Genomic DNA, 57671 nt, shown 5'->3' with positions numbered 1-57671 from the left:
GGATATGTTAGAAACAACCGAAAGTCGGGCCGAGGCATATGCTAATGTACGGATGGTAGGACGAATCTGGCAGAATTACATGTGGTCTTACCTAACGGATGGTTGGCGAGATGTTCCGTATACAGAGGCGTTGAAAGGATCTGTAGATGAAGGAAGCATATTAAAAGCGAAGTACGATAAGCAAGAGGATATTTATCCTGCGATCCTTGCTAACCTTAAATCATTAGCTGATGAAATGGCATCTGGGTTTGGAAACGATGATGTTGGAGAGGGGGATTTTATTTACGCGGGCGACATGGTGAAGTGGCAGAAATTCTGTAATTCGCTACGATTACGACTTGCTATCCGTATTTCGGGCGTTGCTTCTGATTTAGCGAAGTCGACGATTGAGGAAATTACTGGAAATCCTGCCAAATATCCTGTTCTGGAGTCTAATGCAGAAAATTGTTACTTAACCTACCCCGGAGCAGCACCATATTTCGAACCTTGGTACAATAATGGGTATGTAGGAAAACGGGTGGACAATTTCGGTATGTCCGATATTTTTATCGATCACCTAAAGAGCATGGAAGATCCGCGCCTTGCCAAGGTTGCCAATAAAGCGAATGATGGCGAGTATCGTGGTTACCAAAATGGAGCGGCTTCGGCACCATCGAATCTAGCAAGTATTTCGTTTATCGGCGATAAGTATATGAAAGATCCTGTTGGTTTCACACCTTTTTACAAATCTTGCGAGACGTTCTACATCCTGGCAGAAGCGGCTATGCTCGGTTATAATGTTGGGATGAGTGCTGAAGACGCATATGAGAAAGCGGTTCGCTTATCAATGGAGGATAATCAAATCGGAACTGCGGCAGTAGATGCTTACTTAGCCGGCAAAGGCGAGTGGGATAACACAAAAGAACGTATTTGGTGGGATATGTGGGTGGCCTTATTTAAAGAAAATTTTGAAGCGTGGAATTTATACCGCAGAACAGGTATTCCATCGACAAATTATCCGTCACTCAATTCCATTTATGGAGATGCCCACAACGATCAACCGTTCCGGTTGCCGTATCCAAATAATGAATATCTGTATAATGTAGATAATGTGAATCAGGCATTAACAGGTGTAGAAGATTATGTGTGGGGAACCCAAATGTGGTGGGATCAGCGTACTGGAGTTTATTAGAGTAAAAATCTAAACCATTATCCGTCTTTCCTAGTGTGCTAAGGGGCAACTAAGAAAAATTGATGGAGTTTTAGATTATCGTATGATATCATAAAAATATCGAAGTACAGGGCTTATGACTATAAAAACTCATAAGCCCTATTTATGATCGGTGATATAAAATGTGTTGCAGAATGGTAGGAAACAATAATACTAATAGCGATTTCCGGAATAAATAACTGAAGAAAAGTTAGATTAGATGTGCAAATGAGTTACTATGTTAAATACGATTCTATCAGATCGAACAAGAATGTATTACAGAAGTGGGATCGCTGTTGGGAAGTAAGATGGCTTAACGCCAGGTATGATAAAAGCTCTTGATCCCCACAAACATGATCACTAAACCTGCATGTTGATCGAAACCGGCACAGTAGAAATATTGTTTGATTTTACGCATTTAAGAATGTTCGCAGAAATACCGTTTGTCTCCTCTCCAGGACAGGTTCATCAAGGCCTTAATACTTTAATATGCAATTGGTTATTGTCTTTCTTTTGAGAGCCGCCATATAACTGAAGCCGCTCAGGTAAGTTTAAAAATCCTTCGAAGAAACTATCTTAACTGCGCTCCACATTGCTGAACGCAAATGGTTTAGATCAATCTTAGATTCAATGGTAAGACTTCAAGAACTGAAGGCTATCCAATGTGCTTACCAGTATATGTAAATAGTGAAGCTTTGACCATCCAAAATCTATGTAATTCCCGGGTCAAATAATATTAACCTACGCTTATTTTTACAAAAAGGAAATCAAAACCAGACGGGACAGTTTTCCAAAAAGAAGAGCGCACATCGGGGAGACGGCACTCTTCAATAATTAACTAAACAATATCGTATCTTATATTTTCGCAGGAACGAGCGTAACCTTTTTTACGTCCTCGGGTATCACGTACCTACCTTGTGCATCTTGCCGGGTGCCTCTTAATTTATAACCTGTTGTGGTCTGTATGTTCAATAAGACATTGGGGACGAAGGATGCTTTGGTGAATTGGATTACAATCTCTTTGGATGCCGTATCATAGGTTATGGATTCCATTTCGCCTGCATCCGTCGTGAGCCATAGTTTCTCTGCTGCAAGGAATAGCCGAGATCTGCCGGCTGTAGTCAGATCCACATGGATTTTCGTTTGATCTTCACGTAAACGACCGCTAAAAGCGAGCCAGCCGAACTCAGGATGTTGGATAATGTACGAGCCGGAATTCACCGCGTAACCGTAGAATCCACTACCATAGTCTCCGGATATACCGTCGTTCGCAAGAGTTGATGGATAAGAGTGAAAAGCACCTGGCGCAAATCCGTCTTGAGTAACATTAGCGAGGGCTCCCATCATACCGGCATGGCCGACACGCAAAAGGTAAAAATCGTCAGGATTATCTCGATATTCACTCAGGAGTGGAATTGCATTAAGTGCAGAACCATAGTGGTGTAGCTGTCGTTCAATACGGGCTAGTTTGCCTCCATACACGAAATCCCAATAACGCCTCGCACTGCCATTATAGCCCCAGTGCGGAACCGTTGGTGCGTAAGCTAAAATGGCGTTTAATGTTACTTGCGCTTTTTCGTCGAATCCAAAATAGCGAGACCAAACATACACTTCTTCCTGACCTGTAGAATCCCACGGCATTTCGCTTCCAAAAGGGTAGTTTAATGTTTTCCAGTGCAGTGCACGTGCTTTCATCGCTTGCTCCAATTTGGAAGCAGCCTCCGTTAGCCCTTCCCGCTGGAGATCTTTTAATATGAGAAGGAAAACACTTCCCTCCATCTGTCCAAACTGTGCGTAATGTGGTGCTTTGTCAACCATTGCTATGGCCGTTTGGTAAGCTCGGTCTAAGTATGTTTGCCAAGATTCTTCCGAAACCAGCTGGTTATAATTCCTTGATAGACGATACAACACCCAGTGTGCGGCAGCAACATGGGGGTAATTGTACGAACGGCCAATATTATCGGCTTCTTTCTTTGGCCAAGCTGCCCAAGTTTTATAATTGATTGAATCGCTATATGTACCTTTGGGCATGGAATCTGGCTCATAGTAAAAGAGGCTCTTAACAACACCAAATTTATCCTTACCATCTTTATGCTGTATTCTGCCAAAAAGTGTTTCATTTGCGAACCGTTTGAGTTTCTCAATTTCTTCCGGATCTGGCACAAGCAATTGTTTCATAATTGCAGCAAGCCAACTTGCAGCTCCCGCTTCGTCACTTAAGCCCGCGAACCACGCGTTTTGATGCTGGGTGACAGGTGTCTTCGTCTCGTAATCGTATGTGATAACGGACGGTGAACGACCGAAGGGATCGTTTGGATTTTCGTACCACTGCGCTGTTGTCAGAAAGTGTCCTAGGTCCTTTACAACTTGTTGTTCAGGTTTAATTATTTTGTATTGAATAGTCTGTATCAGTCCATCTTCATACGTGATTTCTAGTCTGGAACGCCCCCATTTAAGACCTGTAACCGAGTAGCTCATCCATTTTTTCTGTGTTTTTTTCAGTGGCTCGACGGTTAATGAGCCTGTCGGAAAAACTTGTATGCTCTTTATATTTTTAGGATATTTTAAGAACAACTTCGCTGGATTATCCAAGGGCACCAAGTAACCGGGCGCCCCAATTGCTACAGGTCGTTGCTGACGAATCAGTTCGTCTTCAACTTGTTTGATGCTCGGGGAGAGGACAAAGCGGATCGCGAAGCTTTTTGATTCACCGCCTTTTAAAAGGGTTGAGGTTGGCGAGTTCCATTGTTCTACACCTTTCCATTTAGTGTCTGCATACGCTTTGCTGTGAATGACCCACTCGTGAAATCCTTCAAAGGTGATGCTGCGTGGTGTCGGGTCATTATTCAACGGATTGTAAGCTTCAAATGCAGCATTTTCCTGCGGTAATACAAGGAGGCTAGGACCTTTACCATGCAAACGGTTAACCTGTAAATAACCGGCATCTTTTCCGATATATGGATCGAAAAATACATTGTCAGCGTGAGCGCTGTCTAGACTTTTCCAATCCATATTATTATTGAAAATCATGGGAATTCCTAAAGCGCCGATTTCGTAGGTTTCTTTAGTCGGATTTTTAATAGTAAAACGTAAGGTGAGTGATCCCTCTACATCTTCCCAGTACCGAAAGACCTGAAGGGGAATATTATCCAGTGTTGGACTGATATCAGCAGCGGCAAGCGTTTTTCCTTTTGTTTTTATTGGTGTAACTGGTCGGCGTGCCGCGGCCGACGAATATTCGTTCCACTTGGAGGAGCCAACCGTCCGGATCGAGAGGTTAATGTCGCCAAGATGGTAAAATTTATCTTTGTCACGCTTGTTTAACAGTTCGTCAGGCGTGTAGTCAAAGAGCAAATCGTCCGTTAGTTTAAGCGAAGCGGCTGTTTGGGAAGATTTTAATACGGTCAGTCGTAACTTAGATACGTGAAAGCTATCACTTCCTCGGTCAACATGTAAAGTAGACGGCCGGTTCTTTATTTTTTCCCAAAAGGGGTTTTGTGCATTCAGCGTCGGGACAACTGTTACGTTTGCCAGCAATGAGGTAATGAAAAGTTTTAAAGCAAAGGATACATTCATTTTTGTCGTTGTCTTAAAAGTTATTCCGATATATTTACCTGTTAAAAAAGCTTTTTAGGTTTAATTGTTACAAATCTAGCCAGTCCTTTTCTTTTTTTTTGTTCGAATATTGGCCTGACCTATGCAAAATTTAACCTTATAAAGCACAATGGTACATTTTACAGAACGATATTAGCGGACTAGGTAGTCTGCAAAAAATCTTATTGAATATTAACCAAGTACAATCTTATTTTCACCATAATGCTGATAGACCCTTGTTAATATTGAGTTAATATCGTAATTTTCATGCATACTAATCAGGAGTGCAAACGCGACTTGTTAACAATTTAATATTGTTCTATTATGAAAATGATTCAATTTAATGTCCCAGCTCCCAAAGATAAGTCGGTCTATGTACAAGAAGATAGATTGACGGATTTTTACCCCTATTTTCATAAACACGAAGAGTATCAATTTATGTGGATTGTAAAAGGAGAAGGCACACTGTTTCTTGCCGACAGCTTCCACCCGTTCCAGACAGGAGATATTTTTCTGTTAGGTCCGAACCAACCACACGTATTTAAGAAAAACGCGAATACTGTCGATCAGATGGAGGTAGAATGTGTCTCTATCTTTTTTAATTTAAAAGGCTCGTTGTCCAGTTTATTCCACATGCCTGAATTGGCTGGTATTTTAGAGTTTATCGTCCACAATAGCAACGGGTTTCGGGTTCCGCATGCGTATACCAGCCGTATCAGGAGGAGAATAGCATTATTGAAAAAAGCAAATATGATGGACCAGCTGATGAGTTTCATTTTTTTGCTAAAAGAGCTTAGTCTTGTATCGACCGAACTCAAACCGTTGTCTGTAACTACAGTTTTTAACAAAGACGATGGCTTCCTGCGTATAAATGAGGTTTGCCGATATATCAAGGATAATTTTCGCAGAAACGTGACGCTCGAAGAAGCAGCTGACCATGCGAACTTAACTCCCCAAGCGTTTTGTCGATATTTTAAAAAACATACCGGATTGACGTTTGTAAGTTATCTGAATGAACTGCGGATACAGGAGGCCTGCAAGTTGATTACTTCGCAACGTTACGAAAGCATGGGACTGGTAGCTTATAATTCTGGGTTCAATAGTATCACGAATTTTAACCGCGTATTCCGTTCGGTTACTGGTTTTTCTCCCAAAGAATACTTCAGCAGATATAAAAATAACGTGTAGTTTGTATATCTGTTAAAATGCGGTGAGTTTTGATTAAATCTCGACTAGCAATTCCCTTTCAGAGGCCATAGTTTTGAAGAAAACAATTGATATTTATGGCTAAATTAAACTGGAACGGAATTTTTCCTGCGATGTTGACGCCGTTTCACGAGAACGGTACATTGAATTTCGAAATGTTGTCTGTCAACATTGAAGCCCAGCTTGAAGCGGGGATACATGGACTGATCTTGGCTGGATCGTTAGGCGAGGCTAGTGTACTGACGACAGAAGAGAAATTTGAGCTTTTAACATACACGTTGAAAGTTGTAAACGGCCGTGTGCCGGTGCTTTTGAATCTGACTGAAAATACCACGGATGCGGCTGTCGAATTCGCTAAAAAAGCAGAGGAGCTCGGCGCGGACGGGTTAATGGTACTACCACCGATGCGTTACAAAGGGGATGACCGGGAGGTCGTAAGTTATTTCCGCACAATCGCACAGAGTACAGCACTACCTATTTTGGTTTACAATAATCCGGTCGACTATGCAACGTATATTTCGTTGGATATGTTTGAAGAATTATTGCAAGAGCCAACGATCCAAGCGGTCAAAGAATCTACGCGTGACTTAACAAATATTACGAGACTTCGTAACCGTTTTGGTGATAGACTGAAAATATTGGGCGGAGTGGATACGATTTTCCTTGAATCTATTTTACTTGGGGCGGACGGCGTTGTTGGCGGTCTAGTGGACGGTTTTCCCAAAGAGACCTATGCGATTTATGACCTGGCAAAGAAAGGAAAGATTGACGAGGCGCTCAAAATTTACCGCTGGTTCATGCCGCTTCTGGAACTTGATATACACCCTAAGCTTGTTCAGTATATTAAGTTGGCAGCGAGTAAAGTCGGCTTAAGTACACCGTTCACCAGAGCACCTCGTCTAGAATTGGTGGGTGAGGAAAAAGAACGGATAAATAAAATAATTGATGATGCATTGGCATCTAGACCTACACTTTAATTTTTAAACGAATGGAAATGTCGAATGAACAAATCCATGACATCGCATCGGCCGCTTGGAACGGCTATCAATACTTACAAAAGCTAACAGTAAGGGAACGGGCCGATTTGATGTATGCTATAGCTGAAGAGATAGAAGCTTTGGATGAGGAATTGATAAACGCAGCTCATCGGGAGACGGCTTTACCGTTAGCTCGGCTGCAAGGAGAGAAGGGGCGTACTGTTCACCAATGGCGGAGTTACGCAGACGCTTTAAGAACCGGCGTCTATGCGGATGTGCGTATTGATACAGGTGATGGAGCAGCGAAATCCGATATTCGGAAGTATAACAAGGGACTAGGACCAGTAGCGGTTTTTGGAGCGAGCAACTTCCCTTTTGCTTTCTCTACAGCTGGCGGAGATACCGCAAGTGCAATCGCTGCGGGTTGCTCCGTAGTTTATAAAGAACATCCTGCGCATCCTGAAACTTCCCGAATAATGGAACATGCCATAAAACGGGGTGTGGCAAAATTTGGAGCCCCAGATACGGTTTTTGATTGCGTCAAAGGATCTTCTAACAGTGTGGGAGAAACATTGGTTTTAAACCCTCTTATAAAAGCGGTGGCTTTTACAGGCTCCTTCCGCGGAGGAAAAGCCCTGTTCGATCTTGGAGCTTCGCGATCAGAACCTGTTCCGGTGTTTGCCGAAATGGGAAGTGTAAATCCGATACTGGCACTTCCTGATTACCTCAATCAGCATGGCGAAACATTAGCCGCACAATATGTCGCTTCCCTTACCCTTGGCGTTGGTCAGTTTTGTACTAACCCGGGGTTGTTCATCGCTGTAAAAGGATCAGCGTTGACCCTGCTTAAAGAGGGCTTAAAGAAAGCGATCAGCGAGATCGGAGAATCAAGCATGCTACACGCGGGGATTTGCAAAGCCTTTCAGGAGAACAAAACAATACTTTCAAAACAGCCCGACGTAGAATTGTTGGGAAAAGGGGTAAATACCCAAGAAGATAAGGCGGGAGCGGCGATATACCTCACTTCAGGAGCTGCGTTTTTGGCGAACCAACATCTACGTGAGGAAGTTTTCGGACCCGTAGGGTTAGTGGTGGAATGTTCGGATACAGATGAAGTATACGCCGTTCTGGCTTCTGTACCGGGACAACTTACCATTACATTTGCAGCCACGGTGGTGGATATACAGCAGAACTCTTCTCTGCTCACCTTGGCACAGGAAAAGTGTGGACGTTTGTTGTTCGGAGGCATGCCTACTGGTGTTGAAGTGGTGTACGCTATGCAGCATGGAGGGCCTTTCCCGGCGACGACTGATAGCCGGTTTACGTCTGTGGGACCGGATGCGGTGAAACGGTTTTTGCGACCTGTCAGTTTTCAAAACTGGCCGAATCAGCTTCTTCCCCAGGAATTACAGGATGACAATCCGTTAAAGATTGCTCGTATAGTGAACACTGTTTATACACCCGAATAGTAGGTTAAATAAATGAAGAAAACATTTTTTTGTATTGATTCGCACACCTGCGGCTGCCCTGTTCGGCTAGTCGCGGGTGGAACGCCAACCCTTGCCGGGCAATCGATGATGGAGCGCAGATTGCATTTTATGGCTGAATACGATTGGATACGAAAGGGACTGATGTTTGAACCACGCGGACACGACATGATGAGTGGAAGCATGCTTTATCCGCCCGTCGATCCTCAAAATGATATGGGTGTACTCTACATCGAGACCAGCGGCTGTTTGCCCATGTGTGGTCATGGAACCATAGGCACGGTTACCATCGCCATAGAAGAAGGCCTGATTATCCCTAAAGTTCCTGGGAAACTAAGATTAGAAACACCCGCAGGTTTGGTTTTAATTGATTACAAGCAGGTTGGTCAAAAAGTGGAGACCGTCAAATTGACAAATGTCCGGTCTTTTTTGTATAAAGAAGACCTATTGGTCGATTGTCCGGATCTGGGGGAATTACGGGTAGATGTAGCGTATGGTGGGAATTTTTATGGTATTATCGACCCACAGGCTAATTTTAAAGATATTGATCATTTCTCTGCTAGCCAGTTGATCCACTATGGAAAAATTGTTCGTCGGCTGTTGAACGAAAAGTATGAGTTTGTGCATCCCGAGGATAGTAACATCCATGGGCTGTCCCACATCCAATGGACAGGCAAACCGACGAAATCGAACTCTTCCGGCCGAAATGCAGTATTGGTGGGCGAAAATGCATTAGACCGGTCCCCTTGTGGTACAGGGACATCTGCGCGGATGGCACAATGGTTTGCTAAGGGGAAATTGCAGCCCGGGGATTCGTTTGTACACGAAAGTTACATCGGGTCACAATTCATTGGAAGAATCGAAGAGACCACGACTGTCGCCGGGTTAGCGGCTATCATTCCTTCGGTAGAAGGATGGGCCCGTATAACAGGATATAATACCATCATTATTGATGATGATGATCCCTATAAAGAAGGATTTCAAGTAATGTAAAGACATATAATCAACAACGTAAAAAGACGTGAAAATAAATAAGGGTACTGTAATAGTTATTGGCGCCGGAATAGCGGGACTATCTTCCGCTTATTACTTGGTTCAGCAGGGGTGGAAAGTCGTTGTGTTGGAAAAAAATACACTGGCAGATAATTGTTCGTATGGAAATGCGGGGATGATTGTGCCGAGCCATTTTACTCCATTGGCGGCTCCGGGCATCGTTGCCCAAGGAGTACGATGGATGTTTGATCGCAAGAGCCCCTTTTATGTACGTCCCAATCTCAGCTGGAATCTGGTTGACTGGGGGCTTAAATTTCTGAAGCATGCCAACAAACAGCATGTAGAACGCAGTGCCGCGGCCATACGAGACCTGAACGTGCACAGCAGTAGTCTATACGATGAACTTGCTGCGCAAGAAGGTTTCGATTTTGAGCTTGAACAAACGGGGATTCTGATGTACTACAAGACCAAGGAAGTAGAACATGAAGAGAGGGAACTTGCTAAAAGAGCACAGGACCTACAATTGGAGGTGGATATTTTAGACGCACAGCAAGCGCAAGCGCTTGAGCCAGCACTGCGGCTAGATGTGCTTGGCGCGGCCTTTTATAAATGCGATGGCAAGTTATATCCTCAAAAGCTCATGCAACAGCTGATTGCATATCTTACGGCGAACGGAGTGGAATTTCACGAAGGGACTGAAGTTAAGCGTTTTGTGCGTTCAGGTAACCGTATCAAGGAATTGGTTACCTCCAAAGGACACTTTGTCGGGGATGAGATTGTCGTAACGGGAGGGGCATATCTACCGCAATTAACGTCTAAAATAGGCGTAAAAACACCGCTGATGCCTGGTAAAGGCTATTCATTTATGTACTCGTCTAATGCGGAACATACAATGAGACATGCCGCCCTTTTACTGGAAGCACGTGTGGCAGTAACCCCCATGAATGGACAAATTCGCTTTAGCGGTACTATGGAGCTTGGATCGGCTAATGACACCATATATACAAGTCGTGTACAAGGGATTGTCGAATCTATTCCGAAGTATTTTCCAGATCTTCAGGTGCCCTATCCCGAGGATAAGATATGGTTTGGCTATCGACCTTGTCCGCCTGATGGATTACCGTATCTCGGCCGACTTACCGAGTTTTCCAATGTAACAGTCGCAGCTGGGGGCGGAATGATGGGATTGAGTCTCGGGCCTGCATTCGGAAAGGCCGTCGCCGACCTACTGAACGGTGAAAAACCAGCTACCGATATAAGCTTGTTTAATCCGGAACGATTTAACTAACCCTAACCACCTAAAGACATGATGAAAAGACTCCGCTTACTGACCAGAAAAACAGTGATCTGCTTTTCGTTGCTCTGCTCGTATCATATGACTATAGCACAAGACTCGGGTATGTTCGATCATACCACACCAATTGAACCGTTGATTGTCCAATATGGACACGATGTGCAGGCCATAAATTATTTTTACGGCCCCATGCCTAAAGGTTGGGGAACGCAATCCGCTGCAGCCTCCCCGGAACAGATGCAAAGACTGTTGCAACTAGATGAGGAGTATCTGAAGAAACTTGCTGATTTTCCTTTTAAAGCCTTGAATACGAATGGACAGGTTGATTATATCCTATTAAAGCGGAAGGTGCAACGCGATATCCGCGACTGGAAAATGAAACAGGAAATATACAAGCGCCTAGAATCCAACGTGCCGTTCGCAAATGAAATATTCACGCTCGAGCAATGGCGGCGGAGAGGGAAGAATTTAGATGGGCAGCAAGTCGCTCGTTTGTTGGACGAAGCAGCGGACAAATTGGATAAAGCTCAGGGGCTGTTGCAAAATAATAAAACGATCCCGTATCAAGATGTAGACTTTTTAAAGGGGCTGATTGCTTCATTAAAGCTTCGTTTGACCAGCACCTATGACTTTTACAATGAGTATGAGCCTACTTTTACTTGGTGGGTGCCTTCGGCTTACAAACGCTTGATGGAAAAGATGGATAACTATTCAGCGGCGTTGGAATCGAAAAGTGATTGGAAAGTTTTTGAAGATGGAAGCCAGATTGGGGGGACACCGATCGGTAGGCAAGAATTGGATAGCCAGCTGAAGGATGAAATGATTGCGTACACGGCGGACGATTTACTACGATTGGCAGATCAGGAGTTTGCGTGGTGCGAAGCGGAGCTTCTTAAAGCTTCACAGGAAATGGGATTCGGCCAAGACTGGAAAGCCGCACAGGAGAAAGTCAAGAATTCTTATGTTCCTGTAGGCGAACAACCAGAATTGATCCTTAGGCTTTATAACGACGCACAGGACTTCATTAAACAGCAGCAATTGATGGACATTCCAGCGTTAGCTGACGAAACGTGGGGCATGATTATGATGACCGAGGAAAGACAGTTGGTGAACCCATTCTTTACGGGGGGACGGGAAATAAGCATATCGTATCCCACCCAAGGAATGACCAACGAGCAAAAACGTATGAGTATGCGTGGGAACAATCCTTATTTCTCCAGAGGGACGGTTCAGCACGAACTTAACCCGGGACATCATCTCCAATATTTTATGAACCGTCGGCACAAACCTTATCGAGAGCGTGCGTTCAATACCCCATTTTGGACCGAAGGCTGGACACTCTATTGGGAACTGCTTTTATACAGCAAGGGATTTGCTAAGACACCAGAAGAACGGATCGGTATGTTGTTCTGGCGCATGCATCGTTGCGCGCGGATAACATTTAGCATAAAGTTTCACTTGGGGGAATGGACACCCCAACAATGTATCGACTACTTGGTTGACCGGGTAGGGTTTGAACGTGCAAATGCGCATGGCGAAGTGAAGCGCTCGTTCGAAGGCGGATACAGCCCACTGTATCAGCTTGCTTATTTGGTCGGCGGGCTACAATTAATGCGTATCAAGCATGAGTTGGTGGACTCCGGAAAGATGAGCTACCCAGCGTTTCACGAGAAGGTCATTAAAGAAAACTATATGCCCATGGAAATGTTACGGGCCGTCATGACGGAACAGCAATTAACCCCGGATTACCAGACCGCGTGGGAGTTTTATACGTTTAAATAACGAAGATGAGCAACGAAAATCAGTCTTTTCATAAATCCATGAGTCTGCTTGATGCGACGATGCTGGTCGCTGGCAGCATGATTGGCTCGGGAATATTTATCGTTTCGGCCGACATTGCCCGAAATACGGGATCTGCGGGGTGGATGATGTTGGTGTGGCTTATCTGTGGATTTATGACATTGACCGCCGCGTTGAGTTATGGGGAACTGAGTGCAATGTTCCCAAAGGCGGGCGGACAATATGTTTATCTGCGGGAGGCATACAATCCTTTAGTCAGTTTCGTCTTCGGATGGACATTTTTTGCGGTAATACAAACTGCGACAATAGCTGCGGTGGGCGTAGCATTTGCCAAGTTCACGGCATATCTATTTCCTTGGTTGGATGAGGATGTCTATCTATTGGTTTTGGGGGATTATCGTATCTCTTCTGCTCAGTTGCTGGCCATCGGCGTAATTGTCGTACTGACGGCTATAAATTCACGTGGCATCAACAGCGGCAAACGGGTGCAGACGACGCTAACATTGATTAAGATATTGAGTTTGCTGCTGCTGATCCTATTCGGTTTTCTGGCATTTAAGTACGAGATTTGGAATGCTAATTGGATGACTGCAGATCTGTGGCACCTACGTCGTCTTCATCTAGATGGTTCGTTTGAAGAGTATTCTACCTTTGGTGCATTCGGTGCAGTGTCTGCTGCATTGGTTGGCGCATTGTTTAGTAGTGATTCCTGGCATTCTTCTTCTTCTGTCGCTGGCGAAATTAAGAATCCGCAACGCAATATAGGTTTAAGTTTGGCATTAGGGACACTGATTGTGACAGCTATTTATCTGTTGACGAATCTGATGTATACAACGGTGCTGGATCTCCACCAGATGGTTAATGCACCTAAGGATCGCGTTGCGATGAGCGCGGCTCAGGAAATATTCGGGCCGTTCGGTATCACCATCATAGCCGTGATGATCATGATCAGTACCTTTGGTTGTAATAACGGCATCATCTTGGCCGGTGCGCGGGTATATTATTCCATGGCACAAGACGGCCTATTCTTCAAAAAGGCGGGAACACTGAATCGAAATTCGGTCCCCGCATATGCGCTATGGATACAATGTGTCGTATCCTGTTTATGGTGCCTGAGTGGCAAATATGGCGATTTACTGGATATGATCACGTGTGTGGTGGTGGTGTTCTATGTACTGGCGGTTGCGGGGGTCATTCGCTTGCGCTACACCAGACCAGCACTGCCTCGACCTTATAAAGCTTTTGGATATCCTTTCTTGCCTGTTATCTATATTTTAATGGGCTTGGCGTTTATCGTATTGATGTTGATCTACAAACCAGATTATACCGTCCCGGGAGTATTGATTGCTTTGGCTGGGATCCCAATTTTTTATGTAATTAACAAGAAAAACAAACAACATGTCTAGAGTATATTTTTCTATTATTTTTTTTCTTCTCGTTCTTGTAGGACAGGGGGCAGCGCAAGGCACAAAAGCAGATTATCAGCAGGCTGCTGGTTTGAGAGGGAAGATAGCGAATAAACTTTACGATGTTCCTTCGCAAATAAAATGGGATAAGGATGGTCGGCACTTTTGGTATGAAAAAAATACAGCGGAAGGTCGAGAATTTGTCCTGGTCGATGCGGAGGCCCGCGTCAAAACCACTTTTTTTGATCTCAAAGCGTTGACGTCTGCTTTGAGTAGCGCGTTAGGCCGGACGATAGATGAGCGGGCGATCAGCACCGACAGGGTGTCCCTGCTCGGTAAAGACAGTATTGCCTTAGAATATGATGGTTACAGGTGGACGTGGAACCGCACTAGTAATACACTGGGAAAAAAAGAATCCATTAATAGAGAAAGACGGGGTGGCTATTGGGGGCAGCGGTTCGACGACAGCAAAGGAGAGCCAATTGAGTCACCAGACAAGACGCAGATTGCTTACGTGAAGAATAGCAACATATATATCGCAAAAAAGGGTGATCCAAGTTCTGAGCAACAAGTAACGTTCGACGGCAGCCCCGGAGAATATTATGCAGCACATTTACACTGGTCTGCAGACGGTAAAAAAATTGCAGGAAGTAGGGTGCGCAAGGCGGAGGTCCGGCAGCTTACGCTCCTAGAGTCTTCGCCTTCAGACCAGTTGCAGCCCAAACTGCAGACCCGGGACTATCCAAAACCCGGAGATGCCCTTTCCCAATATTATCCGGTAATTTATAATCTTGACACGCGTAAACTCTTGACGTGTGATGCAAGCCTCATTGAGAATCAATTCTCGGTAGGCCGTATAGATTGGCGGGAGGATAGTAGGGCCATCACTTTTGAGTACAATAAGCGTGGACATCAACAATATGCAGTGGTGGAACTGGATGCAAATGTAGGTGGTACCCGTTACCTGATTAACGAAGTAAATAAAACATTCATAGATTATAGCGGTAAACGCTTTCGAAAAGATGTCGGGGATGGAAAGGAAATCATCTGGGCGTCCGAACGGGATGGATGGAACCACCTTTATCTCTATGACGGAAAAAGCGGAGCGGTGAAAAACCAGATTACCAAAGGGCCATGGGTGGTTCGGAAGGTTGTTCATGTGGATGAGACAAACCGAAGAATTATCTTCGAAGGAAGTGGCAAGATTAAAGGTCAGGATCCGTATTTTATACAGTATTATAGCGTAGATTTTGATGGCAAGAACCTCATCGAATTAACGCGTGAAAATGCCAACCATACCGCCTATTTTAATGAAGGGTTGGACTATTTTGTGGATGTGTTTTCGCGTGTTGATCAGGTTCCAGTGACAGTTTTACGTGATCGATCTGGAAAGGTTGTGACGGAGCTGGAGAAAGGAAATGCGGAGGAGTTATTGCAGGCGGGATGGAAGGCTCCTGAGGTGTTCACAGCAAAGGCTCGTGACGGGCAAACGGACATATGGGGAATTATTATCCGTCCGACAAATTTTGATCCGCAGAAAAGGTATCCGGTGATTGAGTACATCTATGCGGGGCCTCATAGCTCTTTTGTGCCTAAAACGTTTATACCGAATCCTTCTGGTATGCAGGAACTGGCTGAACTTGGGTTTATCGTTGTACAGATCGACGGTATGGGGACCTCTAACCGCTCGAAGGCATTCCATGATGTCTGTTGGAAAAACTTGAAGGATGCAGGGTTCCCCGATCGTATCTTGTGGATGAAAAGCGCAGCACAGAAATATCCGTATATGGATTTAGAACATGTAGGCATCTATGGTACATCCGCCGGTGGTCAAAGCTCAACGGCCGCGGTCTTATTCCATCCTGAATTCTATAAAGTAGCCGTATCTTCGTGCGGGTGCCACGACAATAGAATGGACAAGATCTGGTGGAACGAGCAGTGGATGGGATGGCCAGTGGGGCCGGAGTATGCAGCGTGCTCTAATATTGAAAATGCCGAAAAATTGCAAGGGAAGCTCCTGCTGATTGTTGGCGAACTGGATGACAACGTGGATCCTTCTTCTACCTATCAACTTACCAATGCCTTGATCAAAGCCGGTAAAGATCATGAGCTGATTCTCGTGCCCGGCATGGGACATTCCTCGGGAGGGGAATATGGAGAAAAGAAACGACGGGATTTTTTTGTTAGGCATTTATTGGGCGTTGATCCACCTGCTTGGGACGTGAGGTAACACATATAGGGTATAGCTGCTATGGCACGTTTTCTCCGCTTTTTTCTTCTATACAGTCTTTCGGCTTGCTGTGGAATGGTCGTGGCACAAGACTCGCCGCACAGGTGGCCGAGTCAAGGAAATCCGGTGGTTCCTGGCTATTTTGCTGATCCTACCATAAAAAAAATAGGAGACACGTATTATCTGTACGCCACCACGGATGGCAATGGTGGTGGGCTGGGACCTTCACAGGTGTGGAAATCGACAGATTTTGTACATTGGACCATTCAACCTATGAACTGGCCCACGACACATTGGTATTGGGCGCCCGATATGACGAAAGGTTATGACGGACGCTATTACCTCTATTATAGCCAACCCGTGGAGCTTTTTGGTGCGGTATCCAATTCTCCGGTTGGTCCCTGGACTTCGCTTGTGGCGGACAACAAACCTTTTGTTCCAAACTATATGATTCCCGGAGTGATCACGCTCGATGGGCAGACATTTACCGATGATGATGGTAAGATTTATATGTTTTGGGGAACTTGGGGCATCTATCCCGGCCATGGGTGTGCTGTGGGTCTTCTGAATAACGATATGAAGTCCTTCGAGCGAACTGAGCTCATTCCCAATACCACGGCAAAGGATTTTTTTGAAGCACCCCTTATGTTCAAGCGTAATGGAATCTATTATTTGTTGTATTCTTCGGGCCATTGCGAGGATGACACCTACCGTGTCCAGTATGTAAAAAGTAGAACAGGACCTTTCGGCCCGTATGAATATCCGGCTGGTAATCCAATTTTGGCGACCACTTCGGATGGTAGTATCCACGGACCTGGACACAACGGGATTTTAGAAGAGGGCGGCAAAGTATATATCGTATATCACCGGCATAACAACCCGCATTCGGGAGGAGGTTTCCACCGGCAGGTAGCCGCCGATGAACTTCATTTTGACGAACAGGGAAATATAAAAAAATTGATGCCAACACATAAGGGAATCGGAATGCTGGCTAAAAGCAGCATCCCTTATACTGATTTGGCCTTCGGTAAAAAGGTAACGGCTTCTTCGTTCTATAGCGCTGAATTTCGGGCATCATTTGCTGTTGATAATAACAATGGAACATTATGGCGCGCCGCCAACAATAGGGGGAGTGCGTGGTTGACCATAGATCTGGGCACTGTGAAGTCTATTGGGACTGTACTGCTTGAAATGGAATACCCCACCTATGCCTACCAATATGCAATTGAGGTTTCCAAAGACGGTCAGAACTGGGCCATGTTCTCGGACAACAGGACGAACGACCGGTGGGCCAGCCCCATTGTTGCAACTGGAGATTTGAACGCACGTTATGTCCGTCTAACCATACATGGTACCCAACTTCAGGGGCTGCCGCGCGGTGTGTGGAATGTGAAAGTATACAGCGAAAAACTGCAGCAGCAAACGGTCTGGTCCGCACCACAACCTATGCCTCGCCGGACCAGTCAGGACACCTCAACGATCTTCTCTTTACAGGCTTCGTCCTATAACGCTGGAGAAATGCGCTCGGTGATACAAAATAGCACGGGAACAATAGGTAGCTGGAAAGCTTCGGCTGCGGTTCCTGTAAAAAATTATCAGGGAAGACGAGCCTTTTACTTGGACGGGAAAACGCAGCTCCATTCTGATTTTGCTGTTCCCAACGATCAGCAGGGGAATGCTTCTTATACCCTTTGTATGTGGGTCAATAATCCAGACATCGAACGAATTGAACCGATCGTCTCCTGGTCGCGCCCGGGACATGATCTGACGCTTGCCACATTTGGGATGGGAATCGATCCGGCTAGAGGGGTTGTGCAACATGGCGGTTGGGCGGATATGTCTTTCTCGAAACTTCCCCAAGAGGATACCTGGCATCAAGTTGTGATAACCTTTGATGGTTACATGGAACGTCTTTATGTGGATGGCAAACTGGAAAAGGAACAAAATAAAATGCTGTTCGTGCAAAGCGGGAAACATTTTACAGTCGGTGCAGCAGGCGACGATTTTTTTTCGGGATATATCGCAAGCTTAACTCTAGAACGCCACGCTTGGACAGCACAGCAGATAGAAAACAATTTTCAGCAGAAAAAGGCGGATTACCTATTTGCTTTAGAAACCGCTGATCGTCCAATTGGACCGATTGATGCGATGCCGGTATTTGATGGAATTAGAACCTCGACCGTCGCCTGCGAAGACGGACGGATCTCGGTGATAGCGGGCAGGACGGGACTTCTGGCGGATCACATGGAAGCGACAGAGCTGCTGAAAATGATAGGACATCCGGATTTTACCATGGAAATGGATGTTTTTCTCCAAGGGGCTTGGAAACATATCGTTTTAAGCAGCGCGCAAGGAAAAGTTCGTTTATGGGAAAACGGTATACCAACAGTTTCAGGGTTGCTTACTGGCCTTTTACAAAAAAGAGATGGATTCGTCTCTTGGGAGGATTGTGCCGTTCACGCCATTCGGGTATATAGAGATTCGTTATCGGAAGCTGCAATTCAGGCACTGTATGCGCATTGGCGGAATTCTTTAGATGGAAAATTGGTGAACACGGCTTTGCAAGCTGATGGCGTTCCGTATTACATTAATCCGGATAACCTGTTTGTTTCCATCAAACCTGGTAGTCCACTTCTGAGGTATTTGTTCTCTTTCGGAGAACAACAATCGGATTGGAAGAAAATGCCTTTTCATCTTTTTCAATCCGCCCGTAAGCCGGCGCGTGCGGAGGTACGCGTGCGGGATGTCTATGGAAATGTCGGGAAGCCTATCCGTATTAAGATAGCAGAAAACCGTCCCATTGACTTATTCAGAAATACGCATGACCAACCTTGGACGATGGATAGCAAGTTATCATTTTGGGATGGTATGCGTATTCCAAACGATCGTGATAGCACCGCTTTGAAGATCAAGCATCATTCGCTCGAGTGGACACTGGCCTCGAAAGATACCAAGCTGGATATCCCTGGATGGCAGGGGCCTTTCCTTTACAAAGAAATGATTGAGGATTTCACGTTTGAATTGCAGGTGGTGGACGTTGCAGGACTGCGATCTGCAACGAGGACATCCAGTGAGGCAGGGATTTTAATACAGGATCCTGCAAATCCTCGAAGCTACCTTAACAACACCGTACTGACGGGTTGGAATTTGGGGAACTTGGTTCGATTTGTTACCCCCGGGCAGCATGTGGAAAAAAATGTAGGAAACGGGCTTGTTTTCGAGCCATTTTTACAGGTGCAGCGGCGAGGTAGCCGGATCTATTTGCGGAGTTCAACAGACGGGAGTTTGTGGACAGATTTGCCAGGAAGTCCATTTTCTGTGGACGGATGGGCCGGTAAAAACATTCGCGTTGGCATATATCAGACGGCAAACAATAACCAACTGGGATATGGTATTTTCAAAAGTTTGAAGTTATGGCGTTAATCGGTGCATAATACACAATTAAAAGTGTCTAATTGACGGTTAAAATATTGCGCATATTGGCGAAAATGCGAATCAAATAGCCTGTGATGGTATCGTAAATTTGATGTTACACACATGTAAATCTATTTCTATGATACCAATCAGACTACTAATCTATGCTATTTGCGTTTTTATGCCTTTGGGCGTATGGGCGCAAAGCGGACAGGTTCTTCGAGGGAAGATACAGGATCAGCAAGGTCATCCACTAGCCAATGCATCCGTAAATGTTGCGCCTAGAGGCACCGGCACCAGTAGTGACGCCCAAGGGAATTTTAACATTTCTTACAGACCTGGCGACACGCTTACGGTGACTTCTATCGGATTTGTTTCGCAAACTATCACCTTGCAAAGGCAGGAAGAATTAACCATAACGTTGGTTACGGTGTCCAGCACACTGGATGAAGTCATCGTTGTCGGTTACGGAACGCAAAAAAAGGGAGAGATTACCAGTTCTATAGCAAGCGTAAAAGCAGAGGATTTTACCAAAGGGGCGATAAAGGACGCTGGACAGCTTATCCAAGGCAAGGTTGCCGGCCTGCGTATCACTACATCCAACGGCGATCCCAACGGTACCTCTCAGATCAACCTCCGCGGTCTCAACTCAATTAATGGATCGCAGAATCCCCTTGTTATCATCGATGGTATACCAGGGAACCTGAATACGGTCGCCCCGGAAGATATCGAATCTGTCGACGTATTGAAAGATGGAGCTGCTGCAGCAATCTACGGTACTAGAGCAACAAGTGGGGTTATTCTTATTACCACTAGGCGGAACAGCTCACAGGAAAACAGGACTTCCATCGAATACAATAATTATGCAAGCTTGCAGACACTGTTCAGAAAGCCCGAAATGTTTACGGCAACCGATTACCGCAGATTGATTGCAGAAGGGAAAGGATATGCCGATCTAGGGAGTTCGACAGACTGGATCGAGGAGGTAACCCAGCAACCATTCAGCCATAATCATAACCTCACGCTGTTTGGCGGCAACAGCAGGACGAACTTTACCGGATCGGTGAACTACAGAAATTGGGAAGGCGTTTTGCTTAAAAGTGGACAGGAGCGATTTAACGTGCGGGCTGAGCTCAACCATGATATGTTCGATGGTAAACTTCGGTCTAACCTCCAAGTAATCAATCAAAGTATAAAGGCTCTGCAGGGAGGATCTTCAGAATATATGTGGAGACAAGCTATTATCCGAAATCCTACCGATGCAATTTACAGGGAAGACGGTAAATGGAAGGAGAGTAATGCATATATGTATGATAATCCACTGGGCATGATCCATGAGTCCACAAACGACCGGATCTTTCGTGAAACGCGTTTAAATGGTTCGCTCGACTATCGCCCTATGGAAGGTTTAAGTCTAAAGATGCTTTTATCCCGGGTACAGCAAAATGATCTGTACGGAAATTCAACGACGTTTGATCACGTAAATACGACCAAAAACGGGTTGAACGGAACCGCTTCCCGGTCCACAGATGCTTCGGTTGAAAACTTGATGGAACTTACAGCCAATTACAACAAAACATTCGGCGAACATAAGGTCGGTCTATTAGCCGGCTACAGTTGGCAGGATAAGACCTCGGAGAACTTTTACGCCTATAACTTCGATTTTCCTACGGACAATTACAGTTACAATAAGCTGGAATCGGGCATGGCATTGCAACGGGGAATGGCCGAGATGACCAGTTATAAGGAAAAATGGAAGCTAGCGGGTTTTTTTGCTAGGGTGACCTATAGTTATAAAGAGCGGTATATGGCTATGGCCAGCATCCGACGGGAAGGCTCATCGACCTTTGGGGAAAACTATAAGTGGGGAAGCTTCCCGGCTATATCCCTGGGTTGGGATATTGCAAAGGAGCCGTGGATGGAAAATCAGCAGATTGCTAGTCAACTCAAGTTGCGTGCTGGTTTCGGTGTTACCGGAACTATCGCATCTTCTTCGTATATGTCCCAGACCAGTTATAATTTCTTGCGTGAGCAGGGAGCGTATATTAATGGCAAATGGGTTCCCGGGTTTGTTCCATCCCGAAACTTTAATCCGGATCTTCGATGGGAAAAAAAGCAGGAATACAATGTCGGTCTTGACTTCAGTATTCTAAATAATCGGGTGTATGGATCTTTCGACTACTACACCCGGCGGGTGAAAGACCTCCTTTACCAGTTCAATGTACCCTCACCACCCTATCTTTATAGCAGTATGATGTTGAATGCAGGAGAAATGAGCAACCGCGGATTTGAGGCACTTGTTAATGTGGACGTTATAAAAAAGGAGAATTGGAACTGGAAAACGGGAATCACGTTTTCCACCAATAAGAACGAATTGGTGAACCTTTCCAATGAGCAGTTTAATGTCACGGTTCCTTTTTTCGAGGCGGGATATACAGGAGAGCCAATACAGATGGCTACCCATCGCGTCGAGGTGGGACGTGCTGTAGGCGATTTTTATGTTTGGAAAACGGTAGGGGTGGATGATGAGGGAAAATGGCTCGTGGAAAACAAAGCGGGAGAAACCATACCCATCATTGATGCTTCACCCGATGATAGACAGTACTATGGCAATGGTATACCGGATTTTAATCTGGGGTGGAACAACAGCTTTTCCTGGAAGAATATGGACCTAAGCTTCAGCTTCCGAGGTGCATTTGGGCATCAGGTCCTAAATATGACCCGACTTTACTATGAAAACCCAGTCAACACGGAGTATAATGCCCTTAAGACCGCTTACGATCCGGTATATGGAAAAACATTGACAAATGACTTGGTATATGTCTCACACTATATTGAGGATGCCGATTTTTTGAAACTCGACAATGTTACTTTTGGATATACCTTCAAGCCTCAGCTAATAAAAGGGGTGAACAGATTGCGGGTGTACGTTTCCGGGCTTAACTTATTTACTATTACCGGCTATAAAGGACTGGATCCGGAGGCAACCAGTTATACCGGCGATTTCACCTTTGCTCCCGGTATAGAACACCGTGACCGATATCCGACGACGCGTACTTTTACCGCAGGACTAAATGTTTCATTTTAATTTGTTAGATCATGTTTGGAGTATATACAGTAAAATATAAGAAAATAATAGGAATTCTGTTATGTGGCAGCCTCATTTGTCAAGGTTGCACGGATCTTAAAGAGGAAGTGTTTTCCGAGGTTTTGGAAAATGACTATAAACCCACTGAGCGCGATCTGCCCTATATCCTGGCTCCGGTATACGCCTCATTTCGCACGTTGATGTTCGGCTGGCAAGGGTACTTCGATCTGCAGGAGGAGTCTGCAGATCATATCATCACGCCGGTACGCCCTAACGGCTGGGACGATGCAGGTACCTACCGTCGGATGCATCAGCACACCTGGAATGCAGTCCAGTGGCAACCCTACAACACGTGGCAGCAAGCATATGCGAGCATAACTAAGGCAAACCGTGTCATCATGCAGGTGGAGGACGGCACATTACCCTTGCCGGAGGAGACTGGCAAAGCTGCTGTAGCTGAACTACGGGCTGCAAGGGCGCTCGCTTATTACCTCTTATTGGACAACCATGGCAATGTCCCTATCGTGACGGATTACCGTGATGTAACTTTGCCCGATCAGAAGACTAGGAAAGAGCTGTATGATTTTGTAGTAAAGGAGTTAACGGAGATAATTCCTGCGCTGTCGGAAGATGTGGAATCCATGTATGGACGAATGAATGTCTGGGCGGCCCATGCATTGCTTGCGAAGATATATCTAAATGCACAGGTTTATACCGGCACACCGGCATGGGACAAGGTAATCCAGCAGACAGATCAAGTGATTGAGGCAAATAAATATCGACTTGATGCGGATTACAAAAGTGTTTTTTCCGCTACCAACCAAAATTCTCCGGAAATTATTTTTGCAGTTCCCTATGATGAAATATACGGGCACGGTAGCCAGATCCATATGAAAACGCTAGATCCGCTCAGTCGTCTTGTGTACAATATGGCTGCAGGTCCATGGGGCGGAAACTGTGCCGTACCACAATTTATAGACACCTACGATACGGACGACCAGCGATTGTATGATAGCTGGATCCAGGGACCACAGTATCATGCGGCGACCGGGGAACTGGTCATCACTTATGTAAATGAAGTCCCTGGAATCGGCGGAGACGGCACTGTCGCGCCTTCTAACGCAGGTTATCGTATCGGTAAGTACGAAATCAAGAAAGGAGCGACCAGTAATTTAGATAACGATTACCCGATGTTCCGTTACGCCGATATATTGATGATGAAAGCTGAGGCATTGCTACGCACAGGAAAAGCGGAACAAGCCGCTGCTCTTGTCACAACTGTACGTGAACGGGCATTCAAATCCCGTCCGGAGAAGGCTGTAGTGAAAGGCAGCGATCTGCTCTCAGGCAGTATGTATAACTATGGGGTGCAGGCCAAAGATGGTACGGTCGCGGGCAACAATGGTGGCGCGGATATTGTTTATGGACGTTTTCTGGATGAACTGGGTTGGGAGTTTACCGCGGAAGCTCACCGAAGGCAGGACATTATACGTTTTGGCGTGTTTCAGACAAAATCGTGGTTTAATCACAAGCCGCACGCTAATGCTACCAGTAGAACGCTTTTTCCTATTCCTAATGATGAGCTTAATAAAAATCCGAAATTAGAACAAAACCAGGGATACTGATATGTAAATTTTCTTGCAGTTAAACCTAGCAAAAATGGGCGGTTCTTCTTATCTTTAAGATATGAGAATCGCCTTTTTTTCAACCCAACCCTACGACCGCTTATTTTTTGAACAAGAAAATACCTCCGGTGAATTTGACTATCAGTTCTTCGAAACACACCTTGGACCGCACATCGTTGAGATCGTTCAAGACGTTGATGCAGTTTGTGTCTTTGTTAATGACAAAGTTAACAGGGAGGTGATCCAAACTCTTGCGGGTAAGGGGGTGAGAATAATAGCATTGCGATGCGCGGGATTCAATAATGTAGATTTGAATGCGGCTAAAGAGTTCGGTCTCTCAGTATGTCGCGTGCCGGCCTATTCGCCAGAAGCTGTGGCAGAGCATACGATGGCCATGCTGCTCACGCTAAATAGAAAAACTCATAAGGCGTACAACCGTGTTCGTGAGCAGAACTTTTCGCTGAATGGACTTCTGGGTTTCAATCTATACGGTAAGACCATCGGCGTTGTGGGCACCGGGAAAATTGGAAAGGCATTTTGCAAGATCGCGCAGGGTTTCGGATGCGCGGTGCTTGCCTTTGATCCTTACCAGGACGATGAGCTAAAAGACCGCGGAGTGACCTACGTTGGTCTGGACGAGCTTTACGGTGAATCTGATATTGTTTCGCTGCATTGTCCGTTGACTCCAGAGAATAAGCACCTGATCAGTTCGGACTCCCTTGGAAAAATGAAAGACGGGGTTACTTTAGTTAATACCAGCCGCGGAGGACTTATCGATACACTAGCGGTCATTGATGCGCTTAAGAGCAGAAAGATTGCGGGCCTTGCCATTGATGTCTATGAACAGGAAGAAAAATTATTCTTCAAAGATCTTAGTGGCACCATTATCGAAGATGACACGATCCAGCGGTTAATGAGCTTTCCAAATGTACTGATCACGGCCCATCAGGCTTTCTTCACAGATGAGGCGTTAACACAGATTGCCCGGATCACGCTTCGGAATTTGCAGGACATAGAAGCAGGTTTGGCGCCCGTGATTCCTCAGGCCCAGCTCTGTTAACGGAATTACGCCGTTATATCGGTTGATTTTCGCAAGGTAGTAGTTGATTCCAAGAGAAAACTCTGGTACTCCATTTCCGTTCTATCTTTTGTGTTTTCCATCATTTCTATCAAGAGCTGCAGAGCTAACCCCGCCATTTTGCCGGTAGGCTGCCTAATCGTTGAAAGAGAGGGAGATAGGTAGTCGGCGACATTGGTGTTGGTAAACCCGATTACGGCAATATCCCGTGGAACGTTCAATTCCATACCGGCCAGCACGCCGAGTATTTTTATCGAAAGGGTGTCCGTGCCACCAACGATGGCATTCGGTAGGTTCCCATTGTCCCATAAATTTCGTAAAGTCTGCGTAAGCTCGCTATCGATATCTTGGGAGGGGTCTTGATAATTGGCGTAAATGACATATTCGGGCAGATAGGGAATTCCGTAATTGTGCAGGGCGTTCTTATAACCGCGGATGCGATCTTTGGTGTTCCCGATATCTTTACCGCATAGCAGGGAAATCCTCCTACGACCTTTTTTAATCAACTCTTCTGTTGCATTATACGTTTCCATACTGTTATGGATGCCTATTTTATAGGTCTTCAGTCCATGGTGTAAGCGGTCAAACAGTATGATGGGGCAAATGTTCTGATGGATATGCGTCATCAAATCGGTATTGGATTTCTCATGAGCTGGTGAGATAATAATGCCGGCAACATTTTGCTGGATCAGAAACTCCAATGCATCTTGTTCCTGTTTTGCTGAGTTCTGTGACTGAAACGGGAGCAGTGTATAGCCCAGCGGAAGGATTTGTTTGTAGAGTTCGTCGATAAAATCTAAGAAGAAAGGGCTTGATAGAAAAGGAATAACGACGCCGATAAGGTTGGTTTTTCCTGTTTTTAGATTTTTTGCAAAAGTATTCGGCCTGTAATTATGTTCCTTGGCATAGGCAAGTACCCGGTCTTTGGTCTCCTTCTTTATTTCATGGCTGTCATTCAGTGCCCGGGAAACTGTCGCTGGTGATATGTTAAGTGCCTTGGCAATGGTCTTTATGTTAACTACGCTCATGAGATACTATTTTTTGTTTCTACCAGTTAAAAATATTGAATTAATTCTATTTAACCTATTTTACGTCACTATATGACTGGACATAATAATTTATTAAGTGTTTTGTTGACATTTAAATAATTTCTTTTATCTTTAGAAAACGCTAACCAATGTGTTACCTTAAAAAGACAATATTTATGTTCAGAAAAATGATCCTCCTAGGTGTTGCCATTTCATGTTTTGCAGGCTCTTTATCCCTGCGCGCGCAACAACTGTCCGATACCGTTATCCATGTGTCGGGTAATCCGTTATTTACCCATAAGTATACTGCTGATCCTGCCGCTCTGGTAGTAGGCGATACATTTTATCTTTACGCGGGAGAGGACACGGGAGATGGAAAGGGATACAACATTCCTAACTGGTTGGTATTTTCGAGTAAGGATATGAAGACGTGGACGGAGCATCCCATACCTCTGCGGACCAGTAGTTTTTCGTGGGCTACAGGCAATAGTTCGTGGGCATCTCAAGTCGTTGAGCGGGACGGCAAATTTTACTGGTATGTTTCCACCGAACATAAAAACGAAGATGGAAAACGGGGAAAGGCAATCGGCGTCGCGGTTTCCGACAGTCCGACAGGACCGTTCAAAGATGCCCGGGGCACTGCATTGATCACCAATAATATGACGACACAGTGGACCAAGATAAGTTGGGATGATATTGATCCTACTGTTTGGATTGACGAGGATGGACAGGCATATCTCTTTTGGGGAAACACCCAATGTTATTATGCAAAGCTGAAGAAAAATATGGTGGACATCGAGGGTGAAATTATGCCTGTTGAGTTACCGGCTTTTACGGAAGCGCCATGGATACATAAGCACAAGGATTGGTATTACTTGTCCTACGCGACCGGATTTCCAGAGAAGATTAGCTATGCCATGAGTAAGAGCATCCATGGTCCGTGGGAACCCAAAGGTATATTGAATGAAATCGCCGGAAATAGTAACACGAATCATCAGGCCATCGTTGAATTCAAGGGAGTATGGTATTTTGTTTACCATAATGGCGGCCGGCAGACCGAAGGAGGTAGCTATCGCCGGTCGGTCTGTATCGACCGGTTATATTACAATGAAGATGGCACGATACAGCGTATACAGATGACCACTGAAGGAATAAATCCCTGATGGTAGATCACATTTGGCGTAGATTTTGCGTACAGTAACAGAAGAGAATAATTTGTATGAAAAAGATTATAGGATATGTAATGGTAGGGATGGTGCTTTTAAGCCTTTCTTCCTGTTATACGCACAGGCACCCTCACGGTATGCCGCCCGGGCAGGCAAAAAAAATATACGGCGGAAAGTCGGCTAAGCGTTATGCACCCGGACAACAAAAGAAAAAACACAAAAAGGGAAAAGGACATTACAAGCACGATGTACACATCCATACAGGATGGTAGAAAAAGATCAAAGACCGGCCGATAGCCGGTCTTTTGTTTAAATAGCTCTTTTTATTTTTTTTTGTAGATTAGAGTTTTAAAAACCTTAACCCTTTTAGATATGTTAAAAAAATATGTCGGATATGGTACACTTCTATGCATGTTAGCAGGGAGCGCGATGTCCTGTACACAAACACCTTCAGACAAAAAAGAAGTGGACAAAAAGCAAGAAGAGGAAGTACACAATCCTGCAACACAGACGATTCCGGATGAAGCAAAAGATCTGATTGGCCGGTGGGACTTAACCGTCGATAAGGATGGTAAAGAAGCGCCCTCATGGCTGGAAATCAAACTATCCGGTTTTAACACATTAGTTGGATATTATGTTGGTGACAGTGGCAGCAGCCGTCCTGTATCTCACGTCAAGTTAGCCAACGGAAAGTTTTCTTTTGCTATACCTCCGCAATGGGAAGGAGGCGAAGGTGATTTTACCATTGAGGGCGAACTTGTCGGCGGAGAACTAAAAGGAACAGTTACAACAAATAAAGGAAATACCTTTACCTTTAAAGGGGTAAAGGCGCCCTATCTGACAAGGACCGGCGAGGTACAATGGGGCGAACCTGTAGAATTATTTAATGGAAAAGACCTCACAGGATGGAAAACATCGTCGGATGATAGTCAGTGGGTCGTGAAGGATGGAATCCTGATAAACCAGAAAGCAGGCGCCAACCTGATCACCGAACAGAAGTTTGAGGATTTTAAGTTGCTGGCTGAATTCCGGTATGCTGAAGGCGGTAACTCGGGAATCTACCTACGCGGTCGTTACGAAGTACAGATTGAAGATTCTCCGAAAGATAGGCATCCGGGATCACTGTATTTTGGCGGTGTTTATGGCTTTTTGGCACCCAACGAGATGGTAGCGGCAGGGCCGGGTCAATGGAACAACTACGAAATCACCCTAAGGGGACGTTTGGTAACTATCGTAGCAAATGGAAAGACAATTATAAGCAATCAGGAGATTCCGGGAATAACCGGCGGTGCATTGGATAGCAAGGAAGGCGAGCCTGGGCCGATCTACCTGCAGGGCGACCATACCGGTGTCGAATTTAGAAAGATCACGATTATTCCAGCAAAGTAGTGTGCATCTCGTATACCGCATAGAAGGCATTCCGGAAGGGATGCCTTTTCTTTATATTTTTTTGATCTCTGGTAGCTTCATTCCTCAACTAGCTCTATTTTTTTTCTTGCCGCTGCACAACACGAAAAAGTAAATCGGCCGCCAGCCGGGCCGTGCGTGAATCAATATCGTATTGCGGATTGAGTTCAGCAATATCAAACGCCAGAAATTTTGGAGACTTTATTAACCGATCGAAAATATCGTAAAAAAAAGTATCCGGTAATATGCCCCGATAGGCTGGCGCACTGACTCCTGGAGCGAACGGGCTTGCGAAGACATCTAAATCCACCGTTAGGTAAAGGTGGTCAATCTCCCGCAGGAAGTTATCTATTTGCCCGGCAATGGTCATTTGATTTCCTGCATGGAAATCTTGGCTTTCTATACATTGAACATGGAGTGTTTTCGCGGTATGAAATAAAGCACGTGTATTGCTGATGAGGTTTATTCCTAATGCAAGATACGAAAGAGGAGTACCACGTTTCGCCTCATCACCAGCTATTTGATAGAAACCCGTCCCTGAGTTGGCGCCGCTTTCTGTGGGCATTCGTAAGTCGAAATGCGCGTCGAAATTGATTACCCCGATGCGGCCTTCTGTTGTTTGGCGTATGCCCTTGTAATGCCCATAAACAACTTCGTGTCCACCGCCTAATACTAAAGGAATGCCACCCTGCTTACGGATGCTGGATACTAGCGCGGCAAGCGCCTGCTGGGCTTCTTCCAAATTACGGTTAGGACAACAGATCGTACCGGCATCACATAGCTTTGACGGGTCAAGATGATGTAGTGGAAGGTTAGCCAAGATGCCGCGAAGATGATCAGGTGCAGCTGCTGCGCCCGTTCGCCCGCCATTTCGGAAAACGCCTTCATCGACAGAGAAGCCCACCAGAACATAGCGGTCTTGCAATGGGTGGGCATGCTGCATATCTAATGTCGAAATCACCTGGTGCCAACGTAGATGTTCCAGGGTTGTCCCATCTACCCTTCCGGACCACATCGTCTGGTCTCCCGGAATATAGTAATCCTTAAATTCTTCCTTCATGATTGTCCCAGTAAATGGTCAAGAATTGCATGGTCAACGTCCTGTGCTGTGGTAATTTGTAGATCAGTTGATCGCTGCAACTCAATCTCGATGGCCTGCCTTGCTTCCTTGTTTCTGGCCCATGCGCGTCTGGCGATACCATTGTTCACATCGTAGAATAGCATATTGCTTAATTTACGATCTGCAGCCTCCGTTCCGTCCAGTACCAGTCCAAAACCGCCGTTAATAACTTCTCCCCAACCGACACCTCCACCGTTGTGGATTGAAACCCAGGTAGCACCTCTAAAACTATCTCCGATAACATTATGGATAGCCATGTCTGCGGTGAATTTACTGCCATCATAAATGTTGCTCGTTTCGCGGTAAGGGGAGTCGGTACCGCTGACATCGTGATGGTCGCGGCCCAACACGATGGGCGCCTGGATACGACCTTCTCCGATCGCTTGGTTAAAAGCCCTGGCGATCTGTATGCGCCCGAGCGCATCAGCGTACAATATACGCGCCTGTGAGCCCACAACGAGTTTATTTTGATCTGCCTGTTGTATCCAGCGTATGTTGTCTGCAAGCTGCTGACGGATTTCCGGATAAGCTTGCTGGTGAAGCGCCTGGAGTACATTTAAAGCGATTTGGTCTGTGGTCTGTAGATCCTGCGGTGAACCTGAGGTACATACCCAACGGAAAGGACCAAAACCATAATCGAAACAGCGAGGTCCCAAAATATCCTGCACGTACGACGGATACCTAAATTGCTGGCCATCTTCATGCATAACTGCGGCACCGGCACGACTGCTTTCCAATAAAAAAGCATTGCCATAGTCAAAAAAGTAGGTTCCGCGGGAAACATGTCTATTGATGGCCTCCACGTGACGAACGAGCGAGTGTTGTACGGCCTGCCGGAAGGCGTCAGGATCTGCTACCATGAGTCGGTTCGACTCCTGGAAGGTGAGTCCAACCGGATAGTAGCCCCCAGCCCACGGATTATGCAGTGAGGTCTGATCCGAACCAAGACATACCGGGACACCGGCCTGGAAAAATTTTTCCCAAACCTCAACCACATTTCCCAGGTAAGCGATGGACACACATTCTTGTTCACGGATAGCCTTATGCACGCGTGTTGCGAGGGTGTCCAGATCGTCGATTAGCAGATCGACCCACCCTTGTTGAAGTCGTTTTTTTGCAGCAGCTGGGTTAATTTCTGCGCAGACGGTGATACAACCTGCAATGTTGCCGGCTTTGGGCTGTGCACCACTCATCCCACCGAGACCCGAGGTTAAGAATACTTTTCCTGCGATCTGATGCCCTTCGTCCAGTATTTTGCGAAAAGCATTCATTACCGTTATCGTTGTGCCGTGTACAATACCCTGAGGGCCTATATACATGTACGATCCAGCGGTCATTTGTCCATATTGGGTCACGCCCAGGGCGTTGTACTTTTCCCAATCGTCAGGCTGGGAATAATTCGGGATCATCATGCCGTTGGTGACGACTACTCTTGGTGCCTCCTTACTGGAAGGAAAAAGTCCCATGGGATGCCCGCTGTACATATGTAGGGTTTGCTCGTCAGTCATTAGCGCTAAGTATTTCATCGTGAGCAAGTATTGCGCCCAGTTCTGAAATACGGCACCATTTCCGCCGTACGTGATGAGCTCGTGCGGATGTTGGGCTACTGCCGGATCCAGATTGTTCTGGATCATTAGCATGATCGCCGCTGCCTGTACACATTTAGCTGGATAGTCCTCAATGGGACGAGCATACATGGCATAGGTAGGACGAAACCGGTACATATAAATCCGTCCGTAAGTTTGCAATTCTTCGAGGAATTCACTCGCTAGTTCTTCATGCCACGCTGTTGGAAAATACCGTAACGCATTTTGGATTGCGAGTTTTTTCTCGCCAGCCTTTAGGATGTCTTTTCGCTTCGGAGCGTGACTGACGGAAGTATCATAGACCGCTTTTGGCGGTAATGTTAATGGTATTCCCTGCACGATAGATTCTTGGAAAGTCATAATCGTTCTCCTTTCTGATAAATACATTTTCCATTTTTCCACACCTGTTGTGGCTGTAGCGTACCCTGTAAATAGGTAATGTTTTGATAATTTTCCGTGGAATACGTACAAAAATCAGCTAACATTCCGATGTCGAGTATTCCCCGGTCACTCAACGATACGGCTTTTGCTGCCCGGTAGGTGATTGCCGCAAATAATTCTGCATTGCTAAGCTTTTGGGCAGCTGCAAAGACCGATGCCTGAACCATCAATTGTCCCATAGGTGCAGAACCGGGATTCCAATCTGTCGCTATAGCTAGGCAAGCATCCTGGTCCAGCAGGTCTCGGGCGTCGGTGTAAGGAGAGCCGAGTCCCATGGATGCACCGGGCAAGGCCACAGCCACGGTTTTGGATTGAGCAAACAACGCAGCTTCGCGCGCTGTGGATGCTTCCAAGTGATCCGCGCTGACAGCGCCGACCTGTATAGCAAGCCGGGAGCCCCCTGCCGTGAATTGATCCGCATGGACGGTGATATCGAACCCTTGTCGCTTGGCTTCCAATAAATACGGTTCCGCTTCGGCTACGGAAAATGCACTTTTTTCAATAAAGATGTCGATACGCCGGGCGAGATGCTCATCACGCAGGATAGGAAAGAGTTTTGTTGCGATCTCAGAGAGATAAGCCGAGGCACTCCCCGTAAAGTCGTGTGGCTTCATATGTGCCGCCAGACAGGTCGGTACAAGATCTACTGCAACGTGCTGGTTCGCTATCCTAATGGCGCGCAGGATTTTGATTTCCTGTTCCACGGAAAGACCATATCCACTTTTAACTTCAATAGTGGTTACGCCTTGCTGCATCAGGCTTTGTGCGCGCAAACAAATGTTGGCTACAAGCTCCTCCAGGGAAGCCGATCGGGTATGCAGTACTGTGCTCCAGATGCCACCACCGGCTTCGGCAATTTCCAAATAGCTGGCTCCTGAATTCCGTAACGCAAAATCATTGGCGCGGTTTCCGGCGAAGGCAATGTGCGTATGACAGTCGACGTATGCCGGAGTACAAACTGATGGTTCGGACATAAGTATATGTTCTGCGGCATACCTGTTCAGGAGCTCAGCATGCTTACCCATGTCCGTAATGCGACCATCTTCGATCACCAATGCGCCATCGGTAATGACTTCGAGCTGCTGATCCGACAAAGCCCCATACATCGGAAGACTGCGGAGGGTAAGAAGCTGTGAAAAGGGGCCAATAAGTTTCTTTTTCATCGTTTAAAAATCAGTAAAGGTGGGTGCATGCTGTCCATATAATGCAATGTCGAGTTGAGCCGCTTTGGTTGTGGCGGCTTCTATGAGATCCCCCGAAGCAATGAGCGCTAATGCTGACTTTAAGAGCTCTTCCATCGGCTGATCTTCTTCAATGTGCGGGATCTGCCGGCGGACGGTGGCGTGGATGGCTTCGAGCACAGGAGTCGATGTCAGCGGTCTATGGAAGTCAAATGCCTGTGCGGCGCATATCAGTTCGATGCTTAAAATACGCTCTACATGTCTGATGACCTGTTGTAGCTTGCGTCCGCTTATGGAACCCATGCTCACGTGATCTTCCTGACCGAGGGAGGTTGGGATGCTATCGGCGCTGGCCGGAAAGCACAGACTTTTGTTTTCACTGGCCAGGGCGGCGGTGGTGTACTGCAGGATCATAAATCCGGAGTTTAGCCCCGTCGATTTCAATAACAATTTTGGCACACCGGGGGTATCGCCTTCCAAGGACAGATAAACGCGTCTATCAGATACATTTCCGATCTCCGAGACGGCCAGTGTCGCGTAATCTAGCGGCAGTGCAATGGGCTGTCCATGAAAGCTGCCGCCGCTGATCGTATTGTCGTGATCGATGATCACGGGATTATCGGTAACGGAATTGATCTCCACTTCTATGGCCTCTTTTAGGTGTAGCCACGCTTGTCGTGAGGCCCCGTGTATCTGAGGTATACACCGCAGGGAATAGGGATCTTGTACCCGGGAGCAGTTCTTGTGTGAATCAACGATCGCCGAGCCGGCTAGCAGATTATAAATTGTACTGGCGACAAATTGATTGCCGGGATGCGGCCTGAGCGCATGTAGCTCAGGAGAAAATGGTTTGATGGATCCGTTTAGTCCTTCAAGCATCAACGCGGCGATTAAGTCGGCGTTGTTGAGTAGATGATACATGTCTACAACGGCTTTAACACCGTGAGCAGCCATGAACTGCGTTCCGTTGATCAGGGCTAATCCTTCTTTTGCACCCAGCGTGATGGGAGACAGGCCATGTTGCTTTAAGACCGATGCGGTGTCAACCAGGTTGCCATCTGCCCACACTTTACCCAAACCGATCAGTGGAAGAAAAAGATGCGATAGGGGAGCTAGATCACCAGAAGCACCGACAGAGCCTTGTTGGGGAACCACAGGGATAATATCTTGCTCTATATGCCAAAGCATACGTTCAACCGTTGTCCACTGAACACCGGAATATCCCTTGGATAACGCATGAATTTTCAAGATCAGCATCAATTTGGAGAGAAGCTTATCGATCGGTTCACCTACGCCGACCGCGTGGCTTTTTAAGATGTTCTCCTGTAATTTTCGCGTATCATCTGCATCGATGCGTGTGGTGCACAACGGGCCAAAGCCGGTATTAATACCATATACGGTACGCTGCGATTGTACGATATCTTCCACATAACCCGCACTGCGCTCAATTCGTGCTTTTGTGTTCTCCGATACTTCTGCTTTAATTTTTCCTTCCGCCAGGAGGAGTGCTATCGAGCAGGTGAGCTCGTCCGTTCCGTAATGAAACGGCTTGTTTTCGATCCCGTCAAAATATGTTATCGCCATAGTCAAAATGCCTTTTATCAAAATTAATGCTTACTTTTAATACATGTAAATACCAATATTGTCAATTATTAATAACTATGAGTTATCAATTGGAGCTGAGACATTATCACTATTTTCAGATTTTGGCAGACGAACTGCATTTTCGGAAGGCTTCCGAACGCCTCTTTATTTCGCAGCCGGGACTTAGCCGGCAAATAAAGCAGATGGAGCATATTTTCGGCGCACAGCTCTTCGAACGGGGCAAACGTTACGTGCGGCTCACACCAGCAGGGCGATATTTAAAGAGTGAAGTTGATCTGCTGTTCCAGCGCGTGGACATTATGGAGCGTGAGGTTCGCCTGTTGGCGGAGGAATCGGTTATGGAACTCCGACTTGGTTTCATCGGTTCGGCGGTGCAGGCCATTTTAGGCCGTTTATTGATCACCCTGAAGCGCGACTACCCGCGTATTGATGTGGATCTTCAGGAGTTATCGAATAGCATACAGATCGAAAAAATAATACGTCAGGAGCTTGATTTCGGGTTTGTACGCATGGACGCCGTACCAAAAGGGCTACAGCATATGGCCGTGCTTACCGAACATTTTTCGCTGGTCGTCCCCCAAGGTCACCCCATACAACATGACAATTTTCAAGGGCTTGATGCTTTTGTCGACGAACCGTTCATTTTGTTCTCCAAGGACTACAGCCATTCGTATTACGATCTGGTCTACAGTATCTTTCAGGATGCGGGGTTTGAGCCGCAGGTTGCTTTACGGACGGTAAATGCCCTTTCGATATTTAATTTGGTGGAACAGGGGCTCGGCGTGGCTATTGTCCCCAGCTCACTGAGATGGGGATACACGAGCAGCGTCAAGTTTATCGATCTGGATTATATCCCCCAGCGTACCACCTTGTCGTTGGTATGGAACAATGACCTAAACCCGGAGGTTTCGGCTTTATTTTTGTCAATTGTTCAGCAGGAGCTGGGCGGCGCAGCTGTAAACCAAATGCATGTTTAACTGTTTGATAAGTAACGTATTTTTTTTATATGCTAAGATTAGCTTTTTTTTGTTTTTTTCTGATGGTAGTTTTCCCCTGCGATGCCCAACCCGTGACTGATCCCAGGTTGGAAACTGTTGCTGTATTCGGACAGGCACAGCCGATAGGTGTAAGTGTGTCGAGCACAAACCGTGTATTTGTTTCTTTTCCACGGCGGGAACCCTACCAGTTTGGACTGACAGAAATAAAGAAGGGCGAGCGTCTCCCTTTTCCGGACCGCGCCTGGAATGAGGCTCATGCCGGGGCAGTCAATAGCTTTGTCAATGTGCAGGACATCTATGTGGACGCGGCCGACCAATTATGGGTTTTGGATTCTAAACCCGCAGCAGGCAACTCTGTCTTTGGCAAGTCTCCTGATGCACCAGCACAGGGACGCTTCAATTTGATTCAGATTGATCTGTCTACAAATAAAGTTGTTCGCCAATATGGGTTCGAGGATTTGGACAAGTCGCGCTCGGGACTCAACGATGTGCGGGTAGATACCCAGCGGGGGCTGGCGTACCTTTCAGACCCGGGACAGGCCGGAATAGTGGTGTTAGATCTAACAACCGGTAAGAGTCGATTGGTTTTAGCCAATACCGCATACAGCAAAGCTGACACCAATTTGGTTCTAACATATGAAGGGAGAGCAATGGAGGACAAAACTGGCAAGCCTTTTATGTCGAATATAAACGGGATTGCGTTGACCAAGGATAACCGTTATTTCTATTTTAAACCAATTAATCAAACCCATCTGTACCGGATCGAAACACGGTATCTGGCCGATGGAGCGTTGACAGCCGATGAACTGGCAGCCCGGGTGGAAGACATGGGACAGACTGCTGTTACCCATGGACTGGTAGCAGATAAGCATGGAAATATCTACCTAACCTCTTCGTTAGATTACAGTATCAAACGGTGGTCGCCAGATGGTAAAATAGAAACCATTGTACAGGATCCCCGGCTGATATGGCCAGACTCGTTAGGAATTGGAAGTGATGGATATCTGTATTTTTCTTGTGCGCAGGTAAATCGGCTACCGCAATGGAATAATGGCGAAGACCGAACGAGTTATCCCTATGCCGTCTACCGGATAAAAATTCTATAGGCCGATTACGACAACGACGATATCCTCGTTATGGTAAGAAGGGTAGTAGCGTGCGATGGCACCATGCTGTTTATAGTACGAAAGTTCCTCGTATACAGCCTGCTTTAAGACACCTTTGCCTCTTCCGTGAACAAAGCGTATCTCGTTATATCCCCAATAGATCGCTGCGTCCAGCTGATCGCGCAGCAGATCGATCGATGCGGCCAGAAGTTCATCGGTGTCATACGTATCCAGGTCGGACAAAAATGCATCGGCATGTAAGTCTACTTCCCTGGGCGGTTTTGGTAAGGATCTCGGCATTTTCAAAAATAATACTTATGTTTAGCATTCTAAAGACGAAATGTATGAAAGGAATGTTTGCGGCGTTAATTCTTATCGCTAGCCACGCTTGTGCTGTTTATGGTCAGACCGATTCGGTGATGATGGAACGGATTTACACGGCTTCTTTTGAACAGGGACAAGCGTATGAGTACCTACGCTATCTAACCAAAAAAATCGGACATCGCATTGCGGGCTCGCAAAAGGCAGAAGCTGCCGTACAATGGTCGAAATCCCTAATGGAAAATTTGCCGTTCGAAAAGGTTTATCTACAGGATGTGGAAGTTCCTTATTGGGAACGGGGCAAGCAGGAACAGGCATATGTGGTTACGACGGGAAAGCCGCTGCAGGTCTTAGCGCTTGGGGGATCGGTGGCCACGCCTCTAGATGGGCTGGAAGCGGAAGTCGTGGAGGTGGAGCTGTTGAGCGATCTACGAAAACATGGGGATGCCGTTGCTGGTAAGATTGTGTTCGTTAATAAACCTTGGGACGAGTCCATTGTGGAAACGGGTGTCGCCTATGGATTAAATAGCAGCCAACGGAGCCGCGGGCCTGCAGAAGCCGCAAAGCTGGGCGCTGTGGCTTATCTTTTTCGGTCGCTTTCCTCCTCGCCCGACGATGATTTTCCACATACGGGAGGAACACGCTACGTAGCCGGAATCGATAGTATCCCCGCATTTGCTATTTCTGCCGTAGGGGCGACGCTATTGTCGCAGACCTTAAAAGAGGATCCAAGTACGCGCGTGCATCTGGCGAACCAATCCAAATGGAAGGGGACTGTTGCAACGCACAATGTCGTTGCGGAGTGGAAAGGAACGCAGTTTCCTGATCAGATCATTACCATTGGCGGACATATAGACTCTTGGGATGTAGGCGAGGGGGCGCACGATAACGGCACTGGTACGATGGGCACCCTCGACGCTATACGTACCCTAATGCGACTGGGCTATAAACCGAGACATACCATCCGGTTGGTTTTTTATATGAATGAGGAGAATGGGGTACATGGTGCTGTGAAATACGGTGAGCAAGCGAAGGCTAATGGCGAACAGCTCATCGCAGCTATAGAAAGCGACGCCGGAGGTTTTGCACCAAGGGGATTCGACATCAAATCGTCTGCAGATAAGGTGGCATGGATACAGCAACACTGGAAGCCCCTTTTCGAACAGAAATTCTGGGTCTCACGCTTCTTACAGGGAAGTCCCGGAGTAGACTCCGGGGTATGGGGCGCTCATTTTCCTAATACACTGATGTTTAATTTTCGGCCAGATCCGCATCGGTATTTCGATATACATCATACTGCGAAGGACGTTTTTGAAGCTGTGGACCGTCGAGAGCTTCAATCGGGGGTGGCTGCCCTGGCTTCGCTCTTGTATTTACTGGATCAGCACATCGAGAAGGTCGGTCGCTAAGTCAGATTATAGCAACGGAGGAAAAGGTGACTGCCGGATATGCTCAAGCTTGATCTGGAAAAGTGCTGCCATTTTGTGGCCTCTTGATTTCGCTTCTGCAGCAATAGGACCTTCAAACAGACTGTCTACCGTGCTGCTGAATATTGACAACCAACGGTTGAAATGCTCTTCCTGTATGGGCAATTGTGCGTGTGGCGGAAATGGGCGGCCTTGATAGGTATATTCATCCAGCAGGATCGTTTGCCAAAAGGTATACATCTTTTCTAAGTGTACAGGCCATCGATCCTGAATCTTTTCATTAAAAATAGGTCCGATAAGCTCATCTTGTCGCACGTTACCATAAAAGGTGTTTACGAGTTGCTTGATATCATCGAGCGTTTCTATATCTCTTTTTTCCATGCCTTCCCTTGCTTTTTGTAAAGTTAGTAAAGTCGGAAAAGAAAAAACATGATTTAGGGCATTTTTGGTTGCACAAGGAGATGCTCGTGCAACCTTTGACATTAATATGTATATTTTTCGACAGACTTGATCTGGTTGTTGCCCTCGGTGAATACAAGCGTTGGCTGATATACGTCCGCTTCTTCAGGTGTCATCTGGACGAATGAGAGGATGTGTACGGTGTCCCCAACTTTGGCATGTAGAGCAGCACCGCCGTTCATACAAACTTCCCCGCTTCCACGTTTCCCTGGAAGGACATAGGTCATAATACGGCTGCCATTGACTGCATTATTGATATAGACCTGTTCATATTTTTTGATGCCCGCCGCATCGAGTAGATCGGCGTCAATGGTAATCGAACCGTTGTATGCTACGTTCGCTTCCGTTACTTTTACTGTGTGGATTTTTGCTTTTAAAATTGTTAATTCCATATAATTATGATATCGCTTTAATTTGTCCGTGGCGGCTATCTGCCAAAGGCTCCGCCTTGTTAATGGATGTGAAGATATATAAATTCTCCTCTTGTAAGATTGTATACGTTGAAAAGCTGAAATTATAAGTGAACTCATAGGGCTTTTCTACATCGAATTGTTGCACGCATCGCGTCTGGACCGAATAGGCAATTCTGCCATCCGGAAAGTATTTGGAGATGGTAAAGCTCGACCCGTTATCCTGAATATGCATCCAGGCGCCCTCTCCCAGGCCGCCCAGCCACTGCGCTTTGTGCGGAACACCAGGAGCTTTTGCCGGTGCCTCAACCATGCCATCGGTCTGGTCATCTCCGAGAGTTTCTTTATGTGTTTTGCTGAAGTTTTCTTTTAGTAATCCAAACTGGAATTTTAAGGAAGCCTTGCGGCCCATATTCAGAGGGGCTAACATGTGCTGATGGTAACAGAATACCGCTTCATCCTTGGCAGCGTTCACCACATTACTCGTTGGACTTGGTTTCAGGCATTCGGGGTAGCAGATCTTGCGCTGCCTGCGATCCTCATCCTCCATGGCACATGTAAGTACCTGTGCGACGAAACGGGAGCAACTGTTGTTATTAGGAGCAAGCGCTCCATATAGCACGGGGCCTCCGGCAACCAGCTTGTCCGCAAATGCGACGCCTTTAGCAAAGGAGATGTTTGCGCATACCGAAAATAAAAGACGGCCGCCCCCATGGGTGGCATCTTCTCTTTGCTTAAGCTCCTCCAGGATCTCCTGCATATTGCTGATTTTACCCTCGGTGTTGATGTCTGCCTTGGTGGAAATTTCAAGCCGGGGATCAAACTCAACTGAACGCGCCCTTCCATATCCCCGCGGGACCAGGTATCGACCAAAGTCATAGTACCTAATCTCACCACTTTTGCGCTCAATGAGCAGTATTGCGGCATGCCCCACTTTAAAATTTAGATTTTTTACCAGACCAAGTTTCTTTAAGTAGGCCATCCATTTTTCATCCCCCCGTGCCGTCTGGTCCGGCCAAGAAATAGGTATGGCAATGTCATTGTACGAAAACATACTCATATCCTATAACGTCTTTTGGGATGGAACCATAGCCGCGAATTCCTGCGCATATAACTTACTAACGTACCGACTGCCATGATCAGGAAAGAAAAGTACCACCACATCATCTTCCTTAAAGTTCATTTTATCGGCATATTTTTCCAAGCAGCAAAGCACCGCGGCACTTGAGAAGCCTGTTAGGTTACCTGTTTGATTGCGGTATTCCCGCGCTATCTTTTTTGTAGACTCACCGTCTACCTGAAAAATCTCATCTACAGCATCGGCGTCAAACGATCCGGGTACAAAGTTTCTTCCTATTCCTTCTATCGGATCGTAAGGACGAACGGATTCTGGGAGCGTTCTGTCTTGTAGGAATTGCTGCAGCACCGAACCATTGGGTTCGACGCCCCAGATCTTAATTGCTGTATTCCGCTCTTTTAGATATCTTCCCGCCCCGGAAATGGTACCTCCGGTACCCACGCCTGCAATGAAGTGCGTGATTTTACCTTCGGTCTGTTGCCACAATTCCGGACCGGTTCCCTTATAATGCGCCCTGATGTTCTGTGTATTGTAATACTGATTGGTAAAGTAGGCATTGTCCTGCGTCGCAGCATAGGATTGGGCCCTGAACTGCGTAGAGTAGAAGTCATGCAAACCGTTGGAATTCTCGCAGATTTCGATCTCAGCTCCCGCACAACGGAGGTTCGCTATTTTTTCCTCCGAGCAGCTTTTGGAAACGAATATTTTCGATCTATAACCGAGTTGCTTTGCAATCAATGTGATTCCCAGACCTGTGTTGCCACTACTGGCTTCCACAAACGTGCCGCCGGGCCGTATTTTACCACTTGCGATCGCTTCCTGTATCATAAAAAGAGCAGGCCGATCTTTAGCCGACATGCCCGGATTGTGAAATTCTTCTTTAATAAATATGTTCGTTTGATACAACGCGGATAACGTTTCACATTTTCGAACAGGGGTATTACCTATAACTGTTGCCGTCAAAACTCTTTGCTCTCTAGATGAAATATAGGCACGTCTCTATACGTACTTATACTATATATAACGGTAAAATAGGGTTTTTAGTTTAGACATAAAAAAAGTTGTCACGAGTAGAGGGCTCGCGACAACCGTATTGAGAAGAGATAATGTGCTTTGTTATTTAGATTAAATAAAAATAACATTACAAATATAGGGTCCTAATCGGGATTTGCAATAGCAAAACTGGAAATAATAATTATAAAATCGGAAATTTTGGAGTTTTGGTTTTATCTACCGATTTAATAGTACTTAACGAGATTATTACAGGATCGCTTTTCTTTTGTAACTAGAATAGAATTTATAGCATGTAAGCCATTTTCGGTATTTGTAAAGGTGTTTAAATTTTTATCATACGGTGTGTCAGAGGATTAATAGTAATTTCTAATACGGTATTGCAAAAATTGTTGGAGAGCCGTATATTTGTGCCACACAAAACAAAGGTGATACCTTTTCGGGGTGTAGCGTAGCCCGGTATCGCGCCACATTTGGGATGTGGAGGTCGTAGGTTCGAATCCTGCCACCCCGACAAAAGCCACTGATTATCAGTGGCTTTTTTGATTTTCGGACATATTTCGGACAAATTCCCCTTGTTTTTTAAAGTTTGTAAAGTTAAGAAAAGTGGGATTCATGATACACGGACTTAAATATCCACCAATAGCACACGGTGTTGACTTTTAACCTTAAACTTATCTTATCTCAATGAAGGATTTCTTCCAAAAATGCTTTCCAGAGGATAAAACCTCTATCCGGATCGCTGTAGTCATGAAGGATACGACTAAATCTTTCGGGAGTATGGTTTTCTAAGAAAACCTGTCTACCTTTTTCACGAATAATCTGGAGATCTTTATCTATCATCGCAACAGCGTCTTTCAAGACGGTTTTATTTTTATCTGTGTGCCAGATATAAGTCGCCTCCTCCGTATCCAGGGTTTCAAGGATGATGTGGTACTGGCTGTTTCCCGATAAAAGAAATACAAACGCAAAGGGACTAAGAACAAACCTAATCTTCATAATACTGCTCTGGTGGTAATCGGCTAAAAATTGAACTTGACGAGAGTGTTTGTATTTTCGTAGTTTAAGGATTTCAGATAGTAATTCCTCTGCGTTTGCGTATACAGTGTCGCCATTCTGTAATTGATCCGAAGTCAAAATATTTTGTTTTTGCAAAGGTAGCTTGCCTAACAGTCCCTTGTTCAGAAACTGGAATTTCACACCTTCTACAATTTCTTTATTTATTCGTTCTATATCATCGGAAGTAGCGATTTGCGCGACCAGTTTTCCGTACTCAAATTCAGCGTTTAGGTGAACAGTGATATTTTTAGATTTCAGTATCTTGATAAAGTAAGGTTTTAATACCTCAAATTCAGGCCTAATCTCCAAATTTTCGATTTGAACTTCCAAAATCGTATGCATCTCTTCCACTTTATAAGTGAAAGCTACATGACCATAATGGAACGATAGGTCTTCAATGGGGATCTTGGTCATCTTTTCTAAACTGAATAGATGACCAACTTGAGCGTTATAGTCCACTGTTGGTTCATCAAAAAGTGTCGCTTGTTTGGCGATTTTACGGTAATAGATATTTCGTTTGAGAAACATTTTGTCTAGGTAATCTATCTGTACATCCCGATAGTCATATATAGTTGGATTGATCTCGGATCGCTGCACCCGACCGATGTATTGAATCAATTTTCCATGGAAAGCAAAGGGATAGGCCAAAAGTAGTGTGCTGATATGCTGAATATCCGAACCTTCGCCAAAATACTGACCTGTCGTAATTAGTACTTGAAAATTCCCTTCTGATAATGTTTTCCATTTCGCTTTCTTACTGCTGTCTGAATCATGTCCGCTGAGCGTTATGGTTTCATAATTTGATTTTAGCAATAGATTAAGCGTCTCGATATGTTCTTTTCTTTCGGTAATTATAACCGCCTTTTTTCCTTGGTTTAGCTCTGCGGATACATCGTCTACTATTAATTGGTTTCTTGCTGTATCATGAATTAGAATTTGGGAAAGTGTTTCGAAACTGTCGGTTTTAGAATTATAGGGAACATGGAGTTTGGTATTCCGGACGATGATATTTGCCCTTTTGTAATCTTCAATTTCCTCTGGTCGGATTTCCGTAATGATATCACCGAGATAAGTAAAGATCAATTTATCATCATTATATTTCCGAAAAGGAGTCGCTGTGAGACCGTAGCAATAAACACTGTTAAGTTTTCCGACGGTGGTACGGTAAGATTCCGCCGGAATATGATGGCATTCGTCGATTAGAATTGTACCAAATTTGTCCTGAATAATTTCGATATGTTTTGGAAGACTTTGTATCGTTGCAATGGTTATTTTACTGGTACCCAATTTTGCTTTTCCCTGCCCTATAATTCCGATATCTGCTTTTGGTATCCCCAAGAATGATTCAATACGTTCTATCCATTGATCTAACAGCTGTTTACGATGCACGACAATAAGTGCAGGTTGTTGTTTGACTGCAATAATCTTCAAGCCAATAACAGTTTTTCCTGTTCCTGGTGGTGCGACAATTACACCGAAATCCTTTTTTTCTACTACCGCTACAGCATTGGTTTGATGCTTTCGCAATGCGGCATTAAAAGAGAATTGGATTATCGGGAGTTCACGTCTATTATCAACAAAGTCATGTGGTACCTGTGTTTCTCTGCAGAATCGCAGTATTTTCCCAATAAATCCTCTTGGGATGAGGATTTCATTTTCCGTTTCTTCAATTAATTTAAAAAATCTTGGCGTTTCGAAAGTGCTTCTCCCTGACTTTTTCTTGATAATAAAGGCTGAATTAGCAAAATTAAGTTGCTCCTTCAAAAAATTGATGAGTACAAAAGGTATAGCGTGACTATTAAGACGGATCGTATTGCTTAGGGTAATCTTAAGTTTTTCGTCAATAGCTGGGATATAGCTATCTGCACTAGTAGCCCCAGTATCGTTATATAATTCCTCTAGTAAATTTAAACTTACTCTTTTTACTTCTTTTAGATATGCGATTTGATCAGGAAATGGATCCATTGTTTTAGGGTCGACAAAGGAACTGTTGCCTTTCTGTAAAGCCGACAAAAATAAGGGCAGTGCAATTAGGTTTCCTAAACCTTTACTCGACAGGTAATCTTGATTTGGAAACAGACGGTCAAAGCTGGAACTCTTATCAAATGGCGAGAATGCACCGCACCCTTCCAAGATATGCGTAAATAACTTACGACTTTTGGCTGCTGGATAAGGGATCTCAAAGAAAATCCATACATGTGCACCATTGCCGGAACGGGAGCGTTCAAGGTAAGCAGGAACGTTTTTAGCAGTACACGCTTCTAAAAATTTCAAAGCCTGTTCTTTCCAATTGGACTTATCGAATCAGCCACTAAAAACCAAGAAGTATTGTCTTGCAACAGTGGATAAATTCCGATATGCTGAAGGCCGTTAAGATGCTTTGTAATTTCTATTTCTGACAATGGCAGGTAGGTTTTGTGGGCATAGCTTTGAAAAGTGCCGCCATTAGCTTTATGTAGTCTATAATGATATGGATCATAGTTATAGGCCGGCATGTACCCGCTTTTATTTCCCTTCTCCCACCGTAAAGCAAATACATCTTCACGACCTTTAAAAAGGTCGAGAAAATAGATTATGTCGTCGTTTGTGAATTCCACTTGTTTTTATTTTGGTATTAAGATAATGAATTGGAATATACATCTTAAAAATATTAATTATCTGGTACGCTTTCGTTTATTAAAGGTGCTTACTGAGATTTGGTATTAAACGTTGCTTTTTGGAGAATTGTTACTTATCTTTACCTTTTGTGGAACGATAAGACCCAATTTTTAGGTCTTATCGTTCCACAAAAGGTAATATGGCAGACAGCGTTTATATATCGGAACATTTAACTAAACCACAGCTCGAATTCTTAAAGTTGCTGGACGACTATGAAATTCAGTTGTTCAAATTCTCCGAAATTGAGCAGTTGCTAGAACAAAAGTTTGACAACTTAAGTGAAATCCTAGAAAATCTAGTCGACAAGGAACTACTTGTACGAATAGAAAAAGGCAAATTTTGCAAACAAGGTTTTCGGGACGAATATGTCATAGGTACTTTCGTTGCTGAAAATAGTGCTGTCGCGTATTGGTCTGCATTGAATCTGCATGGATTGACAGAACAGTTCTCCAATACGGTGTTTATTCAAACGACACATAAAAAATACGACAAATCAATTCTGGGTACTTCTTATAAGTTCGTTAAGATTGCGCCTAATAAAAAAATAGGGATCATCTACAATGGTTACGGTAATCTTCAGTATCCGATCACTGATGTAGAGAAAACAATAGTTGATTGCTTTGATCTACCTCAACATTCTGGTGGCTACGCAGAATTGATCAGAGCAGTTGGTCAAGCGCAAATGCAACCCACTAAATTAGTCGAGTACTGCAAGGCTGTGAATAATATAGCGGTTACCAAACGAATTGGCTATTTGGTCGAACTTCTCCAAATTACCGGTATGGATCCTTTTATAGATTTTGCCAAGAAACAGGTAAAGGATAGATATAACTTGTTTGATCCCCAGGGATTGGACGAAGGTGAATTTGTAGCGGAATGGCGATTAAGGTTAAATATCAGCCGGGAAGAATTGTTAGACATATCCAATAAACAATATTAAATGATACTGAAAAAGGAAATAGAGAAAAAAGCATTGGAACACGAAGTATCCAGAAGCACCATTGACAAGGATTGGGTATTAGGACATTTTGTCGATGCTATATTTTCGATAGATTCTTGCAGAGAGGCACTAATCTTCAAAGGAGGAACATGTTTACGGAAATGTTATATCGCGGATTATCGTTTTTCAGAAGATTTAGATTTTACATCCATCAATCCGGATTTTCAATTGGATGAAGATTTATTGAGGCAAATCATCTCGTTAGTACAAGAGCGCACGGGTATGCAATTGCATCTGGAAAAACTGACCAATCTTCGGCACAATGATATGCCAACTGGCTACGCTGCGATTGTAAAGTTTTGGGGAGCCGATCATTCCAAGGATCAAATTCCGCTAGATCCTTCCCGATGGACTACTTCGATTAAGATTGAAATTATTCTGTACGAGAAGATGCTATTCGCACCGACCTTGAAAACGGTTTACCATGATTATTCCGACCAGCTCACCCCTGCTATAGACGAAATTGCCTGCTATGATATAAGAGAAGTGTTGTCTGAAAAATTAAGAGCCTTGATACAACGCTCCTATACAGCACCTCGTGACTATTATGATATATGGTACTTATCCAAGTATGCGAGTGATCTCGATTGGGTGGAGATCAAGCAGGCTTTCTTAGAGAAAATGGCATTTAAAGGACTTGAATTTACCAGCATAGATCAGCTTTTGAATGCTAAAAGTGAAAACACGGTGAAACGAGCATGGAAAAATAGTTTAGGACATCAGATCGCAACTAGAAAGCTACCTGCTTTTGACGAGGTTAAAAAGGACTTGGAACTATTGTTTAATACAATCTTTGATACGATATAATGCCATTTAATGAAAACTCAAGAGTGAAAATTCCTGCACTTCTTCATTTAATGAGGTTGGGCTATACCTATATTCCATTAAGAGATCATATTCGAAGAGAAGATACCAATATTTTCGAGTCGATATTTTTAGAAAGCTTGCAAAAAATCAATCCGAGTGCTCAACTGGAAGAGTTAAAAAGAGTATTGGATGAAGTAAGTTTGGAGCTTGATTATGAAGATATTGGTGAAAAATTTTACCAGCGCTTAACAGCGACTTCCGGCATCAAGCTGATTGATTTTAAAAACTTCAACAACAATAGCTTTCATGTTACCACTGAATTGATCTGCAAGAATGGAGACGAAGAATTTCGCCCAGACATCACCCTGCTCATCAACGGAATGCCTCTCGCATTCGTAGAGGTAAAGAAACCGCACAACAAAGAAGGAGTTCTAGCAGAACGGCGCCGTATCAATACTCGTTTCAAACAAAAGCAATTCAGAAAATTTGCCAATGCGACACAGTTGATGGTGTTTTCCAATAATATGGAATATGAAGATGGCATTGTGGAACCTGTATTTGGGGCTTTCTATGCTACTTCGGCCTATTCTGACTTGCATTTCAATTATTTTCGTGAAGATGCAGACTATCCGGTAAAGCAGGAATTACTTGCGCTGTCTGACGAACAAGAAAATTTTGTTTTGAAAGATAACAATCTGCTAGTCATCAAACACAGTCCGGAATTCAAAACCAACAAAGAGCCGTATACGCCTACGCACCGTATGCTTACATCTTTGTTTAGCAGAGAGCGATTAGCTTTCGTCTTACGTTATTCTATCGCTTATGTTCGTGAAGAAAACGGATTGCAAAAACATATTATGCGGTACCCTCAGGTATTTGCAACCATTGCTATTGCTACAAAATTGGAAGAAGGAAAGACAAAGGGTATCATCTGGCATACGCAAGGTTCGGGAAAAACTGCTTTGGCATTCTATAATGTAAAACATCTTACCGATTATTATCAGAAAAAACACATTATTCCTAAGTTCTACTTCATTGTAGACCGCTTGGATTTGTTAATCCAAGCCTCAAATGAATTTGCTAAACGTGGGTTGAAAGTCAATAAGGTTAATTCCAGACAAGAGTTTATTGCAGATTTAAAGGTGGTTGGTGCCATCCATAACGATAGTGGACAAGCAGAAATCACGGTCGTAAATATTCAAAAATTCAGCGAAGATGCTACTGTACCCGAAAATATAGGATACGATATCAATACGCAGCGCATTTTCTTTTTAGATGAGGCACATAGAAGCTACAATCCAAAGGGAAACTATTTAGCTAATCTAATCAATTCCGATAAAAATGCGGTGAAAATTGCTTTAACGGGTACACCACTATTAAAGGAAGTAGCGAAAGAATATGACTCTAAACTACTCTTTGGTAATTATATCCATAAATACTATTACAATCGTTCCATTGCCGATGGATATACCCTAAGACTGATCCGTGAAGAAATTGAAGGCAGCTTCAAAATGGAGATGAAGGAAGTAATAGAGCAAATCAAAGTGCTAAAAGGTGATATCAAGACGTCTGATGTCTATGCTGACCGGAGGTTTGCACAAGGGTTGTTAGATTATATCGCCAAAGACATCGAAGATTTCAGGGATTACTGGAGGGATGAAACCCTGGGCGGGATGGTGGTTTGTGATTCGTCCAAGCAAGCTAAAATGCTGTTCCAATTGTTCGAAGAAAGGTATGGACAGCAAGAGATCCATGTTCAGAATTTATCCATAGCTGCTGATCCCGGAGTTCCTTATGGAGATAGACGAAAAGAAAAGCTGACTGCAGCTTTAATATTACACGACGAGAACGATAAACAAATCCGTAAAGATCTGATCGAGGCTTTCAAAAGCGGAAAGATTGATATTCTATTCGTTTACAATATGCTATTGACCGGGTTTGATGCTAAACGATTGAAAAAGTTGTATTTGGCCCGGGTTATCCAAGATCATAATTTGTTGCAGACGTTGACGCGTGTAAACCGGCCTTATAAGAAATATCAATATGGCTACGTCGTAGATTTTGCTGACATTTCAAAAGCATTTGACCGAACCAACCAATTGTATTTTCAGGAGTTGCAGGAACAATTAGGCGATGAGATGGAAATGTATTCACATTTATTCAAATCAGAAGCCGAAATTCGCACTGAGATAAATGAAATCCAGGAAACATTATTTCATTACGACACACAGAACCAAGAAATTTTCTCCCAGCAAATTGCAGCGATACATGATAAACATGAATTGATACGATTGGTCAAAGCACTACGTACGGCCAAGGAGCTGAAAAACATTATTGCGATTAATGGTTACGAAGGTCTGGGAGAATTAGTGGACTTTGCCGTTCTGAACCGCTTACTCTTGGAAGCGCAAAGCCGATTGGATAATCTAAACTTTGTAGAAAGCCTAGAGAGCAGTGACGAAACCCGCAACCTGTTAGACGCCGCACTGGAGGATATCGTTTTCCAGTTTATTAAAGTAGGTGAAGAAGAATTGCGCTTAGCAGATGAGTACAAAGACCAACTTCGTAAAACAAGGGAAGCCCTACAGCAGAATTTTGACACCGGCGACCCCGCTTTTATTAGTTTAAAAGAAGAGCTTGAAAGAATTTTCCGAAAGAAAAACCTATCGGAAACTAATCAGGAGGATATGGTGGAAAACATGCAGTTACTTCGCCAGATCTACGATCAAGCCAAAGAGCTCAACCGTAAAAATGCTTTGTTACGAGCAAAGTACAATCATGATGAAAAATATGCACGTATCCATAAACGTTTGATTGAAAAAGGAAATTTATCAGCTAAAGAAATGCAGTTGCACCGTGCTCTGATGCAAGTGAAGCTCGAAGTGGATGAAAAACTGGAAGGGCAAGAGGACATCTTGGAGAATCAAGCCTGGTTCGACCGTTATGTTGTCAAGTTAGTTGCTCAACAGTTTGTAGTGAAAGAAAAAATGGAACTTGACGCTGCCACGCGACAAAACATAAGTAATCTAATTGGGAAAGAATATTACCAATTACGCGGAAATATATAAAACATGACACACGATATTACCTATACCACGAAAACCAAACAGCTGATTGACAGCTTGAAAAGCGTATGTGCCAATTACGGTTTGGGCAACGATGGTAATGAATTTAAAATTATCACACAAGTATTTCTATATAAGTTCTTAAACGATAAATTCCGATTCGAAGTCAAAAGACCGAGACCCGAATTGGCCAGTAACAAAGAGTTTTATCAGAACCTAAAAAATCTATACGATACACAAAGTGATCAGTACGAGTTATTGATGGACTTACTGGATGAAAATGTACCTCGTCTGAAACCTCATCAACTGATCTCACACTTGTACAACATCCAAAACTCCGACGATTTTGCCAAAACATTTGACGACACCTTACGGGATATTAGTATCGAGAATGCCGATGTATTTTCTATCAAATCGTTTTCGGGAGCCAAAGATAAGTTATTCGATGAATTAAGTAATTACATCACAGACTCATCGCAGCGGGATGACTTTTGCAAGGCGCTTATCAACAAATTGTTTGAATTTAGTTTTGAGGAGAGTTTTGAAGATTACTTTACGGAGAAATACGACTTCTTTAAGGATATTTTTGAGTATCTTATTAAGGACTACAACTCCGACTCCGGTGGCAAATATGCTGAATATTATACACCCAATGCTGTGGCCCGTATCATTGCCAATATCTTGGTAGAAGGTGATGTTAAGAAGGCGCGCTGTTATGACCCTAGTGTGGGATCAGGTTCCCTATTGATGTCCTTGGCACACAATATTGGCGAAGACCGATGCACCATTTATTCGGAAGATATTTCGCAGAAGTCAAGTACCATGTTGCGATTGAATTTGATCTTAAACAATTTGACACACAGCATTCCGAATGTTATCAAGACCAACACCATTGCGCAGCCGTACTATCTGGAAAAGCAAAAGTTCGATTACATTGTGTCTAATCCCCCATTTAAACTGGATTTCTCAGATTTTCGAGAGCATCTAGATACCGATCGTTTCAAAGAACGTTTTTTTGCTGGTATTCCTAACGTACCCAAAGCGAAAAAAGAGTCGATGGCGATTTACTTGCTCTTTATACAACATATTATGTATAGCCTGAGCGACAATGGCAAGGCCGCTATTGTTGTGCCGACAGGATTTATCACAGCACAAAGCGGTATTGAGAAAAAAATACGTGAAAGACTCATTGACAAGGGATGGCTACGAGGGGTGGTGAGTATGCCTAGCAATATCTTTGCTAGTACCGGTACTAATGTTTCTGTGATTTTTATAGATAAGCAAGCAGGCAGAGAACAGATAGTGTTGATGGATGCGAGTAAATTGGGTGAAACGGTCAAGGAAGGCAAAAATCAGCGTACGGTACTCACCCGGGAAGAAGAAGCAAAGATTGTCAATACTTTTCATAGCAGAGAAGTCGTAGAAGACTTCAGTGTGGTAGTTAGTGCTGACGAGGTAAAAGGTAAAAACTATAGTTTCTCTGCGGGGCAATATTTCGAGGTGAAGATTGAATATGTCGATATTACGCCGGAAGAGTTTGTCGAAAAAATGAACGGATTTGAAACTCGATTAGCTGAACTTTTTAAAGAGGGAAATAAGTTGGATGCGGAAATTCAGAAACAATTAAAAGGATTGAAGTATGAGTAACTGGAGAAGAGTTGATGAGCTTATAACATATCATGGAAAGGGAGTAACGCCTAAATACGTAGGTAAAAGCTCTATCGTAGTATTGAACCAAAAGTGTATAAGAAATAATAAAATTGATTATTCTTTTGCTCAATACATTGACGATAGCAAAGACTACAACCAAGAAAAATTTTTAAGAATAGGTGACATACTGATAAATTCAACTGGCCAAGGAACAGCTGGTAGGGTCACATTGGTTAAATATATTCCTGATAACTTTACAGTTATAGTTGATTCACACATTTTAGTTTTACGAACAAACAATTTCTTTGAATCTAAATGTTTGAATTATAGTCTTTTTTCTATCGAGTCTACCCTTCAGAAGTTTATGGATGGGAGTACGGGCCAAGGAGAGTTTGACAGGGTTAGATTATTTAATGTAAAAGTTGGGTATTCACGAGATGTTATTACTCAACAAAAAATCGCATCTGTCCTCTCTGCTTTAGACGATAAGATTGATCTAAACAATAAAATTAATGCCGAGCTAGAGCAAATGGCCAAAACTTTATATGACTATTGGTTTGTACAGTTTGATTTTCCAAATGAAGCCGGTAAACCCTATAAATCGTCAGGCGGTAAGATGGTATATAACAATGTCTTGAAAAAGGAGATCCCAGAGGGATGGGAAACAAAACGACTAGGAGATGTTTTAAATACCTGTTTAGGAGGTACACCTTCAACTAAAAATAAAAAATACTGGAACGGAAATATTCCGTGGCTGAACTCAGGAGAAGTCTCCAATTTTCCTTTGATTGAAACTGAGCAGAGAATATCTGAAGAAGCAATAAATAATTCTTCAACTCAATTATTAAAAAAAGGCTCTGTTTTATTATCAATTACTCGACATTTAAGAGTGAATATTCTAGGTATTGATGCCTGCATTAATCAATCTATTGCTGGACTTGAAGAAAGTGAGAATATAAAAAAATCTTATATTTATTATGCTATTTCAAATGATATCGAACGTCTGATGAGTCTAAGAACAGGAGCTCAACAACCTCATATTAACAAAACTATTGTTGATGATTCTCCTTTTTTGATACCTAGCCATTTAGTACTGTCAATGTATTACAACATTACTGAGCCAATTATTGAACGAATTATTAATAATGCCAAACAGAACCAAGAACTTGCTAAACTCCGAGATTGGCTATTGCCTATGTTGATGAATGGGCAAGTAAAAGTTAGTGACAATTACAATATAGATAGTGATGATACTTTAATTGCTGCAGAACCGGACGTATGCTATGGTGGCAAAGAACATTTAGATATCCCCTCGAACAGAAAAAGTTTTGCCCGGCAAGTTTTAGCTGGAAAAGTCGTGTCAGTATTTAAGGACGATCCGAATTTTTCCAATATCAAATTTCAAAAAATACAATTCTTGGCCGAGCATATCATCGAGGCAGATTTGAACCAAAATTATTACTACCAAGCTGCTGGTCCATATGATAACGCTTTTATGAAATCGATATATGGTCATTTCAAAACACAGAAATGGTTTGACTCGCAAAATCAACGCTTCGTACCTTTAACAAAAGAGGAAAAAATCGAGGGATATTATCAAGGTTATTTTGCCACGGCACAGGAGCGACTGGATAGATTATTTAATCTGCTTTATCAAACCACTGAAGCAGAAGCAGAGATAATTGCAACTATCTATGCCGTATGGAACAACAGAATTATTCAGGGAACGTCGATATCAGACAGTGAGCTGATTGAAGATTTTTATGAATGGAGCGATCGGAAACAGCAATATACTACGGATCAAATATTGGTTGGATTAAAATGGTTAAGAGATAATAACTTGGAGCCAAAAGGGTTTGGAAAATTAATTAAGAAAGCGAAGGGGAAATGAGTCGTATAGAAATCGTACCTTATTCGACAATCGAAGATCATAGCTATGTACCTGATACTGTTATATCAATTAGTGCTGGCCCGTTCGCAGGGGTTCCATTTGAGGATGGGAAAATCACTTTCACTTTTATTGGTTGTAGATTCCGAAAAGTTTTTATTGAAAATTCAGAGGATATAAATTTCGAAAATATTAGTATCCAATTTGTAGCTTGTTATTTAGAAGATTTGCAGGTGGAGAATATTTTATCTCAAAATATCTCCATCCATTTTTTCAACTCTATTTTGACTGGGCGAATAAGTAGCCCTAACCTCAAATCAGTAAGTATAAATAATTGCGTTGGCCGCAGTGTATTTTTCTTAGACCAGAATAGAGTAGATGTTTCATACACAGAAGAAAATGTATTTCCAAAATATTGGCGTAAATTACTGAAAGATATCAATACCGATTTTTTTACAGTTATTAACGAAAAGCAGTCTTTTTATATATACGACACAAAAATTGTTTCTTTTAAAACTAACGAAGCAAACGAAATAAGAAAGGGATTATACAAAAGAAATTATGAGTCTTATCCGCCTTATAAAGTAGGTTACTACTTCACTGAAGAAGAGAAAAGCTCTTTTGAACATCAATCTATTGATACAATATTCGAAGCCGGTTGAGGAACAAACTACAATAATTTCTGGATCCAATTTAAATTCGCTTTCGCTATCGGGAATGACAGAAGGTCCGCTATTGATTGAAAGCACAAAAATCAACAGTTGGTATATTTCTGATTTTCTCCCGAAAGGAGAAGTTAGCCTACATAACATCTATCCAATAGATGATCAAGCTGATAGTAAAATAGGAATACACAAGAGTAATCTTGATGGCGTTTGGTTTGATAACATAGATTTCGATAAATATAAGCGAATTTCTCTTTATAGATCCAAAGTTGCCAAAGCAACATTTACTTCCTGTAATTTTCCCGATCAATATTCGAGTTTTGAGAAATTTATGCCTATTGAGAATGTACATTATCCGGAACGGAAAACGCAAAATCATCACAAAGATCAATATGAGATATTTTTACAATTGAAAAAATCGTTGGAAAATACCGGAAATTACTATGAGGCGCAAAAGTTACAATCAATTGCCCATGATGCTTTACACAAGATCAATTCGATTTCTTGCGGAGACCGTATCATTCTTAAAGTAAATAGCTTGTCAAATAAACATGGACTTTCGATTATTAGACCTTTTTTATGGTTCATAGGAGTTTCAGTACTTTTATACATACTCTATTTATTAAGTCTTGGGAGAATATTCAATTCTAACCAATTTGACCACAAACTAATCGGTTATTACTTTTCATTTATTGATCTCACGCATCGAAATGACTTTTTAGTTAATAAAGAAGAGTTTACGAACTGGTCATTAGCTATAGATTATATCAGCAAGGTAATTTTTGGATTTATTATTTACCAATTTATTGCTGCGTTTAGAAAATATGGAAAAAAGTAGACTAAGTTTATCTGTAAATCGATAATCTAATTAACTCTTAATATTATGAAAGCAACTTCTACAAACCTTTTAACTGTTCTTAAAGGACCAAAGCAATTTGTAATCCCGATTTATCAGCGAACGTATAGCTGGCAATTATCACAATGCAAACAATTATTATATGATATCTTAAAAGCAGGAAACGACAAAAGCGTTTCGGGCCATTTTGTAGGATCTGTTGTTTATTTCCAAGAAAGCATTTATAATACCACGGATGTGCCACAGTTGCTTATTATCGATGGACAACAGCGAGTAACCACCGTTAGTTTAATTATTTTAGCATTATCGGAGTTCCTAAAGAATAATGAAATAGAGATAGAAACCAATGCTTCAAAGCTAAAAAACTATTACCTTTTGAATGCGGACGAAGATAATGAGTTAAGATATAAGCTTTTATTGACCAGAAAGGATAAAGAGACTTATTTAAGTCTTCTGAACGATCTTCCATTGCCGGAGAAATATTCTCAACGGGTTTTTGAAAACTATCAATTTTTTAGGGAAAACATTAACAGAGAAAACGTCAATGCATTATATAATGGTATAATGAAGTTGTTTGCTGTAGATGTTACGCTCGAAAAGGGTAAAGATAATCCACAGCTTATCTTTGAGAGCATGAATTCCACTGGTTTAGACTTATCTCAAGCGGATCTTATTCGTAATTATATCTTAATGGGACAAGAGATCCAGACCCAAACAAGATTGTATGAAAAGTATTGGTACCCCATGGAACAAAACTATGGGAACGATTATGTGGCGTTTTTCGATCGATTTATGCGGGACTATCTTTCTACCAAGACGGGAGTCATCCCGAATATTAACCTTGTTTACAATGCGTTCAAATCCTATGCGAATGGTTTGTTGATAGAAGATATTGTAGCAGATATCACAGAGTACGCCTCTTATTATGCCAACATGGTATTGCTGAAGGAAAAGGATCCGGACTTATTGAAAGCATTTAAAAACTTGAAAGAACTACGTGTAGATGTGTCTTATCCATTCTTACTGGCTGTATATAATGATTACAGCAAACAAATGATCGGCAAAGGGGATCTTTTAACAGTCTTGCAGTTAGTGGAAAATTATGTTTTCCGAAGAGCGATTTGTGGAATTGCTACCAACAGTCTGAATAAAACTTTTCTCACATTATATAAATCAGTGAATAAGTCGGATTATCTTGGTAGCCTTTCTGCTACGATGCAACTCTTTAACGGTTACAAGAGGTTTCCGAACGACGGTGAATTTATCCGTGAGATTAAAGTGAAAGATCTATATAATTTCCGATCAAAAACTTACTTTCTCAGCAGATTGGAAAATTATCGGCGCAAAGAATGGGTGTCTATCAGTGATTATACCATAGAACATATACTTCCGCAGAATGAAAATCTCAATCTCGAATGGCAGCAGATGCTGGGTGAAAACTGGAAAGAAACACATAATACTTGGTTGCATACATTGGGCAATCTGACATTGACAGGCTACAATTCGGAACTGAGTGATCGTCCATTTCAAAAAAAGAAAACTATTGAAGGCGGATTTAATCAATCGCCACTTAACTTGAATAATTACCTAAGAACAGTGGAAGAATGGAATGAAATCCATATTCAGGAAAGAGCTGGTCTATTAGCTGAAATCGCAGCAAGTGTTTGGAAATATCCTAACCTGTCAGAAGAGGTGTTAACAAGATATGTTGAACAAGAAAGGCGAGTTGCTAATGAATATACTATAAGTGATTACGAGTATCTGTCTGGGGAAATGCTTGTCGTCTTTCACGAGTTAAGGAAACGGATTCTGGAATTGGATGATTCTGTCAAAGAAGAGTTCAAAAAGCTTTATATCGCTTATAAAACATCTACGAATTTTGTTGATATTGTGCCGCAAAAATCTCGTCTTCGATTATCCTTAAATATGCCATTTAGTGAATTGATAGATCCTGAAAATACATGTAAGGATGTTACAGATCTTGGACGATGGGGTAATGGAGATGTTGAATTAGGAGTCGCCTCAATCGAAGAAATATCTAAGGCTATTGGATTCATCCAGCAGGCGTTAGATTATCAGGAACAATAATATCAATCTCAAACATCCGGAAGACCTTGATGTCTCCGGATGTTTTGAAATGATTCGGACATCCATCCCATGGCAGTCTTCATCTGTATGCGGCCTATGAACTACAGGTTCGCTGATTTTTTGAAGTTCTGAGGATAAAGATCCTTTAAGTTTTTATGGTTTATTGACATGATGTTTTCCAAGGTATGCATTAACCATTGGAATGGGTTC

At 43.7% G+C, this 57671-nt stretch carries 39 protein-coding genes, 1 tRNA gene and 1 pseudogene (1 of these 41 running past the window's edge); 28 read left to right on the top strand and 13 right to left on the bottom strand.

The annotated features are described in order from the left end of the window. A protein-coding gene (locus tag ACFSR5_RS15410; protein ID WP_380905353.1) for a SusD/RagB family nutrient-binding outer membrane lipoprotein crosses the window boundary here: on the top strand, positions 1–1171 show its 3' portion. Its footprint begins 314 nt before the window's first position; only the last 1171 of its 1485 coding nucleotides appear in the window; its start codon lies off the left edge, out of view; its stop codon occupies positions 1169–1171. Positions 1172–2044: 873 nt separating this feature from the next. On the opposite strand, the gene ACFSR5_RS15405 is transcribed toward ACFSR5_RS15410, so the two are convergent. Continuing rightward, positions 2045–4765 carry a DUF5695 domain-containing protein gene (locus ACFSR5_RS15405; RefSeq protein ID WP_380905352.1) on the bottom strand — a complete coding sequence of 907 codons (2721 nt, stop codon included), beginning with the start codon at positions 4763–4765 and terminating at the stop codon, positions 2045–2047. 342 nt (positions 4766–5107) lie between these two features. Here ACFSR5_RS15405 and ACFSR5_RS15400 point away from each other — a divergent pair, with 342 nt between their 5' ends. From ACFSR5_RS15400 to ACFSR5_RS15345, 12 genes are all read left to right on the top strand, one after another. Beyond that, the gene (locus ACFSR5_RS15400) at positions 5108–5971 is read left to right on the top strand and encodes an AraC family transcriptional regulator (RefSeq protein WP_380905351.1); all 864 of its coding nucleotides are present in this window, start codon (positions 5108–5110) and stop codon (positions 5969–5971) included. Between the two features lie 95 nt (positions 5972–6066). Beyond that, positions 6067–6966 carry a dihydrodipicolinate synthase family protein gene (locus tag ACFSR5_RS15395; RefSeq protein WP_380905350.1) on the top strand — a complete coding sequence of 300 codons (900 nt, stop codon included), beginning with the start codon at positions 6067–6069 and terminating at the stop codon, positions 6964–6966. An 11-nt stretch (positions 6967–6977) separates the two neighbouring features. After that, positions 6978–8435: an aldehyde dehydrogenase (NADP(+)) gene (locus ACFSR5_RS15390; protein WP_380905349.1), complete on the top strand. Its 1458-nt coding sequence runs from the start codon at positions 6978–6980 to the stop codon at positions 8433–8435. A gap of 12 nt (positions 8436–8447) precedes the next feature. Next, positions 8448–9446, top strand: a complete 999-nt coding sequence (locus ACFSR5_RS15385) for a 4-hydroxyproline epimerase (protein WP_380905348.1) — start codon at positions 8448–8450, stop codon at positions 9444–9446. 28 nt (positions 9447–9474) lie between these two features. Further along, positions 9475–10734, top strand: coding sequence for an NAD(P)/FAD-dependent oxidoreductase (locus ACFSR5_RS15380; protein ID WP_380905347.1), 1260 nt, complete (start codon positions 9475–9477; stop codon positions 10732–10734). Positions 10735–10752: 18 nt separating this feature from the next. Beyond that, positions 10753–12522: a DUF885 family protein gene (locus ACFSR5_RS15375; RefSeq protein ID WP_380905346.1), complete on the top strand. Its 1770-nt coding sequence runs from the start codon at positions 10753–10755 to the stop codon at positions 12520–12522. A 5-nt stretch (positions 12523–12527) separates the two neighbouring features. After that, entirely contained in the window at positions 12528–13946 is a 1419-nt protein-coding gene (locus ACFSR5_RS15370) for an APC family permease (RefSeq protein ID WP_380905345.1), read from the top strand. Beyond that, a complete protein-coding gene (locus ACFSR5_RS15365) occupies positions 13939–16176 on the top strand; it encodes a S9 family peptidase (RefSeq protein ID WP_380905344.1) in 2238 nt (745 codons plus the stop codon). Before ACFSR5_RS15370 ends, ACFSR5_RS15365 begins: the two co-directional genes overlap by 8 nt. A 21-nt stretch (positions 16177–16197) precedes the next feature. Further along, positions 16198–19599, top strand: coding sequence for a family 43 glycosylhydrolase (locus tag ACFSR5_RS15360; protein ID WP_380905343.1), 3402 nt, complete (start codon positions 16198–16200; stop codon positions 19597–19599). Between the two features lie 130 nt (positions 19600–19729). Beyond that, positions 19730–22678, top strand: a complete 2949-nt coding sequence (locus tag ACFSR5_RS15355) for a SusC/RagA family TonB-linked outer membrane protein (RefSeq protein ID WP_380905342.1) — start codon at positions 19730–19732, stop codon at positions 22676–22678. An 11-nt stretch (positions 22679–22689) separates the two neighbouring features. Continuing rightward, positions 22690–24303, top strand: a complete 1614-nt coding sequence (locus ACFSR5_RS15350; RefSeq protein WP_380905341.1) for a RagB/SusD family nutrient uptake outer membrane protein — start codon at positions 22690–22692, stop codon at positions 24301–24303. A gap of 61 nt (positions 24304–24364) precedes the next feature. Further along, on the top strand, positions 24365–25363 hold the full coding sequence (locus ACFSR5_RS15345) for a 2-hydroxyacid dehydrogenase (RefSeq protein WP_380905340.1): 999 nt from the start codon (positions 24365–24367) through the stop codon (positions 25361–25363). Positions 25364–25368: 5 nt separating this feature from the next. On the opposite strand, the gene ACFSR5_RS15340 is transcribed toward ACFSR5_RS15345, so the two are convergent. Continuing rightward, complete coding sequence (locus ACFSR5_RS15340; RefSeq protein ID WP_380905339.1) at positions 25369–26409, bottom strand: LacI family DNA-binding transcriptional regulator; 1041 nt, start codon at positions 26407–26409, stop codon at positions 25369–25371. A gap of 176 nt (positions 26410–26585) precedes the next feature. Here ACFSR5_RS15340 and ACFSR5_RS15335 point away from each other — a divergent pair, with 176 nt between their 5' ends. From ACFSR5_RS15335 to ACFSR5_RS15325, 3 genes are all read left to right on the top strand, one after another. Continuing rightward, a complete protein-coding gene (locus tag ACFSR5_RS15335) occupies positions 26586–27572 on the top strand; it encodes a glycoside hydrolase family 43 protein (RefSeq protein WP_380905338.1) in 987 nt (328 codons plus the stop codon). 56 nt (positions 27573–27628) lie between these two features. Next, on the top strand, positions 27629–27847 hold the full coding sequence (locus tag ACFSR5_RS15330) for a quinol oxidase subunit 4 (protein WP_380905337.1): 219 nt from the start codon (positions 27629–27631) through the stop codon (positions 27845–27847). A gap of 100 nt (positions 27848–27947) precedes the next feature. After that, a complete protein-coding gene (locus ACFSR5_RS15325) occupies positions 27948–28964 on the top strand; it encodes a 3-keto-disaccharide hydrolase (RefSeq protein ID WP_380905336.1) in 1017 nt (338 codons plus the stop codon). A gap of 94 nt (positions 28965–29058) precedes the next feature. Here the strand turns inward: ACFSR5_RS15325 and hutG are convergent, their stop codons facing one another. The 4 genes from hutG to hutH are packed head-to-tail and all read right to left on the bottom strand — an operon-like array spanning position 29059 to position 34894. Further along, a complete protein-coding gene (gene hutG / locus ACFSR5_RS15320) occupies positions 29059–30042 on the bottom strand; it encodes a formimidoylglutamase (protein ID WP_380905335.1) in 984 nt (327 codons plus the stop codon). Beyond that, a complete protein-coding gene (locus ACFSR5_RS15315) occupies positions 30039–32048 on the bottom strand; it encodes a urocanate hydratase (RefSeq protein ID WP_380905334.1) in 2010 nt (669 codons plus the stop codon). Before ACFSR5_RS15315 ends, hutG begins: the two co-directional genes overlap by 4 nt. Further along, entirely contained in the window at positions 32045–33292 is a 1248-nt protein-coding gene (hutI, locus tag ACFSR5_RS15310; RefSeq protein ID WP_380905333.1) for an imidazolonepropionase, read from the bottom strand. Before hutI ends, ACFSR5_RS15315 begins: the two co-directional genes overlap by 4 nt. A gap of 3 nt (positions 33293–33295) precedes the next feature. Then, the gene (gene hutH, locus ACFSR5_RS15305; protein WP_380905332.1) at positions 33296–34894 is read right to left on the bottom strand and encodes a histidine ammonia-lyase; all 1599 of its coding nucleotides are present in this window, start codon (positions 34892–34894) and stop codon (positions 33296–33298) included. A gap of 77 nt (positions 34895–34971) precedes the next feature. On the opposite strand from hutH, the gene ACFSR5_RS15300 reads away from it, so the two are divergent. Both ACFSR5_RS15300 and ACFSR5_RS15295 read left to right on the top strand, forming a co-directional pair. Beyond that, complete coding sequence (locus ACFSR5_RS15300) at positions 34972–35892, top strand: LysR family transcriptional regulator (RefSeq protein ID WP_380905331.1); 921 nt, start codon at positions 34972–34974, stop codon at positions 35890–35892. 29 nt (positions 35893–35921) lie between these two features. Further along, on the top strand, positions 35922–37019 hold the full coding sequence (locus ACFSR5_RS15295; protein WP_380905330.1) for an L-dopachrome tautomerase-related protein: 1098 nt from the start codon (positions 35922–35924) through the stop codon (positions 37017–37019). On the opposite strand, the gene ACFSR5_RS15290 is transcribed toward ACFSR5_RS15295, so the two are convergent. Further along, complete coding sequence (locus ACFSR5_RS15290; protein WP_380905329.1) at positions 37014–37319, bottom strand: Smr/MutS family protein; 306 nt, start codon at positions 37317–37319, stop codon at positions 37014–37016. The genes ACFSR5_RS15295 and ACFSR5_RS15290 overlap by 6 nt on opposite strands. A 44-nt stretch (positions 37320–37363) precedes the next feature. On the opposite strand from ACFSR5_RS15290, the gene ACFSR5_RS15285 reads away from it, so the two are divergent. Further along, a complete protein-coding gene (locus tag ACFSR5_RS15285; protein ID WP_380905328.1) occupies positions 37364–38749 on the top strand; it encodes a M20/M25/M40 family metallo-hydrolase in 1386 nt (461 codons plus the stop codon). Positions 38750–38755: 6 nt separating this feature from the next. Here ACFSR5_RS15285 and ACFSR5_RS15280 read toward each other — a convergent pair whose 3' ends face one another. The 4 genes from ACFSR5_RS15280 to ACFSR5_RS15265 all read right to left on the bottom strand — a co-directional run bounded on the left by ACFSR5_RS15280 (position 38756) and on the right by ACFSR5_RS15265 (position 41677). Continuing rightward, the gene (locus ACFSR5_RS15280; protein WP_380905327.1) at positions 38756–39148 is read right to left on the bottom strand and encodes a group III truncated hemoglobin; all 393 of its coding nucleotides are present in this window, start codon (positions 39146–39148) and stop codon (positions 38756–38758) included. A gap of 101 nt (positions 39149–39249) precedes the next feature. Further along, on the bottom strand, positions 39250–39618 hold the full coding sequence (gene panD / locus ACFSR5_RS15275) for an aspartate 1-decarboxylase (RefSeq protein ID WP_380905326.1): 369 nt from the start codon (positions 39616–39618) through the stop codon (positions 39250–39252). Between the two features lie 4 nt (positions 39619–39622). Next, a complete protein-coding gene (locus tag ACFSR5_RS15270; RefSeq protein ID WP_380905325.1) occupies positions 39623–40696 on the bottom strand; it encodes a DUF6695 family protein in 1074 nt (357 codons plus the stop codon). A 3-nt stretch (positions 40697–40699) separates the two neighbouring features. Next, complete coding sequence (locus tag ACFSR5_RS15265; RefSeq protein WP_380905324.1) at positions 40700–41677, bottom strand: PLP-dependent cysteine synthase family protein; 978 nt, start codon at positions 41675–41677, stop codon at positions 40700–40702. Positions 41678–42165: 488 nt separating this feature from the next. Here ACFSR5_RS15265 and ACFSR5_RS15260 point away from each other — a divergent pair. Next, a tRNA-Pro gene (locus tag ACFSR5_RS15260) sits at positions 42166–42239 on the top strand. Between the two features lie 170 nt (positions 42240–42409). Here ACFSR5_RS15260 and ACFSR5_RS15255 read toward each other — a convergent pair. Both ACFSR5_RS15255 and ACFSR5_RS15250 read right to left on the bottom strand, forming a co-directional pair. Next, a complete protein-coding gene (locus ACFSR5_RS15255) occupies positions 42410–44749 on the bottom strand; it encodes a DEAD/DEAH box helicase family protein (protein WP_380905380.1) in 2340 nt (779 codons plus the stop codon). After that, positions 44741–45381: pseudogene (locus ACFSR5_RS15250) on the bottom strand (TOTE conflict system archaeo-eukaryotic primase domain-containing protein); the annotation flags it as partial. The gene ACFSR5_RS15255 and the pseudogene ACFSR5_RS15250, both read right to left, overlap by 9 nt. A gap of 200 nt (positions 45382–45581) precedes the next feature. On the opposite strand from ACFSR5_RS15250, the gene ACFSR5_RS15245 reads away from it, so the two are divergent. Genes ACFSR5_RS15245 through ACFSR5_RS15210 form a run of 8 tightly spaced genes read left to right on the top strand, consistent with a single transcriptional unit; the run spans position 45582 to position 57461 of the window. After that, the gene (locus tag ACFSR5_RS15245; protein ID WP_380905323.1) at positions 45582–46382 is read left to right on the top strand and encodes a type IV toxin-antitoxin system AbiEi family antitoxin domain-containing protein; all 801 of its coding nucleotides are present in this window, start codon (positions 45582–45584) and stop codon (positions 46380–46382) included. After that, positions 46383–47249 (top strand): nucleotidyl transferase AbiEii/AbiGii toxin family protein, encoded by an 867-nt coding sequence (locus ACFSR5_RS15240; protein WP_380905322.1) that lies wholly within the window; start codon positions 46383–46385, stop codon positions 47247–47249. It begins immediately after the preceding gene. Next, the gene (locus ACFSR5_RS15235; protein WP_380905321.1) at positions 47249–50317 is read left to right on the top strand and encodes a type I restriction endonuclease subunit R; all 3069 of its coding nucleotides are present in this window, start codon (positions 47249–47251) and stop codon (positions 50315–50317) included. The genes ACFSR5_RS15240 and ACFSR5_RS15235 overlap by 1 nt, the downstream gene beginning before the upstream one ends. 3 nt (positions 50318–50320) lie before the next feature. Next, positions 50321–51961: an HsdM family class I SAM-dependent methyltransferase gene (locus ACFSR5_RS15230; protein WP_380905320.1), complete on the top strand. Its 1641-nt coding sequence runs from the start codon at positions 50321–50323 to the stop codon at positions 51959–51961. Beyond that, the gene (locus tag ACFSR5_RS15225; protein WP_380905319.1) at positions 51954–53855 is read left to right on the top strand and encodes a restriction endonuclease subunit S; all 1902 of its coding nucleotides are present in this window, start codon (positions 51954–51956) and stop codon (positions 53853–53855) included. Before ACFSR5_RS15230 ends, ACFSR5_RS15225 begins: the two co-directional genes overlap by 8 nt. Beyond that, complete coding sequence (locus tag ACFSR5_RS15220) at positions 53852–54514, top strand: hypothetical protein (RefSeq protein WP_380905318.1); 663 nt, start codon at positions 53852–53854, stop codon at positions 54512–54514. Before ACFSR5_RS15225 ends, ACFSR5_RS15220 begins: the two co-directional genes overlap by 4 nt. A gap of 55 nt (positions 54515–54569) precedes the next feature. Then, positions 54570–55355: a hypothetical protein gene (locus tag ACFSR5_RS15215; RefSeq protein ID WP_380905317.1), complete on the top strand. Its 786-nt coding sequence runs from the start codon at positions 54570–54572 to the stop codon at positions 55353–55355. Positions 55356–55400: 45 nt separating this feature from the next. Continuing rightward, complete coding sequence (locus ACFSR5_RS15210; protein WP_380905316.1) at positions 55401–57461, top strand: GmrSD restriction endonuclease domain-containing protein; 2061 nt, start codon at positions 55401–55403, stop codon at positions 57459–57461. Positions 57462–57671: the final 210 nt, after the last annotated feature.

This window comes from Sphingobacterium suaedae, from assembly GCF_042684625.1.
GTDB lineage: Bacteria > Bacteroidota > Bacteroidia > Sphingobacteriales > Sphingobacteriaceae > Sphingobacterium > Sphingobacterium suaedae.
This window is presented reverse-complemented; position numbering and strand designations above follow the sequence as displayed.

Excerpts from the sequence above, each read along its gene's own strand:
- ACFSR5_RS15230 (WP_380905320.1), top strand. The coding sequence starts at position 50,321 with ATGACACACGATATTACCTATACCACGAAAACCAAACAGCTGATTGAC.
- ACFSR5_RS15360 (WP_380905343.1), top strand. The coding sequence starts at position 16,198 with ATGGCACGTTTTCTCCGCTTTTTTCTTCTATACAGTCTTTCGGCTTGC.
- hutH (WP_380905332.1), bottom strand. The coding sequence starts at position 34,894 with ATGGCGATAACATATTTTGACGGGATCGAAAACAAGCCGTTTCATTAC.
- ACFSR5_RS15285 (WP_380905328.1), top strand. The coding sequence starts at position 37,364 with ATGAAAGGAATGTTTGCGGCGTTAATTCTTATCGCTAGCCACGCTTGT.
- ACFSR5_RS15295 (WP_380905330.1), top strand. The coding sequence starts at position 35,922 with ATGCTAAGATTAGCTTTTTTTTGTTTTTTTCTGATGGTAGTTTTCCCC.
- ACFSR5_RS15215 (WP_380905317.1), top strand. The coding sequence starts at position 54,570 with ATGACAGAAGGTCCGCTATTGATTGAAAGCACAAAAATCAACAGTTGG.
- ACFSR5_RS15365 (WP_380905344.1), top strand. The coding sequence starts at position 13,939 with ATGTCTAGAGTATATTTTTCTATTATTTTTTTTCTTCTCGTTCTTGTA.
- ACFSR5_RS15240 (WP_380905322.1), top strand. The coding sequence starts at position 46,383 with ATGATACTGAAAAAGGAAATAGAGAAAAAAGCATTGGAACACGAAGTA.
- ACFSR5_RS15225 (WP_380905319.1), top strand. The coding sequence starts at position 51,954 with ATGAGTAACTGGAGAAGAGTTGATGAGCTTATAACATATCATGGAAAG.
- ACFSR5_RS15330 (WP_380905337.1), top strand. The coding sequence starts at position 27,629 with ATGAAAAAGATTATAGGATATGTAATGGTAGGGATGGTGCTTTTAAGC.
- ACFSR5_RS15235 (WP_380905321.1), top strand. The coding sequence starts at position 47,249 with ATGCCATTTAATGAAAACTCAAGAGTGAAAATTCCTGCACTTCTTCAT.
- ACFSR5_RS15350 (WP_380905341.1), top strand. The coding sequence starts at position 22,690 with ATGTTTGGAGTATATACAGTAAAATATAAGAAAATAATAGGAATTCTG.
- ACFSR5_RS15375 (WP_380905346.1), top strand. The coding sequence starts at position 10,753 with ATGATGAAAAGACTCCGCTTACTGACCAGAAAAACAGTGATCTGCTTT.
- ACFSR5_RS15220 (WP_380905318.1), top strand. The coding sequence starts at position 53,852 with ATGAGTCGTATAGAAATCGTACCTTATTCGACAATCGAAGATCATAGC.
- ACFSR5_RS15405 (WP_380905352.1), bottom strand. The coding sequence starts at position 4,765 with ATGAATGTATCCTTTGCTTTAAAACTTTTCATTACCTCATTGCTGGCA.
- ACFSR5_RS15315 (WP_380905334.1), bottom strand. The coding sequence starts at position 32,048 with ATGACTTTCCAAGAATCTATCGTGCAGGGAATACCATTAACATTACCG.
- hutG (WP_380905335.1), bottom strand. The coding sequence starts at position 30,042 with ATGAAGGAAGAATTTAAGGATTACTATATTCCGGGAGACCAGACGATG.
- panD (WP_380905326.1), bottom strand. The coding sequence starts at position 39,618 with ATGGAATTAACAATTTTAAAAGCAAAAATCCACACAGTAAAAGTAACG.
- ACFSR5_RS15355 (WP_380905342.1), top strand. The coding sequence starts at position 19,730 with ATGATACCAATCAGACTACTAATCTATGCTATTTGCGTTTTTATGCCT.
- ACFSR5_RS15335 (WP_380905338.1), top strand. The coding sequence starts at position 26,586 with ATGTTCAGAAAAATGATCCTCCTAGGTGTTGCCATTTCATGTTTTGCA.
- ACFSR5_RS15300 (WP_380905331.1), top strand. The coding sequence starts at position 34,972 with ATGAGTTATCAATTGGAGCTGAGACATTATCACTATTTTCAGATTTTG.
- ACFSR5_RS15385 (WP_380905348.1), top strand. The coding sequence starts at position 8,448 with ATGAAGAAAACATTTTTTTGTATTGATTCGCACACCTGCGGCTGCCCT.
- ACFSR5_RS15395 (WP_380905350.1), top strand. The coding sequence starts at position 6,067 with ATGGCTAAATTAAACTGGAACGGAATTTTTCCTGCGATGTTGACGCCG.
- ACFSR5_RS15280 (WP_380905327.1), bottom strand. The coding sequence starts at position 39,148 with ATGGAAAAAAGAGATATAGAAACGCTCGATGATATCAAGCAACTCGTA.
- ACFSR5_RS15345 (WP_380905340.1), top strand. The coding sequence starts at position 24,365 with ATGAGAATCGCCTTTTTTTCAACCCAACCCTACGACCGCTTATTTTTT.
- ACFSR5_RS15290 (WP_380905329.1), bottom strand. The coding sequence starts at position 37,319 with ATGCCGAGATCCTTACCAAAACCGCCCAGGGAAGTAGACTTACATGCC.
- ACFSR5_RS15325 (WP_380905336.1), top strand. The coding sequence starts at position 27,948 with ATGTTAAAAAAATATGTCGGATATGGTACACTTCTATGCATGTTAGCA.
- ACFSR5_RS15255 (WP_380905380.1), bottom strand. The coding sequence starts at position 44,749 with ATGGATCCATTTCCTGATCAAATCGCATATCTAAAAGAAGTAAAAAGA.
- ACFSR5_RS15400 (WP_380905351.1), top strand. The coding sequence starts at position 5,108 with ATGAAAATGATTCAATTTAATGTCCCAGCTCCCAAAGATAAGTCGGTC.
- ACFSR5_RS15390 (WP_380905349.1), top strand. The coding sequence starts at position 6,978 with ATGGAAATGTCGAATGAACAAATCCATGACATCGCATCGGCCGCTTGG.
- ACFSR5_RS15340 (WP_380905339.1), bottom strand. The coding sequence starts at position 26,409 with ATGAGCGTAGTTAACATAAAGACCATTGCCAAGGCACTTAACATATCA.
- hutI (WP_380905333.1), bottom strand. The coding sequence starts at position 33,292 with ATGAAAAAGAAACTTATTGGCCCCTTTTCACAGCTTCTTACCCTCCGC.
- ACFSR5_RS15210 (WP_380905316.1), top strand. The coding sequence starts at position 55,401 with ATGAAAGCAACTTCTACAAACCTTTTAACTGTTCTTAAAGGACCAAAG.
- ACFSR5_RS15270 (WP_380905325.1), bottom strand. The coding sequence starts at position 40,696 with ATGAGTATGTTTTCGTACAATGACATTGCCATACCTATTTCTTGGCCG.
- ACFSR5_RS15245 (WP_380905323.1), top strand. The coding sequence starts at position 45,582 with ATGGCAGACAGCGTTTATATATCGGAACATTTAACTAAACCACAGCTC.
- ACFSR5_RS15370 (WP_380905345.1), top strand. The coding sequence starts at position 12,528 with ATGAGCAACGAAAATCAGTCTTTTCATAAATCCATGAGTCTGCTTGAT.